The organism is Helicobacter pylori, from assembly GCF_003636935.1.
Taxonomy (GTDB): domain Bacteria; phylum Campylobacterota; class Campylobacteria; order Campylobacterales; family Helicobacteraceae; genus Helicobacter; species Helicobacter pylori_CH.
Map to the genome: position 1 here is coordinate 228,255 of NZ_MVVH01000001.1, position 57,428 is coordinate 285,682.

Annotated in this window: 60 protein-coding genes and 1 pseudogene (2 of these 61 cut by a window edge); 35 read left to right on the forward strand and 26 right to left on the reverse strand. The window is 39.0% G+C overall.

Annotated features, from left to right (window positions below):
* Positions 1-676, reverse strand: the 5' portion of a protein-coding gene (locus EAL87_RS01115) for a DASS family sodium-coupled anion symporter (protein ID WP_120912630.1). 773 nt of this gene lie to the left of the window's left edge; the window shows 676 of its 1,449 coding nt (coding positions 1-676); it begins with the start codon at positions 674-676; its stop codon lies beyond the left edge, outside the window.
* A 169-nt stretch (positions 677-845) separates the two neighbouring features.
* Between EAL87_RS01115 and ccoN the strand changes: the two genes are divergently transcribed.
* From ccoN to EAL87_RS01155, 8 genes are all read left to right on the forward strand, one after another.
* On the forward strand, positions 846-2,312 hold the full coding sequence (ccoN, locus tag EAL87_RS01120) for a cytochrome-c oxidase, cbb3-type subunit I (protein WP_120912631.1): 1,467 nt from the start codon (positions 846-848) through the stop codon (positions 2,310-2,312).
* A gap of 11 nt (positions 2,313-2,323) precedes the next feature.
* Positions 2,324-3,022 carry a cytochrome-c oxidase, cbb3-type subunit II gene (gene ccoO, locus EAL87_RS01125; protein WP_021187531.1) on the forward strand — a complete coding sequence of 233 codons (699 nt, stop codon included), beginning with the start codon at positions 2,324-2,326 and terminating at the stop codon, positions 3,020-3,022.
* Positions 3,023-3,032: 10 nt separating this feature from the next.
* Positions 3,033-3,251, forward strand: coding sequence for a cytochrome c oxidase, cbb3-type, CcoQ subunit (locus tag EAL87_RS01130; protein WP_001862885.1), 219 nt, complete (start codon positions 3,033-3,035; stop codon positions 3,249-3,251).
* Between the two features lies 1 nt (position 3,252).
* Complete coding sequence (gene ccoP, locus EAL87_RS01135; RefSeq protein ID WP_120912632.1) at positions 3,253-4,131, forward strand: cytochrome-c oxidase, cbb3-type subunit III; 879 nt, start codon at positions 3,253-3,255, stop codon at positions 4,129-4,131.
* A gap of 10 nt (positions 4,132-4,141) precedes the next feature.
* Positions 4,142-4,348 carry a DUF4006 family protein gene (locus EAL87_RS01140; RefSeq protein ID WP_120894463.1) on the forward strand — a complete coding sequence of 69 codons (207 nt, stop codon included), beginning with the start codon at positions 4,142-4,144 and terminating at the stop codon, positions 4,346-4,348.
* Between the two features lie 100 nt (positions 4,349-4,448).
* A complete protein-coding gene (locus tag EAL87_RS01145; protein WP_120912633.1) occupies positions 4,449-5,036 on the forward strand; it encodes a hypothetical protein in 588 nt (195 codons plus the stop codon).
* Between the two features lie 12 nt (positions 5,037-5,048).
* On the forward strand, positions 5,049-5,630 hold the full coding sequence (locus EAL87_RS01150; protein WP_120912634.1) for a hypothetical protein: 582 nt from the start codon (positions 5,049-5,051) through the stop codon (positions 5,628-5,630).
* Positions 5,631-5,718: 88 nt separating this feature from the next.
* Positions 5,719-6,486 (forward strand): hypothetical protein, encoded by a 768-nt coding sequence (locus EAL87_RS01155; protein WP_120912635.1) that lies wholly within the window; start codon positions 5,719-5,721, stop codon positions 6,484-6,486.
* Here the strand turns inward: EAL87_RS01155 and EAL87_RS01160 are convergent.
* Positions 6,483-7,346 (reverse strand): menaquinone biosynthesis family protein, encoded by an 864-nt coding sequence (locus tag EAL87_RS01160; RefSeq protein ID WP_120912636.1) that lies wholly within the window; start codon positions 7,344-7,346, stop codon positions 6,483-6,485. The two genes, EAL87_RS01155 and EAL87_RS01160, sit on opposite strands and share 4 nt — an antisense overlap.
* Positions 7,347-7,444: 98 nt before the next feature.
* Between EAL87_RS01160 and recA the strand changes: the two genes are divergently transcribed.
* The 6 genes from recA to EAL87_RS01190 are packed head-to-tail and all read left to right on the forward strand — an operon-like array spanning position 7,445 to position 12,132.
* Positions 7,445-8,488 (forward strand): recombinase RecA, encoded by a 1,044-nt coding sequence (recA, locus tag EAL87_RS01165; RefSeq protein WP_000963114.1) that lies wholly within the window; start codon positions 7,445-7,447, stop codon positions 8,486-8,488.
* An 11-nt stretch (positions 8,489-8,499) separates the two neighbouring features.
* On the forward strand, positions 8,500-9,780 hold the full coding sequence (gene eno, locus EAL87_RS01170; protein ID WP_120912637.1) for a phosphopyruvate hydratase: 1,281 nt from the start codon (positions 8,500-8,502) through the stop codon (positions 9,778-9,780).
* Positions 9,773-10,048: a hypothetical protein gene (locus tag EAL87_RS01175; RefSeq protein ID WP_120912638.1), complete on the forward strand. Its 276-nt coding sequence runs from the start codon at positions 9,773-9,775 to the stop codon at positions 10,046-10,048. The genes eno and EAL87_RS01175 overlap by 8 nt, the downstream gene beginning before the upstream one ends.
* A gap of 16 nt (positions 10,049-10,064) precedes the next feature.
* Positions 10,065-10,661: an AMIN domain-containing protein gene (locus EAL87_RS01180; protein ID WP_205584679.1), complete on the forward strand. Its 597-nt coding sequence runs from the start codon at positions 10,065-10,067 to the stop codon at positions 10,659-10,661.
* 4 nt (positions 10,662-10,665) lie between these two features.
* Entirely contained in the window at positions 10,666-11,154 is a 489-nt protein-coding gene (locus EAL87_RS01185; protein WP_108341911.1) for a shikimate kinase, read from the forward strand.
* Positions 11,155-11,175: 21 nt separating this feature from the next.
* Positions 11,176-12,132 carry a PDC sensor domain-containing protein gene (locus EAL87_RS01190; RefSeq protein WP_120912640.1) on the forward strand — a complete coding sequence of 319 codons (957 nt, stop codon included), beginning with the start codon at positions 11,176-11,178 and terminating at the stop codon, positions 12,130-12,132.
* On the opposite strand, the gene rfaJ is transcribed toward EAL87_RS01190, so the two are convergent.
* A complete protein-coding gene (rfaJ, locus tag EAL87_RS01195; protein ID WP_120912641.1) occupies positions 12,129-13,232 on the reverse strand; it encodes an HP0159 family lipopolysaccharide 1,6-glucosyltransferase in 1,104 nt (367 codons plus the stop codon). The two genes, EAL87_RS01190 and rfaJ, sit on opposite strands and share 4 nt — an antisense overlap.
* A 152-nt stretch (positions 13,233-13,384) precedes the next feature.
* Here rfaJ and hcpD point away from each other — a divergent pair, with 152 nt between their 5' ends.
* Entirely contained in the window at positions 13,385-14,305 is a 921-nt protein-coding gene (hcpD, locus tag EAL87_RS01200; RefSeq protein WP_120912642.1) for a Sel1-like repeat protein HcpD, read from the forward strand.
* Positions 14,306-14,823: 518 nt separating this feature from the next.
* On the opposite strand, the gene EAL87_RS01210 is transcribed toward hcpD, so the two are convergent.
* From EAL87_RS01210 to EAL87_RS08180, 13 genes are all read right to left on the reverse strand, one after another.
* Entirely contained in the window at positions 14,824-15,546 is a 723-nt protein-coding gene (locus EAL87_RS01210; RefSeq protein WP_000532100.1) for a YebC/PmpR family DNA-binding transcriptional regulator, read from the reverse strand.
* Positions 15,547-16,518 (reverse strand): porphobilinogen synthase, encoded by a 972-nt coding sequence (hemB, locus tag EAL87_RS01215; RefSeq protein ID WP_120912643.1) that lies wholly within the window; start codon positions 16,516-16,518, stop codon positions 15,547-15,549.
* Positions 16,519-16,540: 22 nt separating this feature from the next.
* Complete coding sequence (gene arsS, locus EAL87_RS01220) at positions 16,541-17,866, reverse strand: acid-sensing histidine kinase ArsS (protein WP_120912644.1); 1,326 nt, start codon at positions 17,864-17,866, stop codon at positions 16,541-16,543.
* Between the two features lie 23 nt (positions 17,867-17,889).
* On the reverse strand, positions 17,890-18,567 hold the full coding sequence (arsR, locus tag EAL87_RS01225) for an acid response regulator transcription factor ArsR (protein ID WP_101023775.1): 678 nt from the start codon (positions 18,565-18,567) through the stop codon (positions 17,890-17,892).
* Between the two features lie 375 nt (positions 18,568-18,942).
* Positions 18,943-19,419, reverse strand: coding sequence for a CiaD-like domain-containing protein (locus tag EAL87_RS01230; protein ID WP_162972516.1), 477 nt, complete (start codon positions 19,417-19,419; stop codon positions 18,943-18,945).
* A complete protein-coding gene (locus tag EAL87_RS01235; protein ID WP_120912646.1) occupies positions 19,410-19,673 on the reverse strand; it encodes a tetratricopeptide repeat protein in 264 nt (87 codons plus the stop codon). Before EAL87_RS01235 ends, EAL87_RS01230 begins: the two co-directional genes overlap by 10 nt.
* A gap of 35 nt (positions 19,674-19,708) precedes the next feature.
* Positions 19,709-20,998 (reverse strand): peptidase U32 family protein, encoded by a 1,290-nt coding sequence (locus EAL87_RS01240; RefSeq protein WP_120912647.1) that lies wholly within the window; start codon positions 20,996-20,998, stop codon positions 19,709-19,711.
* A 2-nt stretch (positions 20,999-21,000) separates the two neighbouring features.
* Entirely contained in the window at positions 21,001-21,744 is a 744-nt protein-coding gene (gene cheZ, locus EAL87_RS01245; protein ID WP_120912648.1) for a protein phosphatase CheZ, read from the reverse strand.
* Positions 21,745-21,813: 69 nt separating this feature from the next.
* Positions 21,814-22,905, reverse strand: coding sequence for a peptide chain release factor 2 (gene prfB, locus EAL87_RS01250; protein ID WP_000371131.1), 1,092 nt, complete (start codon positions 22,903-22,905; stop codon positions 21,814-21,816).
* Between the two features lie 60 nt (positions 22,906-22,965).
* On the reverse strand, positions 22,966-24,141 hold the full coding sequence (locus EAL87_RS01255) for a molybdopterin molybdotransferase MoeA (protein WP_120912649.1): 1,176 nt from the start codon (positions 24,139-24,141) through the stop codon (positions 22,966-22,968).
* Positions 24,142-24,150: 9 nt separating this feature from the next.
* Positions 24,151-24,918, reverse strand: a complete 768-nt coding sequence (gene fliR, locus EAL87_RS01260) for a flagellar biosynthetic protein FliR (protein ID WP_120912650.1) — start codon at positions 24,916-24,918, stop codon at positions 24,151-24,153.
* On the reverse strand, positions 24,912-25,631 hold the full coding sequence (locus tag EAL87_RS01265; RefSeq protein WP_120912651.1) for an EI24 domain-containing protein: 720 nt from the start codon (positions 25,629-25,631) through the stop codon (positions 24,912-24,914). The genes fliR and EAL87_RS01265 overlap by 7 nt, the downstream gene beginning before the upstream one ends.
* A 105-nt stretch (positions 25,632-25,736) precedes the next feature.
* Complete coding sequence (locus EAL87_RS08180; RefSeq protein WP_120912652.1) at positions 25,737-25,955, reverse strand: hypothetical protein; 219 nt, start codon at positions 25,953-25,955, stop codon at positions 25,737-25,739.
* 147 nt (positions 25,956-26,102) lie between these two features.
* Between EAL87_RS08180 and cbf2 the strand changes: the two genes are divergently transcribed.
* Genes cbf2 through efp form a run of 3 tightly spaced genes read left to right on the forward strand, consistent with a single transcriptional unit; the run spans position 26,103 to position 28,523 of the window.
* Positions 26,103-27,002 (forward strand): peptidylprolyl isomerase CBF2, encoded by a 900-nt coding sequence (gene cbf2, locus EAL87_RS01275; RefSeq protein WP_120912653.1) that lies wholly within the window; start codon positions 26,103-26,105, stop codon positions 27,000-27,002.
* A gap of 12 nt (positions 27,003-27,014) precedes the next feature.
* Positions 27,015-27,938: a class II fructose-bisphosphate aldolase gene (locus EAL87_RS01280; RefSeq protein ID WP_120912654.1), complete on the forward strand. Its 924-nt coding sequence runs from the start codon at positions 27,015-27,017 to the stop codon at positions 27,936-27,938.
* 21 nt (positions 27,939-27,959) lie between these two features.
* Complete coding sequence (efp, locus tag EAL87_RS01285; RefSeq protein ID WP_000974267.1) at positions 27,960-28,523, forward strand: elongation factor P; 564 nt, start codon at positions 27,960-27,962, stop codon at positions 28,521-28,523.
* 537 nt (positions 28,524-29,060) lie between these two features.
* Here the strand turns inward: efp and pseI are convergent.
* The 3 genes from pseI to EAL87_RS01300 are packed head-to-tail and all read right to left on the reverse strand — an operon-like array spanning position 29,061 to position 32,001.
* Entirely contained in the window at positions 29,061-30,083 is a 1,023-nt protein-coding gene (gene pseI / locus EAL87_RS01290) for a pseudaminic acid synthase (protein ID WP_120912655.1), read from the reverse strand.
* 2 nt (positions 30,084-30,085) lie between these two features.
* A complete protein-coding gene (locus tag EAL87_RS01295) occupies positions 30,086-30,727 on the reverse strand; it encodes an ABC transporter ATP-binding protein (RefSeq protein WP_120912656.1) in 642 nt (213 codons plus the stop codon).
* Positions 30,724-32,001, reverse strand: a complete 1,278-nt coding sequence (locus EAL87_RS01300) for an apolipoprotein N-acyltransferase (RefSeq protein ID WP_120912657.1) — start codon at positions 31,999-32,001, stop codon at positions 30,724-30,726. The genes EAL87_RS01295 and EAL87_RS01300 overlap by 4 nt, the downstream gene beginning before the upstream one ends.
* A 244-nt stretch (positions 32,002-32,245) precedes the next feature.
* On the opposite strand from EAL87_RS01300, the gene EAL87_RS01305 reads away from it, so the two are divergent.
* From EAL87_RS01305 to EAL87_RS01325, 5 genes are read left to right on the forward strand one after another with little or no spacing between them, the layout of a single operon-like run.
* Entirely contained in the window at positions 32,246-32,947 is a 702-nt protein-coding gene (locus EAL87_RS01305) for a CvpA family protein (protein WP_120912658.1), read from the forward strand.
* A gap of 9 nt (positions 32,948-32,956) precedes the next feature.
* Positions 32,957-34,462, forward strand: a complete 1,506-nt coding sequence (gene lysS, locus EAL87_RS01310; RefSeq protein WP_120912659.1) for a lysine--tRNA ligase — start codon at positions 32,957-32,959, stop codon at positions 34,460-34,462.
* Positions 34,462-35,712 (forward strand): serine hydroxymethyltransferase, encoded by a 1,251-nt coding sequence (locus tag EAL87_RS01315; RefSeq protein ID WP_120912660.1) that lies wholly within the window; start codon positions 34,462-34,464, stop codon positions 35,710-35,712. Before lysS ends, EAL87_RS01315 begins: the two co-directional genes overlap by 1 nt.
* A 10-nt stretch (positions 35,713-35,722) precedes the next feature.
* Positions 35,723-36,265: a DUF1882 domain-containing protein gene (locus tag EAL87_RS01320; RefSeq protein ID WP_000138104.1), complete on the forward strand. Its 543-nt coding sequence runs from the start codon at positions 35,723-35,725 to the stop codon at positions 36,263-36,265.
* A 21-nt stretch (positions 36,266-36,286) separates the two neighbouring features.
* Complete coding sequence (locus tag EAL87_RS01325) at positions 36,287-37,096, forward strand: SPOR domain-containing protein (protein ID WP_120912661.1); 810 nt, start codon at positions 36,287-36,289, stop codon at positions 37,094-37,096.
* 702 nt (positions 37,097-37,798) lie between these two features.
* Here the strand turns inward: EAL87_RS01325 and EAL87_RS08185 are convergent.
* A pseudogene (locus EAL87_RS08185) lies at positions 37,799-39,380 on the reverse strand (DUF262 domain-containing protein).
* 275 nt (positions 39,381-39,655) lie between these two features.
* On the opposite strand from EAL87_RS08185, the gene EAL87_RS01340 reads away from it, so the two are divergent.
* Complete coding sequence (locus EAL87_RS01340) at positions 39,656-40,189, forward strand: TIGR00645 family protein (RefSeq protein WP_000890445.1); 534 nt, start codon at positions 39,656-39,658, stop codon at positions 40,187-40,189.
* A gap of 5 nt (positions 40,190-40,194) precedes the next feature.
* Here the strand turns inward: EAL87_RS01340 and clsC are convergent, their stop codons facing one another.
* From clsC to EAL87_RS01360, 4 genes are read right to left on the reverse strand one after another with little or no spacing between them, the layout of a single operon-like run.
* Positions 40,195-41,703, reverse strand: a complete 1,509-nt coding sequence (clsC, locus tag EAL87_RS01345; protein ID WP_120912662.1) for a cardiolipin synthase ClsC — start codon at positions 41,701-41,703, stop codon at positions 40,195-40,197.
* Positions 41,704-41,723: 20 nt separating this feature from the next.
* Positions 41,724-42,461, reverse strand: coding sequence for a fumarate reductase iron-sulfur subunit (locus EAL87_RS01350; RefSeq protein WP_001283983.1), 738 nt, complete (start codon positions 42,459-42,461; stop codon positions 41,724-41,726).
* A complete protein-coding gene (locus EAL87_RS01355) occupies positions 42,454-44,598 on the reverse strand; it encodes a fumarate reductase flavoprotein subunit (protein WP_120912663.1) in 2,145 nt (714 codons plus the stop codon). Before EAL87_RS01355 ends, EAL87_RS01350 begins: the two co-directional genes overlap by 8 nt.
* 9 nt (positions 44,599-44,607) lie before the next feature.
* Positions 44,608-45,375, reverse strand: a complete 768-nt coding sequence (locus tag EAL87_RS01360; RefSeq protein ID WP_050853424.1) for a fumarate reductase cytochrome b subunit — start codon at positions 45,373-45,375, stop codon at positions 44,608-44,610.
* Positions 45,376-45,588: 213 nt separating this feature from the next.
* On the opposite strand from EAL87_RS01360, the gene EAL87_RS01365 reads away from it, so the two are divergent.
* The 10 genes from EAL87_RS01365 to EAL87_RS01410 all read left to right on the forward strand — a co-directional run bounded on the left by EAL87_RS01365 (position 45,589) and on the right by EAL87_RS01410 (position 52,826).
* Complete coding sequence (locus EAL87_RS01365) at positions 45,589-46,293, forward strand: triose-phosphate isomerase (RefSeq protein WP_120912664.1); 705 nt, start codon at positions 45,589-45,591, stop codon at positions 46,291-46,293.
* 9 nt (positions 46,294-46,302) lie between these two features.
* The gene (gene fabI / locus EAL87_RS01370) at positions 46,303-47,136 is read left to right on the forward strand and encodes an enoyl-ACP reductase FabI (protein ID WP_000506237.1); all 834 of its coding nucleotides are present in this window, start codon (positions 46,303-46,305) and stop codon (positions 47,134-47,136) included.
* Complete coding sequence (gene lpxD / locus EAL87_RS01375) at positions 47,136-48,146, forward strand: UDP-3-O-(3-hydroxymyristoyl)glucosamine N-acyltransferase (protein WP_120912665.1); 1,011 nt, start codon at positions 47,136-47,138, stop codon at positions 48,144-48,146. The genes fabI and lpxD overlap by 1 nt, the downstream gene beginning before the upstream one ends.
* Positions 48,147-48,208: 62 nt before the next feature.
* Complete coding sequence (gene metK, locus EAL87_RS01380) at positions 48,209-49,366, forward strand: methionine adenosyltransferase (protein ID WP_120912666.1); 1,158 nt, start codon at positions 48,209-48,211, stop codon at positions 49,364-49,366.
* 66 nt (positions 49,367-49,432) lie between these two features.
* Positions 49,433-49,846, forward strand: coding sequence for a nucleoside-diphosphate kinase (gene ndk / locus EAL87_RS01385; RefSeq protein WP_120912667.1), 414 nt, complete (start codon positions 49,433-49,435; stop codon positions 49,844-49,846).
* A gap of 25 nt (positions 49,847-49,871) precedes the next feature.
* Positions 49,872-50,228, forward strand: a complete 357-nt coding sequence (locus EAL87_RS01390) for a DUF177 domain-containing protein (protein ID WP_050834689.1) — start codon at positions 49,872-49,874, stop codon at positions 50,226-50,228.
* 15 nt (positions 50,229-50,243) lie between these two features.
* Positions 50,244-50,390, forward strand: coding sequence for a 50S ribosomal protein L32 (rpmF, locus tag EAL87_RS01395; RefSeq protein WP_000290428.1), 147 nt, complete (start codon positions 50,244-50,246; stop codon positions 50,388-50,390).
* 77 nt (positions 50,391-50,467) lie between these two features.
* Positions 50,468-51,487, forward strand: coding sequence for a phosphate acyltransferase PlsX (gene plsX / locus EAL87_RS01400; RefSeq protein WP_162972507.1), 1,020 nt, complete (start codon positions 50,468-50,470; stop codon positions 51,485-51,487).
* 24 nt (positions 51,488-51,511) lie between these two features.
* A complete protein-coding gene (locus EAL87_RS01405) occupies positions 51,512-52,504 on the forward strand; it encodes a ketoacyl-ACP synthase III (protein ID WP_120912669.1) in 993 nt (330 codons plus the stop codon).
* A 19-nt stretch (positions 52,505-52,523) separates the two neighbouring features.
* Complete coding sequence (locus EAL87_RS01410) at positions 52,524-52,826, forward strand: hypothetical protein (protein WP_120912670.1); 303 nt, start codon at positions 52,524-52,526, stop codon at positions 52,824-52,826.
* A 486-nt stretch (positions 52,827-53,312) separates the two neighbouring features.
* Here EAL87_RS01410 and EAL87_RS01415 read toward each other — a convergent pair whose 3' ends face one another.
* Positions 53,313-53,696 carry a hypothetical protein gene (locus tag EAL87_RS01415; RefSeq protein ID WP_000473883.1) on the reverse strand — a complete coding sequence of 128 codons (384 nt, stop codon included), beginning with the start codon at positions 53,694-53,696 and terminating at the stop codon, positions 53,313-53,315.
* Between the two features lie 10 nt (positions 53,697-53,706).
* A complete protein-coding gene (locus tag EAL87_RS01420) occupies positions 53,707-56,919 on the reverse strand; it encodes an OLD family protein (RefSeq protein ID WP_120912671.1) in 3,213 nt (1,070 codons plus the stop codon).
* Here EAL87_RS01420 and EAL87_RS01425 point away from each other — a divergent pair.
* Positions 56,908-57,428: the start of an Mrp/NBP35 family ATP-binding protein gene (locus EAL87_RS01425; protein WP_120912672.1), read on the forward strand. It continues 694 nt past the right edge of the window; the window shows 521 of its 1,215 coding nt (coding positions 1-521); the start codon lies at positions 56,908-56,910; the stop codon falls past the right edge of the window. The two genes, EAL87_RS01420 and EAL87_RS01425, sit on opposite strands and share 12 nt — an antisense overlap.

Below are 57,428 nucleotides of genomic sequence, written 5' to 3' on the forward strand. Positions count from 1 at the left end.
AAAACCACGAAAACCATGAGATTTCATTCACCCCCATTTTGGTAGCGATTTCCATTGCTAGGGGGTTAGGAGCGAGCGCGGTTAAAAACATGGACGAAGTGATGCAAGTTGAAGCCAAAGCGACCCACATCAAATACGCGCCGATTTTGTCAGGGTTATTATTTGGAGTGGATCCCATTAAAGGCGGGATAGATGAAACGATGGGATAGAGTATGCCCCCACTTCTAGCGGAGTTGCTAGGGATAAAGGGGGCTAGACACAATTCGCTCAAACCAATCGCATAGCCTAAACCTAAAGGGGTTTGCCCTAAAAACCTAATGAGCAAAAGAGCGATCCGTTTCCCTAACAAGCTTTTTTCATACCCTAAACCCAAAATAAAAGCGACAAACACAAGCCACACCGTTTTATTCGCATACCCGCTCAAACCCCACGAAATGGCCTTATTGGCGCTCGCTACTTCACTACTCGCTCCAATTTTTAACGCTATACACAACACCAACGCGCTCAACGCTATCAAACCTGATGGCACCGGCTCTAAAACTAGCCCTATAATCATGCCTATGAAAATGCAAAAATAAAGCCATGCGTTAGGGTTTAACCCATCCGGTGCACCTAAAAAATACAACAGCGTTGCGATAAAAAAAGGGGCAAGAATGGTGAGGGTTTGTTTAATCATGTTCAGCCTTTAGCCAAAGATAGTAGCAGTTTGGCTTAAAAATGTCATTCAAATGGAATTAAGTTATTACAATGTTACAGAAAAAGATTAAAAATTAAGCTTTTTGAAAAAGATAAAATTTTATAATCATGTTTATCTTTGTTGAATTTACTACAAATAGGAGTATTGCATGCAAGAAAATGTGCCTTTGAGTTATGATTATTCCATTAGCAAATTGTTTCTTTATGCGATGGTTGCCTTTGGGATAATAGGCATGTTAATAGGGATTGTGCTAGCCTTTGAATTGTCTTTCCCTAACTTGAATTACATTGCAGGGGAGTATGGCGTTTTTGGCCGCTTACGCCCTTTACACACGAATGCAGTGATCTATGGTTTCACTCTTGGAGGGATTTGGGCGAGTTGGTATTATATTGGTCAAAGGGTGCTTAAAATCACTTACCACCAACACCCCTTTTTGAAAATTGTAGGGTTATTGCATTTTTGGCTTTGGATTATTCTTCTAATTCTAGGGGTTATTAGCTTGTTTGCTGGTCTTACTCAATCTAAAGAATACGCCGAATTGATGTGGCCTTTAGATATTATTGTGGTTGTGGCATGGGTGCTATGGGGGGTTAATATGTTTGGGAGCATGAGCGTTAGGAGAGAGAATACCATTTACGTGTCTTTATGGTATTACATCGCTACTTATGTGGGCATAGCGGTGATGTATATTTTCAATAACCTTTCTGTCCCCACCTATTTTGTCGCTGATATGGGGAGTGTTTGGCATTCTATTTCTATGTATTCAGGCAGTAATGATGCGCTCATTCAATGGTGGTGGGGGCATAATGCGGTCGCTTTTGTCTTTACGAGTGGGGTGATTGGCACGATTTATTATTTCTTGCCTAAAGAGAGCGGTCAGCCTATCTTTTCTTACAAACTCACTTTATTTTCCTTTTGGAGCTTGATGTTTGTTTATATTTGGGCGGGCGGACACCATTTGATTTATTCCACCGTGCCTGATTGGGTGCAAACCCTTTCTAGCGTGTTTTCAGTGGTGTTGATCTTGCCTTCGTGGGGGACAGCTATTAACATGCTTTTAACGATGAGGGGCCAGTGGCACCAGCTCAAAGAAAGCCCTTTGATTAAATTCTTAGTTTTAGCTTCAACTTTCTACATGCTTTCCACTTTAGAAGGCTCTATTCAAGCCATTAAGAGCGTGAATGCTTTAGCGCATTTTACCGATTGGATTATAGGGCATGTGCATGACGGCGTGCTTGGTTGGGTAGGCTTCACTTTGATTGCGAGCATGTATCACATGACGCCTAGGCTTTTCAAAAGAGAGATTTATTCAGGCAGGCTTGTGGATTTCCAATTTTGGATCATGACTTTAGGGATTGTGCTTTACTTTTCGTCCATGTGGATTGCAGGGATCACGCAAGGGATGATGTGGAGGGATGTGGATCAGTATGGGAATCTCACTTACCAATTCATTGACACGGTTAAGGTGCTAATCCCTTATTACAATATTAGAGGCGTTGGGGGTCTTATGTATTTTACCGGATTTATTATTTTTGCTTACAATATTTTTATGACAATCACGGCAGGCAAAAAATTAGAGCGTGAGCCCAATTACGCCACGCCTATGTCTCGATAAAGGGGTTGAAAATGTTTAGTTTTTTAGAAAAAAACCCGTTCTTTTTCACTCTTGCGTTTATTTTTGTGTTTGCGATTGCAGGCTTGGTGGAGATTTTGCCCAACTTCTTCAAATCCGCTCGCCCGATTGAAGGCTTACGGCCTTATACGGTTTTAGAGACAGCAGGGAGGCAAATTTATATCCAAGAAGGTTGCTATCATTGCCATTCCCAACTCATTCGCCCTTTCCAAGCTGAGGTGGATCGATATGGCGCGTATAGTTTGAGTGGGGAATATGCGTATGATAGGCCATTTTTGTGGGGTTCTAAAAGGATTGGCCCTGATTTGCACAGGGTGGGGGATTACCGCACAACCGATTGGCATGAAAAGCATATGTTTGATCCTAAAAGCGTCGTGCCTCACAGCATCATGCCCGCCTATAAGCATTTATTCATAAAAAAGAGCGATTTTGACACCGCTTATGCAGAAGCCTTGACGCAAAAAAAGGTTTTTGGCGTGCCTTATGACACAGAAAACGGCGTGAAATTAGGGAATGTAGAAGAAGCGAAAAAAGCCTATTTAGAAGAAGCTAAAAAAATCACAGCGGACATGAAAGACAAGCGAGTGCTAGAAGCGATTGAGAGAGGCGAAGTGTTAGAAATTGTGGCTTTGATCGCTTATCTCAACAGCTTGGGTAATTCCAGGATCAACGCTAATCAAAACGCTAAATAAGGGGTGAGTGATGGATTTAGAAAGTTTGAGAGGTTTTGCGTATGCGTTTTTTACCATTCTTTTTACGCTCTTTTTGTATGCTTATATTTTTAGCATGTATAGAAAGCAAAAAAAAGGCATTATGGATTATGAGCGATACGGATATTTAGCGTTAAACGATGCTTTAGAAGACGAGTTGATTGAACCACGCCATAAAAAAGTTCATGATAATGGCATAAAGGAAAGTTGAAATGGATTTTTTAAACGACCATATAAATGTTTTTGGCTTGATTGCAGCGCTTGTGATTTTAGTTTTAACCATCTATGAATCCAGCTCGCTCATTAAAGAAATGCGCGACAGCAAATCCCAGGGGGAGCTTATGGATAATGGGCATTTGTTTGATGGGATAGGGGAGTTCGCCAATAATGTGCCTGTGGGTTGGATCGCAAGCTTTATGTGCACGATTGTGTGGGCTTTTTGGTATTTTTTCTTTGGCTACCCTCTGAACAGCTTTTCTCAAATCGGGCAATACAATGAAGAGGTTAAAGCGCACAACCAAAAATTTGAAGCCAAATGGAAGCATTTGGGTCAAAAGGAATTAGTGGATATGGGGCAAGGCATCTTTTTAGTCCATTGTTCGCAATGCCATGGCATCACCGCTGAGGGCTTGCATGGGAGCGCTCAAAATCTGGTGCGTTGGGGCAAAGAAGAGGGCATTATGGATACCATTAAGCATGGCTCTAAGGGCATGGATTATCTCGCTGGGGAAATGCCCGCTATGGAATTGGACGAAAAAGACGCTAAAGCGATCGCAAGCTATGTGATGGCAGAACTTTCTAGCGTTAAAAAGACAAAAAACCCTCAACTCATTGATAAAGGCAAGGAATTGTTTGAAAGCATGGGTTGCACAGGCTGTCATGGCAATGATGGTAAGGGCTTGCAAGAAAATCAAGTGTTTGCGGCCGATTTAACCACTTACGGCACAGAGAATTTTTTGAGAAATATCTTAACGCATGGCAAAAAGGGCAATATAGGGCATATGCCATCATTCAAGTATAAAAACTTTAGCGATTTGCAAGTTAAAGCGTTAGCCGAATTTATCCAATCGCTAAAACCCTTAGAAGATTAAAGGAAAAGAGATGAAATTTTTAAACGGATTAGCAGGGAATTTACTGATTGTGGTTATCTTATTGTGTGTAGCCGTTTTTTTTGCACTCAAAGCGATCCATATCCAAAAAGAGCAAGCCACCAATTATTACCGCTATAAGGATATTAACGCTTTAGAGACAAAAAGCACCCAAAACCACGCTAATTATGAATTAGTCAATCAAGGGAGTAAAAAATGAAATTCACGACTTTAGAAAAAATCTTAGCATTAATGGTAGTAGCGACCATTTTAATGACAATTGTTATTTCTTTTGTGCCTAACTTGTTTTTGTTTAGCACATGAGGATCTTATGGCTTGTAATAGCCTTTGTTTGTTGTTTGGGGGCTAATGAGTCCTATGTTTTTAATAACGCTAAAGGGCGTTTGGTAGAAAAAAGCGTTGTGTTTGTGGAGGGCGTTTCTAAAGAGCTTTATCTTAAAACAGGCGTGCGTTTTGCGATTGATATGACGGATTTTGAAAAAAATCCTATCGCTTTGGCACTCAAAAATGAACGCCAAAAGTATCAAGAGGGCTTTTTAAAACAGCTCAAACCCCCTTTTGTGGTATTCTTTTTTTACCATGACGCTCAAAAAATAGAATTAGTGGCTAACCCTAAAGATTTGTTAGACACTGATAAAATCTTTTTTGAAAAAATCGCTCCCTTACTCCCCACAAACGCTAAAGAATACACGCCCCAAAGGATTTCAGCCATGCTCATTAACGGCTATTCGGTCGCAGTAGATGCTTTAGCGGAAAAATATCGTGTGAATATCACGCAAAATTTTAACGCTCCTAAGGGAGTAACTTTTGTAAAGGTGGTCATTTATATTTTGTTATTGACGCTTTTGGGCGCGTTTTTAGGGCTTTATTTTTTTAAAAAATCTTAAGAGGGAAAATCAATGAAAGAAAAAAACTTTTGGCCTTTAGGGATCATGAGCGTGCTCATTCTTGGGCTTGGGATCGTGGTGTTTTTGGTGGTGTTTGCCCTAAAAAATTCGCCTAAAAACGATTTAGTGTATTTCAAAGGGCATAACGAAGTGGATTTAAACTTTAACGCTATGCTTAAAACTTATGAAAATTTTAAGTCTAATTATCGTTTTTTAGTGGGTTTAAAACCCCTTATTAAAAGCCCTAAAACCCCCATTTTGCCCTATTTTTCTAAAGGCACGCATGGGGATAAAAAACTCCAAGAAAACCTTTTAAAAAACGCTTTGATTTTGGAAAAATCCAACACGCTTTATGCGCAATTGCAACCACTCAAACCCGCTTTAGATGCGCCAAATATTCAAGTGTATTTAGCGTTTTACCCTAGCCCATCACAGCCCAGATTATTAGGAACGCTTGATTGTAAGATTGCATGCGAACCTTTAAAATTTGATTTGTTAGAGAGCGATAAAAGGGGGCGCTATAAGATCCTTTTTAAATTCATTTTTAAAAATAAAGAAGAATTGATTTTGGAGCAACTGGCTTTTTTAAAGTAGCGCGTTTAAAAAATGCCTTTAGCGTTTTTTATTGGCACTCAATCATTAAAAAAGCCCGAATTTTCTATCCAAAGGATATAATAAGGTCATGGGTTTTTTAAAAGTTTTTAAACATGACGCCTTGGGGCAAGTAGGGAATGTTGTTGTGGGGAATTTTTTAATAACGCTCACTATTTTAGCGGTTTGTTTTTCCTCTCAAAGCGTTGAAGAAACGACCATGCTCACCCTAAGCTACACGCTCTTTTTTGTCTTAGGGGCGTTTTTACTGATTGCAATCAGTGTGGGAGCGATCAAAAACCTCAACGTGCTTTTTTCTAAAAGGGGGGTTTTAAGCTTTTCTTTACCCGTTAGTTTAGAGTCTTTATTGCTCCCTAAAATCTTGCTCCCCATGGTGTTTTTTATCTTCAGTTTGTTCTGGTTTGTGGCGAGCGTGCGTTTGGGCTATTCTCTTTTTAACGCACAATCCAGCGTGTTATTCATCTTGCACACCGCTTTAAAAACCTTTGTGTTAAAACCCACTAAAACTATAGGCGTTGCGCTGTTTTTAGGGCTTGTTTTAATGAAATTTTTATTTGTTTTGAGCGTTTTAAACGCTGCTAGGATCAAAAAAGCGCGTTTTTTACTAGGAGGGCTGTTATTCATTTTGGTGGGGGTTGTTTTGGAATTAGCGTTTAATTCGTTACTGCCCTTAATGAGTTCTAGTTTAAGCATCAATGAGGGATTTTATTATTTCTTGCAACAACAAGAATTACAGGAAAAACAATACTATCTTTTATGGGGGGTGGATTTTTTAAAAATCCTTTTATTGTATGGGGTGATCCGTTACTTGCTTATGCATAAATTAGAATTGGATTAAGAAAAGCGGTATTTTAAATATTCATCAGTGAGCAAGCAATCTTTAGTCTTTAACAAACTGGCATAAAACCCATGCTGATAGCCTAATTCAAAAAGCTTGTCTATGGCGAGAATTTGAATCTCGCTTAAGCGCGTTGAAGTTTCATTCGCATACAAGCTTAAATAAGTTTGTAACCGCTCTTTATTGACACGAATGAGCGAGCGCTCTAACAGCATGCCAGAGAGCAAATTTTGGTGTTTTAAAGCGGCTTCAACCGCTTTAATCAAAGCCTTTTTAATCAAGATCGCGCGATACAAGGGGATAGAGCGCCTAATCGCCATGCCCCCTAAAGGCAGGGGCAAATCCACTTCAATGAGTTCTTTCCAAACATCCCACAATTCTTTTTCCACTTCTAATTCATCATGGAAATCCAAAATATTTTCATGGATCAATACGCCTGCATGCACTTTTTCTTCCAAAACCGCTTTTTCAATGTCTAAAAAATTCATGTAAGCGATGCGCGCGTGTTTGTAATAGATCTTAAACAAGAGAGCGTTGGTGGTATGCTCCCCACTTAATGCGACTCTAAAGTCTTTTTTCAATTTTACGCCCTTTTTTTTCACTAATTTAGGCCCATAGCCATTCCCAAAGCTCGTCGCTGTGGGGAGTAAGGCGTAATCGTTCGCAATTTTAGGGTATAGCCCAAAGCTAATCGCGCTCACATCATAAGTGTTTTTTAGGGCTTCTTGGTTTAGGGTTTCAATATCAAGGGCAATGTTGTGGAATGCTTTATTTTTAATGGGGCAATCTATCCAGCCAAACTTAATCGCATAATACATGAAAATATCATCAGCATCAGGGCTATGAGCGACACTAATCAAAGTAAAATCCTTTTATGATAGGGTAAGTCCTTTTATTATAATAGATTTTAGGCTAGGATTTGATAGAATAAACAAATCAAATTCAATAAGGTAATTTAATGGCAATAGATGAAGACAAACAAAAAGCGATTTCTTTAGCGATCAAACAAATTGATAAGGTTTTTGGTAAGGGGGCGTTGGTGCGCCTTGGGGATAAGCAAGTAGAAAAGATTGACGCTATTTCTACAGGCTCGTTAGGGTTGGATCTGGCTTTAGGGATTGGGGGCGTTCCAAAGGGCAGGATCATTGAAATTTATGGGCCAGAGTCAAGCGGGAAGACCACTTTAAGCTTGCATATTATTGCAGAATGCCAAAAAAATGGCGGCGTGTGCGCGTTCATTGACGCTGAGCATGCCCTAGATGTGTATTATGCTAAGAGATTGGGCGTGGATACGGAAAATCTACTCGTTTCCCAACCAAGCACAGGCGAAGAAGCTTTAGAGATTTTAGAAACGATCACCAGAAGCGGAGGGATTGATTTAGTGGTGGTGGATTCCGTGGCGGCCCTTACGCCTAAAGCGGAGATTGATGGGGATATGGGCGATCAGCATGTGGGCTTGCAAGCAAGGCTTATGAGCCATGCGTTAAGGAAAATCACCGGTGTTTTGCACAAGATGAACACTACTCTCATTTTTATCAATCAAATCAGAATGAAGATTGGCATGACAGGTTATGGGAGTCCCGAGACCACAACCGGGGGTAATGCCTTAAAATTCTATGCGAGCGTTAGGATTGATATTAGAAGAATCGCCGCTTTAAAACAAAACGAACAGCATATCGGCAACAGGGCTAAAGCCAAAGTGGTTAAAAATAAAGTCGCTCCGCCCTTTAGAGAAGCGGAATTTGACATCATGTTTGGGGAAGGGATTTCTAAAGAGGGCGAAATCATTGATTATGGCGTGAAATTAGACATCGTGGATAAGAGTGGGGCGTGGCTTAGCTACCAGGATAAAAAGCTAGGGCAAGGTAGGGAAAACGCTAAAGCCTTATTGAAAGAAGATAAAGCCCTAGCGAATGAAATCACTCTTAAGATTAAAGAGAGTATTGGCTCTAATGAAGAGATCATGCCCTTACCCGATGAGCCTTTAGAAGAAATGGAATAAAAAGGATTTTGATGCTGACTATTAAAGATATCCATGCTTTAGAAGTGATGGATAGTAGGGGCAATCCTACCATTCAAGCCAGCGTGGTTTTGAGCGATAACACTAAGGCGAGCGCGATTGTGCCTAGCGGGGCGAGCACCGGTAAAAGAGAAGCGTTAGAATTAAGGGATAATGACAAAACCCGTTTTTTGGGTAAAGGGGTTTTAAGGGCATGCGAAAATGTCAATAGCGTGATCAAACACCATTTAATCGGGCTTGAAGCGATCAATCAAGCCTTTGTGGATGAGAGGTTAAGGGCTTTAGACGGCACGCCTAATTACGCTAATTTAGGGGCGAACGCTGTTTTGGGCGTTTCTATGGCGTTAGCAAGGGCTAGCGCGAAGGCTTTAAATCTGCCGTTATACCGCTATTTAGGGGGGACTAACGCTCTGACTTTGCCTGTGCCGATGCTCAATATCATCAACGGCGGAACGCATGCGAATAATTCCATAGACTTTCAAGAATACATGATCATGCCTTTAGGGTTTGAAAGTTTTAAAGAAGCCTTAAGAGCGAGCGCGGAAGTCTATCACACGCTTAAAAAGCTTTTAGATGGAAAGAATCAGCTCACAAGCGTGGGTGATGAGGGGGGTTTTGCGCCTAATTTTAACAACAATATAGAACCCCTTGAAGCCATTTCTCAAGCCATTGAAAAAGCCGGCTATAAATTAGGCGAAGAAATCGCGCTCGCTTTAGATGTAGCGAGCAGCGAATTGGTGGATGAATGTTTCAATTACCATTTAAAGGGTGAAAATAAGATTTTAGATTCGCATGAATTGGTGGCTTATTATAAAGAATTGGTGGCAAAATACCCGATTGTATCCATTGAAGATGGTTTGAGTGAAGACGATTGGGAGGGTTGGGCGTTTTTAAGCAAGGAATTAGGGCGTCAAATCCAGTTAGTGGGCGATGATTTGTTTGTAACGAACGCGAGTATTTTACAAAAAGGCATTGAAAAAAACATTGCGAACGCGATTTTGATCAAACCCAATCAAATCGGCACCATTAGCGAGACTTTAGAGACCATAAGATTAGCCAAACACCATGCCTATCAATGCGTGATGAGCCATAGAAGCGGGGAGAGTGAGGACAGCTTTATCGCTGATTTTGCAGTCGCATTGAATACAGGAGAAATCAAAACCGGATCCACCGCAAGGAGTGAAAGGATCGCTAAATACAACCGCCTTTTAGAGATTGAGCATGAATTAAAAGGGGGGATTTATATCGGTAAAGAGTTGTTTAAGCATGGCTAGTGGCCTTTTTGAAAACGATGCAATCAAAAGCAACAAAGCGCGAGACTTTTTCTATAGCCATAGCTCCCTTATTGTCTTTTTCCTGTTACTGCTTGGATTTGGGTATTATTTAGGGAAGTTGCTTTTTGGGGGCTCTTCTTTAGAGGTTTATTTGGATTTAAGAGACAAGCATGAACGCTTGCAACAAGAAATCACCGAATTGCAAAGCAAGAACGTGCGCTTGCAAAAGCGTTTGTTTGAGTTGAGGGAATTGCAGCCTAGAGATTAGATTTAAGGAAATGGCAGTGTTAAAAAAGACGATAGGTTTGGTGGTGGTTTTAAGCGTTTTATTGGCTAGAGACAACCCTTTTGAGCCTGAAATCAATTCCAAGAATTTGCAAGGGGGCTTTAATGGGATCTATGATAGCTATTTTAAAGAAATCCATGTGGATTTGCCCACGAGCGCTAGGATTTTAAAACAAATCACGCTCACCTACCAAGATATTGATGGCTCTATCCATTCTAAAGTCGTGGGCATTGATAAAAGCATTGATTGGCATTACCCTTTAAAACTTTCCCAACACACCCTTAATCAAGACGCCTTTGAAAAACGCTACCAGATCCAAGATTTTGATTTTTTAATGGCAAACAACACGATAATCTTGCGTTCCCCTTATAAGATTTTGCGCTCTTTTGTGCTGGTCAATCCTTATAGAATCGTGTTAGACACGCAAAAAGGCCCTTTGGATATTTATCAAAATATGGATTTAAACCAGAAGTTTTTTTCTCACATTAAAGTCGGCACGCACAAAGATTATTACCGCATCACGCTCATTTTAGATGGGAAATACCGCTATCTTTTGGAAGAAAAAAACGGGGCGTATGAATTAAAACTGAAATAAAAGCATGCAGCATTTAGTCTTAATCGGTTTTATGGGGAGCGGCAAAAGCTCTCTAGCGCAAGAATTGGGTCTGGCTTTGAAATTAGAAGTGTTGGATACGGATATGATCATTAGCGAGAGGGTGGGCTTGAGCGTGAGGGAGATTTTTGAAGAGCTTGGCGAAGACAATTTCAGGATGTTTGAAAAAAATTTGATTGATGAATTAAAAACGCTCAAAACCCCCCATGTTATTTCTACCGGTGGGGGCATTGTGATGCATGATAACCTTAAGGGTTTAGGCACAACTTTTTACCTCAAAATGGATTTTGAGACCTTGATTAAGCGTTTGAACCAAAAAGAAAGGGAAAAACGCCCCCTTTTGAATAATCTCATTCAAGCCAAAGAGCTTTTTGAAAAACGCCAAGCCCTCTATGAAAAAAACGCCTCCTTTATCATTGATGCAAGGGGTGGTTTAAATAATTCTTTAAAACAAGTGCTACAATTCATCGCATAAATTCTTTTTAAAGGCCTTTTGATGTTAAGTAGAGACATTGTCCAATATTCCAAGATCCGCACCGAGTTATACGCTTATCTTACCTATTTGTTTTCGCACAATATCCGCAACCACCTCCCTGAAATCACTTTGGATTATTTAAACAAACAGATCAGAAGAATGCATGCTGAAATCAAAATGGCAAAAAGTTTTTTTGTGTTAGACGCTAAAGGCATGCTAATTCTTAAGCCAAGCCAACTTAAAGAGGAAGGGCATAAGGAGGGGATATTAGAGCATGATTTAACAGAAGGGATTGAATTAGAATCGCATGCCAGTTTTAGCGATAAGTATTATTTTTATCAAGCCGTGAATGAAAAGCGTTGCATTTTAACCGACCCTTACCCTTCTAAAAAAGGAAACCATTTGGTAGTGAGCGCATCTTACCCGGTGTATGATCAAAATAATGATCTAGCGTTTGTGGTGTGCTTGCAAATCCCTTTGAGAGTGGCGATTGAAATCAGCTCGCCTTCAAAGTATTTTAGGACCTTTAGCGAAGGGAGCATGGTTATGTATTTTATGATTTCTATCATGCTCACTTTAGTGTCGCTGCTTTTATTTGTGAAATGCATTTCTAGTTTTTGGACAGCGATTGTCAATTTTAGCAGTTTTGACATTAAAGAAGTGTTCCACCCCATTGTGCTTTTAACCCTAGCTTTAGCCACCTTTGATCTAGTCAAGGCGATTTTTGAAGAAGAAGTTTTGGGTAAAAATAGCGGGGACAACCACCATGCGATCCACCGCACGATGATCAGGTTTTTAGGCTCTATCATTATCGCCTTAGCCATTGAAGCGTTAATGTTAGTGTTTAAATTCAGCGTGAGCGAACCGGATAAAATCACTTATGCGGTGTATTTGGCTGTTGGTGTGGCAGTGCTTTTGATCAGTTTAGCGATTTATGTTAAATTCGCTTATAGCGTGTTGCCCAAACGAGAACGCTAGAAGCTTGAGAGCTTTTCTTTCAAGCGTTTGAAAATCTTATTCAATCTAAAAAAGACGTATTCTAAAAGGGTTTTTGGATTGAGTAGGGGGGCAAGAAATTCAAAGGTTTTTTGTTTGTCTTTAAGGCTTAAAAATTCTGTTATTTGTTTGAGGAATTTCACGGAATATTCAGCATAAAAAGGGGTTTTTAAAAGAGTCTCATGCCATTCTTTAGAATATAAAGCAGAGGGTGAAATCCAAGGTTTTCCCACAAAATAAAAATGCAGCATGACGATTTCTTTTTTGTCAGGGATGAAGCGTTTTTGATTGGCCATGAAAGGGTGGGTGTTATAAATATAAGGTAAGATTAAAACTTTTTGATAGCATGCGAGAGTTAAAAGATCCTGTTCAGGGTAAAACACGCATTGGCCTTTTTGATGGGTTAAATTCAATAAGCGTTCTTCTAAATGATCAGCACGCCACAGCTTTAAATTCACGATTAAAAACCCGGCGTTATAATTGCTTTCATAGATGATTTGCATATCGCTTTCATTAAGGTAATGCTCATAAAGGGAAAAGGCTTTGCGAGGCTCTCTCTCCCTTTCCGTTTGAAAGTGTTTAGGGATTTTAGGAGAAGAAAAATCTTTAGCCACTCCAAAATAATAACCATCTAGCGGGATGAAAAAACTTCCGCTCACATCGTTTAAAAACAAAGTGTCCGCATCAAACATGATGATTTTGTCGTATTCTGGGAATAAAGAAGCCAAAAACAAACGGCACATGACCATTCTAGAAAAGCGAGTCTTAGCGTAAATATTGAGTTGCAAAAAAGCTTCATGGATTTTATCAATCGCAGAGAGTTCTACGGAAGGGGTATAAAGATTAGGGGTTGAAATGTCTAAAAAATCCACGCTCGCAAAAGTGCTAAAGGGGGCTAGAGTCTCTTTTAATTTTTGTTGGTTTTCAAGGCTTAAGTTATCCACCAAGCAGTGGATTTTATAAAATAACTTTTTGTTATGATTTTCTGTTTTAGCATAAGTCAGCATGGAATACAAGCTCACGCCAGCCGGAATAGTGTAATTGTTGTCAAAAGCGATGACGATAGGAATAATGATACTCATTTTAAGTGGTTTCCCTAAAATAGGTTTTTTAATTAAATTTAATCCAAAAGTTGAATTTATTTTTTTAGTTATTATACTATAATAACCAATTAGATTAGGGTTTTACTGATTTTTCTTTGTGTGAGCTTTGGCTTAGTTTTGTAAGGAATGAGATGATAAAGAGTTGGACTAAGAAGTGGTTTTTGATTTTGTTTTTAATGGCAAGCTGTTTTGGTCATTTGGTGGCTACAACCGGTGAGAAATATTTTAAGATGGCTACTCAAGCTTTTAAGAGAGGGGATTACCATAGAGCGGTGGCTTTTTATAAGAGGAGCTGTAATTTGAGAGTGGGGGTTGGTTGCACGAGTTTAGGCTCTATGTATGAAGATGGCGATAGCGTGGATCAGAATATTCCAAAAGCCGTTTTCTATTACAGAAGGGGGTGCAATTTGAGGAATCATCTCGCTTGTGCGAGTCTAGGCTCTATGTATGAAGATGGCGATGGCGTTCAAAAAAATCTTCCAAAGGCTATCTATTATTACAGGAGAGGTTGCCACTTAAAGGGTGGGGTGAGCTGCGGGAGTTTGGGTTTTATGTATTTTAATGGCACGGGCGTTAAGCAAAATTATGCCAAAGCCCTTTCTCTTTCTAAATACGCTTGCAGTTTGAATTACGGCATTAGTTGTAACTTTGCAGGGTATATGTATAGGAACGCCAAAGGCGTGGAGAAGGATTTGAAAAAAGCCCTTGCGAATTTTAAAAGAGGGTGCCATTTAAAAGACGGAGCGAGCTGTGTGAGCTTGGGATACATGTATGAAGTCGGTATGAATGTCAAACAAAATGGAGAGCAAGCCTTGAATCTTTATAAAAAGGGTTGTTTTTTAAAAGAAGGGAGCGGCTGTCATAATGTGGCGGTGATGTATTACACGGGTAAGGGCGCTCCAAAGGATTTAGATAAAGCCGTTTCGTATTATAAGAAAGGGTGTGCTTTAGGCTTTAGTGGTAGCTGTAAAGTGTTAGAAGAAGTGATTGGAAAGAAGTCTGATAATTTGCAAGATGACGCGCAAAACGACACGCAAGATGATACGCAATAAGCTAAAGCTTAAGGGCTAATGATTAAAACTCTCTTATAGAAATCTTTCACCTCTCTTGCTATCAAATGGGGATTAAGCGTCTCTATTGGTGGGTATTGAGACTAAAAATCTACAGATTTAGGGTTTGGATTTATTCCCATATTGATAATAAAAACACTCAAAGGCATTCTAAAATAAACATAAAAGAGCTTACACAGAAGTAGCGATAATTCCTTAAAGCGATCTTAGGATTTAATGGGGTTAAAAAAAGGGGGTGTTGTTTCAAAATCCCCCTATCCGCTTTAAGAAATAACTTTACCACAAAATAAAAACTAACTATAAAAAAGCTTAAAAACAAGTTTTTTAAAAAAGAATATTGAATCAAGCTTATTCCTATTTGACAAAAACAAAAACTAATCAAAATAAAATTAAAAATCCAATAAAAAAGGAGTTTTATAACTCTTTATAGGATTTTACAAGCTTATAACGACAAAACTTTTTGTTGGTTTTGTTAAAAATCCTTTGAGCCTTTTTGCCTTTCACTCAATATTCGTATAAAGCGCGACCACATCATCATCGTCTTCAATCCTGTCCAGTAATTTTTCGGTAAGCTCCATTTGTTCGTCATTCAATTCAATGGGCGTTGTGGCGATGCGTTGCAAACTCGCTTTTAAAATGGGCAATTTCAAGCTTTCAAACCCCTCATTTAAGAGCTTGAAGCTGTTATAATCCCCCCTGATAATGATCTTGTCTTCCACTTCTTCTAATTCTTCCAAACCATAATCAATGAGAGCGAACTCTAAATCTTCTAGGCTGAGTTTTAAATTTTTTACTTCATTTTTCAAGCATTCAAACACGCTTTTTCTATTAAACATAAACTCTAAAGAGCCATTAGGCACGATGCTCGCTCCTTGCGTTTTATTGAAATAGCTTTTAAGGTTGGCGATCGTTCTAGTGGGGTTATCAGTCATGCATTCCATGATGATTAACACGCCAAAATTCGCCTTACCCTCATAAGTGATTTCGCTCAAATTCCCCTCTTTACTGCTCGCTCTTTTAATCGCCGCATCAATATTGTCTTTAGGCATGTTTTGCGCTTTAGCGTTTAAAATCGCTGTTCGCAGTTTGGCGTTCGTGTCCGGCTCGCTCCCGCCATCTTTTGCCGCTAGAGTGATCGCTTTAGCGAGCTTGGGGAAAACCTTACTCATCTTATCCCATCGTTTTTCTTTAGCCGCTCTTCTGTATTCAAACGCTCGTCCCATTCAATTCCTTTGTAATAAGTTAGCCACTTCTTTAGCATGATAGCTGATAATCATATCCGCTCCCGCTCTTTTAAAACAAGTCATCGTTTCTAATAAAACGCTTTCATAGTTGATCAGGTTGTGCTTTTGCGCGAGTTTGAGCATGGCGTATTCCCCACTCACGTTATAGAGCGCTAAAGGGAGCAAAGTGTGATCTCTAATTTCTTTAACAATATCCAAATACGCCAAAGCCGGTTTCACCATTAAAATATCCGCACCCTGCTTTTCATCTTCTAAACTTTCTAAAAGCGCTTCTTTTTGATTAGCGTAATCCATTTGATAGCTTTTGCGATCGCCAAAACTCGGTGCAGAATTGGCCGCATCTCTAAAAGGCCCATAGTAGCTGCTCGCAAATTTAGTGGAATAGCTCATGATGGGCGTTTGGGTATAGCCGGCGTTATCTAGCGTTTTTCTCAAGCTGAAAACATTCCCATCCATCATGTTGCTTGGGGCTAGAATATCCACACCGCTTTCAGCCAAAATAAGCCCTTGAAGATTTAAAATCTCTAGCGTTTTATCGTTAGACACAGAAGCGTTTTCTAAAATCCCGCAATGCCCATGGTCGGTGTATTCACAAAAACACAAATCCGCTATAACGATCAAATCCTTAAATCGTTTTTTAATTTCTCTCGTAGCTTTTGCGACAATGTGATCCTTGTTTAACGCATGGCTTCCTGTAGCGTCCTTATGTTTAGGAATGCCAAACAATAAAACGGCTTTTATGCCTAAACCCACTAATTCTTCGCATTCTTTTAAAAGAGGCTCTATACTCATTTGATACACGCCGGGCATGGAGCTGATTTCATTTTTAATATAACCATCGCTTTCTATGACAAATAAGGGAGCGATGAAATCATCAATATTTAAATGCGTTTCTCTTAGCATCGCTCTTAAGTTTTCGCTGCTTCGTAATCTTCTCAATCGTTTGAACATGTTCTCTCTTTATTGTTTTTCTTTAACCCCACAATTGGCTTTTTCTGTTCCCTTCATTCCGCTCGCCTCTCTCAAATTTTCGGGGGGGTAGCTCTTCATTATCCTCTTCTAAATCGTAAAAACTATTAAAAACGCAATCATGGATAGTGAAACAAATTCTCCCGTTGCTATAATGATAGCTCAATTTTAACTCCATAGCCTCTAAAGCGTTTTTAATGATATACATGCCTAACCCAAAACCATGGGCTTGGCTGGGGTTAGAAGATTTAAAGTAAGGTTGCAAATACTTTTCAAAATCTTCTTTTAAAGGTTTGCTTTTATTGGACACCACTAAGTTATTGCCTATGAAATCCAAAAACACCTGTTTGTCATCGCTGTATTTGATCGCATTGTCTATCATGTTTTTTAACGCTATAGCAAACAATTCAAAATCCGCTTCAATGATGTAATTGGAAGAGGACACATGGATAGGGCTTTTTTTATCCTCGTCAATTAAAAGCATTTTTTCAATTTTATCGATCAAATCGCTCATTAAAAATTTTTCTTTATTGCTCCCATAGTTTTTGGAAGCGAGCTGCTCAATGCGGGCAAATTGCTCAATTAGCGTGTTCAAGTGATCAAATATAGATGAAAAGCGTTTGTAAGACAGCTCTTCTTTGAGCATAGAGCTTAGTATCTTGCCCTTAGTGATAGGGGTACGCAGTTCATGCATGATAGAGCGCAAAAATAAAACCCGAGATTCATTCATCGCATTGATTTTTTGGATGGAATTGTCAAATTCGTTAGCCAGATCCCCTATTTCATCTTTTTGCTTGCTTTTACAACTCACGCTTTTATCCCCTTGAGCGAATCGCTTCACTTGAGATCTCAACTCTCTTAAGGGCAATAAACTCTGCAAAACAAATAAAAAGAGGAATAAAATCAATAATAAACCCACTGTAATCGCTAAGAAATAATTCCTATAAGAAACCGAATGCAAATCCTTATAAAGCACAAAATGCTCATTCTTTTTTAAAAGGATAAAAACCATGTCGCTGAATTTAAACACTTCCGCATACCCAATATTTCTATGGTGCAACTGGTGGCGTCTTTTGGCTAAAACCTTTTCTAAATTTTCTATCGTGGTTTCTCTAAAACCGATTTTATAGAGGTAATCTTCTATGGCTGTATAATCGGAGTAGTTGTTTAAAATTTCATTGATGGTGGTAACAAACTGGTAATGGCGCATTTCGTTTTGATAGTTTTCATGACTGATTTGAGAAGACACAAAATAATAAGCAAACGCTCCAAAACTAAAGAGCGTTATCATAAACAAAGCGACAACCTTAAAAAAGATAGAAAAACGCAAAACCCCTTAACTCCTTATTAGAATCAGTATTCTAATTTATAACCAATCCCTCTAACAGAGATGATATATTGCGGTTGTTTAGGATTTTTTTCAATCTTAGATCGCAAACGGCCAATGATCACATCAATGCTTTTATTAGAGCTTTCAGGGTTGATGCTCTCGCTCTCAATCGCAATGCTTTCACGGCTAAACACATAACCTTTTTTGCTAATGAGGAGCGAAAGGATTTCGTATTCAGCCCTAGTTAAGTCTAGCTTTTTTTCATGCATATACACTTCTCGGCTATCCTTATCCACCCTAAAGATATTCGCATCGCTTGGCTCACTCACTTCTTCTTTTTTATGAGAACGCCTGAGTAGCGATTGGATACGAGCTAATAATTCCTTAGGATCATAGGGTTTAGGGAGGTAATCATCAGCCCCATAATCTAGCGCTTTAATCTTATCTTCCACATCGCTTCTTGCTGAAGAAATAATAATAGGGATATGTTTTTGTTTGGAGATGCGCCTACACACTTCAAGCCCGTCTAAATTAGGCAAAGTCAAATCCAACAACAACAAATCATAATTTTGCGTGTTAGCCGCACTAAGACCGGTATAGGGCTCATCGTAATTGGTTACATGAATGCCATGTTGGAGCAAAAACTCGCTCAAAAACTCGGCTAATTCTATATCATCTTCTATCATTAAAACTTCTATCATACTTCAATTAACTCCTTCAATGATTTCTGCAACTTTAAAAACGATTAACTTTGTTAACGTTTCAAAGGACTAATTCTAGCATTTTATTATTAAAGATACCTTGAATATGTCTTAAAAATAAAAATTCAAAACATTATCATAGTTATTAATGGAATTTAAGGCTTTGTTTTCATGGAATATTGAAAATTAGAGCCTTATTTTTTTGTTTTTAAACTTATTTTTTAAGGGGATAGGGGGTATTTTGAAATAATTCTCCTCCTACAACCTCCAACTAAAATCCCCTAATCCAAGAAGATCGCTTTTTTTAAGAGGCTATCGCTTGCTTGAAATCAAGCTCTTTACTATCTTATTTAAAAAAATGTCTTTGAGCCTTTTTTATTCTGTCTCTTCTTCCCCCAAAGACTCCAAACGTTTTTCAAGCACGCTCAATTGGTATTGCAAGAAACGCGCCACTAGATCCAACCGCTCTAACGCTTTTTCTTCTTCTAAAGCTTGCATGCCTTTCAATAACACTAAGGTTCTTTCTAGTAAGTTTTTTAAAAAAACCCGCTCGTTTGAAACCGGCGCTTGTGTGGGGTTTTCTTGTGTGATTTCTTCTATAATGATTTCTAGCGCCTCTTCTTCTTTTTCTTCTGTATTTTCTTCTGCGATTTTTTCTTGCGTTTCTATTTTAGCAGCGTTTTTTAACTCTAAAGGGGTGTTAGCATTTTTAGGGTTTGGGGTGTTTTGCAAATTGGGGGGCGTTTTGAAAAAAGAGGGCGTTTTTTGCACCGTATTAAAACCATCATCAATGGTTTTAGCCATTTTTTCAATTTCATTAAGGGTTTCTGAAATAATGTTTTTCAATTCCATTCTGCCAGCCATTTTTCTAAATCCTCAACGCTCAAACAATCCCCTTTGATAAAATTTAAATAATGCCGCTCTAATATTGCATCATGTTTGAAAAGAGCGCGATTTTTTTGGATTTTTTCCAAACGCTTCATTTGCTTTAACGCTTCTGCATGGTCAGGGGTTTTGTTTAAAATATGAGCATAAATTTGCAACGCTTCTTCAAAAAACCCTTGTTCTTCATAAATACGAGCGAGCGTGATAGTTTCTAACGGCATGGTGTTTTCAATTACCCTTTAAAGAATACCCATTCTTAATTATTAAACTCCATTTTTTTAGACTCTACTTGGGTGCGCAAAAAACTAAAAGCCGGCAAGGGTGCGGGCAGTCGCACTAAATTCACATTCCCGCTATGGATGGTTTCTAACTCGGTGTTATTTTCTAAAAGGATTTTATACAACACTAAATAAGAGCGTTTTTCAAAGGTGTAAATCTTGCCAATTTCATTGACTATGGGCGTGATAGCCGCATTTTTGGGGGCAATGATTTCATAAGCCATGTTAGTGGTAGTGGTGAATTTGCATGCAAAAAAACGCCCGTCTTCGGTTATTTCGCCATTGACTTGAAAGTCCCCTTCGCTAATGGCTGTTTGGTGGTTTTGAGTGTCCAACCTTTCAAAAGGCCTTCGCATCAAATAGCCGTCCGTAAAACCCCTGTTTTTAAGCGTGTTCAATTCGCTAGCATAAAAACTCGGCTTTAAGGTGTTATGGTAAAAATCATCAACCGCTAAACGATAGATGCGCGTGGTTTGCGCGGCGTAGTAACTGGACTTGGTGCGCCCTTCAATCTTAAGCGCGCTAATAGCGTTGGAACTTAAAATTTCAGCGATATGGCCAGAGAGATTCAAGTCTTTAGCGTTAAAAATATGCGTGCCTACGCCCTCTTCTTCAACCAACCTCATCATCACGCCGTTATCAGGGTTTTTCACGTAATATTCATAATCAAACCGGCAATCGTTCGCGCAACTCCCTCTATTAGGCACGCGCCCCTTTTGTAAAGCCGAGATCAAACAACGCCCTGAAAAGGCAAAGCACATGCTCCCATGCACAAAGATTTCTAATTCCAAATCGGGTAAGGCTTTTTTAATTTCAATCGCATCATTCAGGCTCAATTCCCTAGCGCACACAATGCGTTTGACCCCTAAATCATAAAACACTTGTGCATCGAGCACATTTAAGACATTCGCTTGCGTGGATAAATGGACAGGAATATGCGGGGCGATTTTTAAAGCGAGTTTCATCACACCAGGCGCAGCGATAATGAAAGCGTCTGGCTCTAGCTCTGCCATTTTATAAATATGTTCTTCTAAAAGTTTGAGCTGTGAATTGAAAGGGAAACCATTGATCGTGGCATAGACTTTTTTATCCAATGCATGAGCGTAATCAATCCCTTCTTTAAAGGCCTCTAGAGTGAATTCCTTGCCTGCACGATTGCGTAAAGAAAAATGGCTCACTCCCCCATAAACCGCATCAGCCCCATAGTTGAGAGCGATTTTAAGTTTTTTTAAATTACCGGCTGGAGAGAGTAATTCAACTTGGTTCAAAACTACTTGGCTCCAAAAGAAGCGATCAAGACTTCAATATCATCAGCGCTGGCTAAATCTTTATCATCATCGCCGGTGATAAAAGTCGCTGAACTCACGCGCTTAGAATCATCAATTTTGCCTTCAAAAAGCGAATTCATGTATTGGCTGAGCGCTCGCATGACATTGACCACGCGTTCAATTTTTTGGCGGTGGATGTCTTGAAACTGCATAATATCCATCGCTTGCATGGAGCTATCAGAGCAATTGGTGGCTTCTTCTTCAATGCTTTTAAGGGCGTTTAAGATTTCTTGTTGCTCATTGAGTGCGGTTTTAAAAGATTCAACATGGGGGAAATGCGCATGCAAATTGTCAAAAATTTCTTGGTGTTTTTGCAAAGGTTCTTGGATTTTTTTAACCATTTTAGCGATCTTTTCAGCGCTAGCTCCGATCAAATCCAGTTGATCAAAAATTTGCGTGGCTTTCACTTCAGAATCTCTTGTAACATCGTCTAATTGATGCACGACTTTATGCTCTTCAGTGGGGGGAGGGGGAGGCCATTCATTGGGGCTAATCTTACCGTATTTTTCAGCGTCTTCTTTTTTGACGGTCATTTTTTCATTATAACTGGAATTTTCTTTACCCTCTTTAGGCTCTTCTTTAGTTCCTTCTTTAGCGTCCTCTTTAGCCTCTTCTTTAGCCTCTAGGGCTTCCAAGTTTTCCAAATCGCCACCATTCATCAAAGCGTCTAATTCTTCTTGTGTCATTGTTATTCCTTGCCAATTGGTTTTAAAAAGCGTTTTTAACCATAATTCCTAGCTGTCATTTTAGCGCACTTAAGCTTTAGCAATCAAAACGCCCTCTAAAATCGCATCAATATCGCCGTCTAATATCGCTTCCACATTGCTATAAGCAATGTTGGAGCGCGCGTCTTTGACTTGCTGGTAGGGGGCTAGGACATAGCTTCTGATTTGATGCCCCCAGCCGATCTCGCTTTTTTCTTCATTTTTGGCGCTGCTTTGCTGCTTTTCTAATTCCAATTCATAAAGCTTGGATTTAAGCATTTTTAACGCGCTCGCTTTGTTTTTATGCTGGCTCCTGTCGTTTTGGCATTGCACCACAATACCGGTAGGGAAATGCGTGATTCTAACCGCACTTTCTGTTTTATTGACATGCTGACCGCCTGCCCCACTGGCTCTATAATAATCATAACGGACATCTTTTTCATCAATTTCTATATCAATATCATCGTCTAGTTCAGGGCTAATTTGCACGCTCGCAAAACTCGTGTGCCGTTTGGCGTTCGCATCAAAGGGCGAAATCCTTACAAGCCTATGCACCCCATTTTCATTTTTCAAATAGCCATAAGCGTTTTCGCCCTTAATGATAAAAGCGACCCCTTTAATGCCCGCTTCTTCGCCATCTTGATAGTCTAAAATCTCGCTTTTAAAGCCCCTTCTTTCCGCCCACCTCAAATACATGCGATACAAAATACTCGCCCAATCCTGGCTTTCAGTCCCCCCAGCTCCAGGCTGAATGGTGATAATAGCGTTTGAGGCGTCGTTTTCACCGCTTAGCATGATTTCAATTTCCACTTTTTGCACGCTGTGTTCTAAAGTAGGAGCCTCTTCATAAAGTAAGGATAAAGTAACCTCATCGTTATCGTTTTGAGCGAGTTCAAACAATTCCACGCTTTCATCTAAAGAATTTTTCGTTTTTTGATAGGTTTCTAGCAAGCGGTTCAAGCGCACTTTTTCTTTATTGGTGTCTCTAGCTTTTAAGACATCTTGCCAAAAATTAGGGTCTTCTTGCTCTTTTTCAATGCGTTCTAATTCTTGCTTGATCTTTTCAGGCTTGATGATTAAAGCGATATTATCGCATTTGTTTTGCAAGCTTTTTAACAATTCGCTATAGGTGTAGTTATCCACAAACAGAACCTTTATGAGTGGGGTTTTAAACTTGTCATTATAGCATTGTTAAAAGCTAATTTAATTTTCAAACCTTAAAATTTCAATTTCGCCCTGAACCAATCCCACTCCTTCATCAATTAAAGCGATAGAATCCACTTGCGCAAGGGCTTGAATCGCTCCTGATTCATAGCGGTTGTTGTTGTAAGGAATGAATTGGTGGTTTGAATAGTTGCCTAAAATTAAATGCGCACGTTCGCCTTTAAGCTTTAAGGGGGCGTTGATTTGAGCCTTAAAGGGTTTTAATTCAAAATCTTTATTTAAAGATAAGCGCTCCAATAAGGGTAGAATCAAAACCCGTAAAACGATTAAGCAACTTAAAGGATTACCCGGTAAGCCTATGATAATACTTTGATTGAGTCGGGCTAAAGTTACCGGTTTTCCAGGTTTGAGATTGACTTTTTCATAATAAAAAAGGGCGTTTTTTTCTTTCAAGGCGTCTTTGAAAAAGTCTTTATCCCCCACACTCACCCCTGCACTTGAAAGGATGACATCATAATCTTGCAATTCAAGTATTTTAAGCTGTAAATTTTTATCGTCTTTTAAAACCCCTAGAAAATGCGTGTTGTAATTTTTAAGCATGTTAAAAACACCCACTGAATTCACATCATAAACCTGGCATTCTAGGGCGTTTTGCCCTAAAGGCACTAATTCATCGCCGCTGCTAAAGAGAGCGATTTTTAATTTCCTAAACGCTTTGATTTCTTTGAACCCTTGAGAGGCAATGAGCGCGATATGCCCATAATTCAAACGGGTATTTTTAGGGACTAACACGCTGTTTAAAGAAGCGTTCTCGCCCTTTTGACGGATATTGGCGTTTATTTTAAAATCTTTGGGAGCTAGGGCGGAATTTTTATGGCTTTCTAGCATGCACTCTATGGGAACGATCGTTTCTATTCCCTTTGGCACCATCGCTCCAGTCATGATTTTAACGCATTCCTTTTCTCTAACTTCTAAAGCGCTCACATCATCTCCGGCAAAGATGTGTTGGATGACTTGAGTTTTTTTGCCTAAATCTTGCATTTTAAACCCATAGCCATCCATTGCGCTTTGATTGAATTTAGGCAAGGCGTGAATGCAAATAATATCTTCTGCTAGAATGCGTCCTATGCTTTCAAACAAAGAGATACTCTCTGTTTCTAAGGGTTTTAAGGGAATGCTAGAATGGATTTTTAGAGCTTCTTTAAAACTAATCATATTGATCCTTTAAAAGATTTTACTAATGGCTTTAAACGCTAAACTGATTTCATCTTTAAAACGCCCCATGATAGCTGAAGTGATTAAAATAATGCCCACAAACCCGATCGCAATTTTAACCGGAAACCCGATAGCGAGCAGGTTGAATTGAGGGTGGGTTTTCATGATCATGCCAAAAATAATATCGCTCAATAACACCAAGCATAAAATAGGGAACGCCATAGAAAACCCTATGACAAACAAGTGCGAAAAGGCTTTGACAATGTTTTTAGCCAACGCTGGCTCAAAGACAAATTGCCCTAAAGGGACGGCTTTTAAGCTGTGATCCACAAACAAAATGATTTGATGATGGAACGATAAATCCAACAAAATTAAAATCGCTAACAATAAAAGAGCTTGCCCTACAATGGGTTTTTGCGATCCTGAAATAGGATCATACGCGCTCGCCATCGTAAGCCCCATAGAAAAGCTGATGCTATCGGTTGCAAACACTAAACTTGCAAAGACGATTTGTAAAAAGACAGACGCGCACACCCCTAAAAACAATTCGCACAAGCAAGCGATGATAAAACCCTCTGGCGTGTAAGTAGCGTTTGAAAACTCTAAAGTGGGGTAAAAAATCGCGCTCACATACAAGCTCAAAGCCCCACGCACAGACAAAGGTACTAAATGGTTTTCAAAAAAAGGGAAAAAAGACAGCACGCCGCTAACCCTTAAAAACAACAAGAAAAAATCCCTAACATGGGGGGTGCTAAGCTCTTGGAGAAAATCTAACATTCTTTTTCTTTAAAGATAAAAAAGTAGTGCACTAGCATTAGGGTTTGCAACAAGGTGGCAAAAAAATTAAAAAAAGGGATTAAGGAAAAAAGATAGCAAAAAAACGAAAAACGATAATGCTTCAAGCGGTGTTGTTTGAGTAGGTTTTGATAGCTTTGATGATTAAAAATCATGCTGGCTATATCCAAACTCATGGTGTTTTTGAAAAAGAGGAAATGCGGGATTGTAGAAAAAAAGATCCCTATAAAGGGAATGAAATAAAAGGGTGTTAAAACCGCTAAGAATAAAAGCATAAAAAGGAGCGATTTTAAAAAATATTTAACAGAAAAAAGGATAGAGCCAAATTCTTCTAAAACAACATGGGGATAATATTTTTGGTGTAAATAAGAAACCACTAAAGGGGTGTAAAAAATAGACGCAAAAATATTGATGATTAAACTCAAAAGAATCACGAACCAAAAAATAAGAAAATACACTAACGCTTTAAAAACCCATGCGAACACACCAGCAAAAAAGCCTTGAGAATAGGAATAGTCATTCAAAGATTGCGGTAATAAAGTTTGGCAATAACCCACAATACTACCGCCATTGTAGTAAAAAACAGCTCCAAAAAACGCCAAACTCAAAAGGATAGGGCCAAGATTGATTAAAAGCATTCTAGCGCTTAAAAAATCATTAAAACTTTTTTTAAAAATGGATAGAAACAAAACCATAAGCCTTTTTTAAACTCACTTTTTAAGGGGTATTTAAGCGCAAAGTCCCTTAATCTTATATAGTAAGCTTATCAATATGAGATTGACTAAAGGTATAGAAATTACTTAATATGGAATAACATGCAATGCTAAAAAACCAAATACATAGAATAATAACATTGGTAACCAAGGAAAGAAAATGCATACAACAATAATTACGAATATTATATTCATAATTGCATCGAGAATTTTTGAATCCTTTTTAACATTCTTTTCCTTTCCAAAAAGAATAAAACTAACACCAAAAAAGATAATAAATATTATTACAACATCTGAGGCGAACATTTTTACCCACTTTGAACGGAATGAATAACTTTAAGCATTTCTTACCCCTTAATGTGAGTTTTCTATAATTATGATAGCTGATTTTGTTTTAAATTTGCTATAATGCAAGTTTAATGATGAAAATTAGTTTAGAGTGGAGAACACACAATGAAAAAAAATATCTTAAATTTAGCGTTAGTGGGTGCGTTGAGCGCGTCGTTTTTGATGGCTAAGCCGGCTCATAATGCGAACGCTACGCATAACGCCAAAAAAACGACTGACGCTTCAGCAGGCGTGTTGGCGACAGTGGATGGCAGACCCATCACCAAAAGCGATTTTGACATGATTAAGCAACGAAATCCTAATTTTGATTTTGACAAACTTAAAGAGAAAGAAAAAGAAGCCTTGATTGAGCAAGCTATCCGCACCGCACTTGTAGAAAATGAGGCTAAGGCAGAAAAGTTGGATCAAACTCCAGAATTTAAAGCGATGATGGAAGCGGTTAAAAAACAGGCTTTGGTGGAATTTTGGGCTAAAAAACAGGCTGAAGAAGTGAAAAAAATCCAAATCCCCGAAAAAGAAATGCAAGATTTTTACAACGCTAATAAAGATCAGCTTTTTGTCAAACAAGAAGCCCACGCTAGGCATATTTTAGTGAAAACCGAAGATGAGGCTAAACGGATTATTTCTGAGATTGACAAGCAGCCAAAGACTAAAAAAGAAGCCAAATTCATTGAGTTAGCCAATCGTGATACGATCGATCCTAACAGCAAAAACGCCCAAAATGGCGGTGATTTAGGGAAATTCCAAAAAAACCAAATGGCTCCGGATTTTTCTAAAGCCGCTTTCGCTTTAACTCCTGGGAATTACACTAAAACCCCTGTTAAAACGGAGTTTGGTTATCATATCATCTATTTGATTTCTAAAGATAGTCCTGTAACTTATACTTATGAGCAAGCTAAACCCACCATTAAGGGGATGTTACAAGAAAAGCTTTTCCAAGAACGCATGAATCAACGAATCGAGGAACTAAGGAAGCACGCTAAAATTGTTATTAACGATAAGTGATGAGGTGTTGTCATGTTAGTTAGAGGTAGTGAAATTTTATTGAAAGCCCATAAAGAAGGTTATGGGGTAGGGGCGTTTAATTTCGTGAATTTTGAAATGCTAAACGCTATTTTTGAAGCAGGCAATGAGGAAAATTCCCCGCTTTTCATTCAAGCGAGTGAAGGAGCGATCAAATACATGGGGATTGATATGGCAGTAGGCATGGTGAAAATCATGTGCGAACGCTACCCGCACATTCCTGTAGCCTTACACCTAGATCATGGCACCACTTTTGAAAGCTGCGAAAAGGCCGTGAAAGCGGGCTTCACTTCTGTGATGATTGATGCGTCCCATCATGCTTTTGAAGAAAATTTGGAATTGACTTCTAAAGTGGTCAAAATGGCGCATAACGCTGGAGTGAGCGTGGAAGCGGAGTTGGGGCGTTTAATGGGGATTGAAGACAATATTTCGGTAGATGAAAAGGACGCTGTGTTAGTGAATCCTAAAGAAGCGGAGCAGTTTGTCAAAGAATCTCAAGTGGATTACTTAGCCCCAGCTATTGGGACAAGCCACGGAGCGTTTAAATTTAAGGGCGAGCCCAAATTGGATTTTGAACGCTTGCAAGAAGTCAAAAGACTCACTAATATCCCTTTAGTTTTGCATGGAGCGAGCGCGATACCGGATAATGTGAGGAAATCTTATTTGGACGCTGGAGGCGATTTGAAAGGCTCTAAGGGCGTGCCTTTTGAATTTTTACAAGAATCCGTGAAAGGGGGGATCAATAAGGTCAATACCGACACGGACTTAAGGATTGCTTTCATCGCAGAAGTGCGTAAGGTGGCTAATGAAGATAAGAGCCAATTTGATTTGAGGAAGTTTTTTTCTCCGGCCCAATTAGCGCTTAAAAATGTGGTCAAAGAGCGCATGAAACTTTTGGGTAGTGCTAATAAAATTTAATCAACAAGGAAAGAATGTAATATGGCAATTGGGATGAGTGAGCTCAAAAAGGGTTTAAAAATTGAATTAGGCGGTGTACCTTATAGGATCGTGGAATACCAGCATGTCAAGCCCGGCAAGGGTGCGGCTTTTGTACGCGCGAAAATCAAGTCGTTTTTGGACGGCAAGGTGATTGAGAAGACTTTCCATGCGGGGGATAAGTGCGAAGAGCCTAATCTGGTTGAAAAAACGATGCAATACCTTTATCATGATGGCGATACATACCAATTCATGGACATAGAGAGCTATGAGCAAATTGCTTTGAACGACTCTCAAGTGGGTGAGGCTTCTAAATGGATGCTAGACGGCATGCAAGTGCAAGTTTTATTGCATAATGACAAAGCGATTTCAGTGGATGTGCCTCAAGTTGTGGCTTTAAAGATTGTAGAAACAGCCCCTAATTTTAAGGGCGACACTTCAAGCGCGAGCAAGAAACCAGCGACTTTAGAAACCGGTGCGGTCGTGCAAGTGCCTTTCCATGTTTTAGAGGGTGAGGTGATTAAAGTCAATACGGAAACAGAAGAGTATCTTGAAAAGGTGAAATGAGATTATCTTTTTATTGAGTTAGCGTTTTTAAACACAGCCTTTTTGTCATGAGAGGTGTTATCAGCCCCTTTTTGGGCTTTGTTTAATGAACTTTATTTAAAGCGTGTGTGAAATCTGTGATTAAAAATTATTTAGGATTGATGGACTTTTTTTATTGATTGTCAATAAAAATATTCAAAGGCATTTTTTAAGATTAAACATAAGAGATTGATTTAATCAAGCGGATAATCTCTTAAAAAGCTGTCTTTGGGGGTTAGGGGGATTTAGTTGGGGGTTGTAGTGAGATTATTTCAAAATACCCCTATTCCCTTAAGAAAATGAGTTTTTAAAACATAGTTTAAAACGATAAAATAAAATAACCAAAACCTTGTTTTCATTAAAAAATTAAAGTGAATTGGAATTCAAATAAGACTTTAGTTGTAATATTTAATGAGAGCGATGCCCCTATCCCCTTAAGAGTTTAAAAGAAAGAAAATGGGTTTAAAATCAAACCTAAAACCATAAAACAAAATTAAAAACCCCATTTTTTAATCAAATTTATAATGAGCGTTCTATACCATCAGCGCTTAAAGGGGTGTTGGCTTTTAAGAATTTTGACGCCTTTTGGCCTAAAATTTCTTTATAAAATTTAGGGTGTAAGCCAAGGTTGGGGCGTAAGGCTTTGATATTGTCGCTAGTCAATGCTTCGCCTTTTTGAATATCCTTAATAACAAATAAAGAGCGCATAAAGAATCTTCGCTTCTCTAAAGTCTTTGGATTGATTTTAGGCTCTTCTTCGCCTAAGGCTAAAACGCTTTGTTTGATGGCTTCAACCATGCTTTTAAATCCGTTAAAATCCATGCTAAAAGCGCTGTCTGGGGTTTGTAAGGATTTGTTTAAAATGAAATGCTTTTCTATCATGCTCGCTCCTAAAGTGGTGGCTAGAATGGGGCAAAGAGAGCCAATCGTGTGATCGCTCAAGCCAAATTTAACGCCAAAGGTTTCGCCTAATTTAACCATGCTCAATAAGTTAGCGTCTTCTATTTTACTGGGATAAGCGCTCACGCATTTTAAAAGGGTGATGTCAAAATTATTCACGCCTTTGCATAAAGAAATAGCGTCTTGCAATTCAATGCTTGTGGCGATACCGCTAGAAAGGATAATGGGTTTTTGTGTGCGTGCGGCCTTTTCAATCAAGTCCAAATCAACGATTTCAAAACTAGCGATTTTATACATGGGGCAATTCAGGCTCTCTAAAAGCTCTAAAGCTTGTGAGCTAAAAGGCGAGCTAAAAATGCCTAAATCAAGCTTTTTAGCCAACTCAAACAATTCCGCATGCCATTCTAGGGGGGTAGAAGCCTTTTGATATAATTCATACAGATTTTCTTTATCCCATAAGGTGCCTTGAATGATGAAAGGATCTTCTTTAGAGTTTAAAGTCATGCAGCTTGGCGTGTAGGTCTGGAGCTTGACAAAATCTGCGCCGCTTTCCTTAATGGCATGGAGGCTTTCTTTAGCTAGGTTTAAATCCTGGTTATGATTAGCGCTCAATTCAGCGACAATTTTAGGGCGTTGTAACATTTTTATTTTTCCTTAATCAAAACTTCTTTTTCTAAGCGATAGACTTGAGAGCAAGTGAAGGCTAAATGCTCATCATGCGTGGCTAGAACTAACGCCCCCTCTTCTTCTATAATGTAATTTTGCAGCATGCTGATGACTTGATTAGCGCTAGTGGTGTCTAAATTCCCGGTGGGTTCATCAGCGATAATGATTTGGGGTTTTTTAGAAAGCACTCTGGCAACGCTTAAGCGCTGTTGCTGGCCGCCGCTCAATTCGCCCACGCCTTGCTTTAGGGTATGGGCTATGCCTAATTGTTCTAAGATAGAATGATTTATTTCTTGCTTGGCTAGAATTGAAGCGACTTGCAAGTTTTCTAAAGCGCTAAAACCCTTGAAAAGATAATGCGCTTGGAAGACTATGCCTACTTTTAAGCGCCGTAATTCCAAAAGCTTTTTGGGATTTAAGGCGTAAATATCCTGGTGTTCTAACAAACTAACTATTCCGCTATCCGGTTTTAGCATGGTGGCTAAATGGCTTAAAAGCGTGCTTTTCCCGCTCCCGCTCACGCCTAAAATCGCTAGGCTTTCTTTGGGCTTAACATGCAAATTCACGCCATTATAAAGAGGCTTTTCAAAGGCATGAGAAATATTAACGGCTTTAATCATGATCGTTTCCTAAAAAGAATATCGCCCCATAAACTAGGGCTTAAAATGTAAGAAGGTGAAAAATTCGCGCTGTGCAAAATGATTTTATCATAACGCCTTGCATAGTATTTTAAAAGCGTTCTTTGTAAAGTGGGTTCAATGCTTGGGCTAAACCATGCGTTATTGCTCATCACTATAAAAATTTTTGAAGGGCTGTTTGAATAAGCGGGTTTGGAAGTGCCTTCATAGCAAATCAGGGGGCGAAAAGTAAAACCATCTAATGTGAAATCGCTGAAATGAGAAGCGTTGCGGTATAAATAAGCGCTCTCGCCAAAAAAGAGCTTTTCAAGAGGTTTTTGAAGAAACTTGGGTAAAGGCATTGTCTCGCCAAAGGGGGCCAAAACCACTTTATCAGCGACTTGAACGCTTTCTTTAGAAAATAAAAACGAGCTGTTATAAAGGCTATAGCCTTGGGTGCGCAATGTCCCTATTAAAATAGCAATATTATCGCTTAAATCTTCTAGTTTAGCTTTAAAGGGGGAGTTTTCTAAAAGGATAGGGTAGGCGGTCTCTGGAAAAACAATCAAGGTTTTTTGCTTGCTTTGAGCGAGCTTGATTTCTTTAAGAATGTTGTTTTCAATGTTATTAAGGTAGTTTGAGTCAAATTTCAAATCTTGGGGCGTTCTTGTAGAAACTAGTTCAATGTTTCCAACCTTTTTTAAATCGCTTGTTTTAAAACCATTAAAATCCAACGCGCCAAGTAACAATAAAACCCCTATGATCCTATACTTTTTAAAGGGTTTAGCGCTCAAAAAAATGCAAGCTAAAAAAACAAGCCCTAGCGATAATTGATCCACTCTAAACACGCTATAAGAAAAAAAGCTATCCGGGACTAACCAATCAAATCCAAAAGGGTGGATAAAACTAGAGCCTAAAAAACTCAAAAGCCTGAAGTAGGGGTTTTCAAAATAGAGCAACAAATAAAATAAAACCCCATAAACTAACGCTATTAAAATAATGATTAAGGGCAATAAATAAGTGAAATCCGAATAGCGAAAGCTTAAAGCGCACCAATAAAACAATAACGCCCCCACAAAAAACCCCAAAGCAAAAGCGCTATTTTTAGGGGTTTTTAAAAACGCTAGCATGCTTAAAGGGGCTAATAGGCTTGTGAGTATGATAGAAATATAGGGGTTTTCAGCCGCATAAGCGTCTAAAAAAACATTCGCATACACGCTTGAAACAAACATGCACGCTAATAAAAAAGCGTTTTGGTTGAACAGAATAAGACGCATGGCTAAATTTTGAAACCTTAAGATTGTTTTAGAATATTATAGCTTTATTTTATTAAAGAATTTTAGCTTGATTTTAAGGGTAGTTTTTTTTAAGTTGTGTTATTATCTTTAAATTTCAAGTCTAAAGAGTATGGATTGATAGCGTTAAGATCATGGGCGTTTTAAAAGCACTCGCTATTTTTATGAGAGATAGAGATAATAAAGATAGAGATAGATATATGAAAGAAAGGTTTGGGTTTAGGGTTTGAATTATATTGATTTGGCGTTACTTGTGGTGGTGGTAGCCTTTGGGATTAGAGGATTTTATCATGGCTTCGTGAGTGAAGTGGCGGGGACTTTAGGGATTGTACTTGGCGTGTATTTAGCGTCTCGCTATTCTGTGGCTGTTGGGAATTTATTTTCAGAGCATTTGTATGATTTAAGAAATGAAACCATGACGAATCTCATCGGTTTTTTATTGGTGTTAGCGTCTATTTGGGTGTTTTTTTTAGCTTTTGGAGTGTTGCTAGGCAAGGTGTTAGTCTTTAGTGGGTTAGGCATTATAGACAAAGCGTTAGGGTTTATTTTTTCATGCTTAAAGACTTTTTTAGTGCTTTCTTTCATCCTTTATGCGCTCTCTAAAATGGAAGTGATGAAAGACGCTAACGCCTATTTGCAAGAAAAAAGCGCTTTTTTTTCTACCATGAAAAGCGTCGCTAGTAAGATCATGCACCTTGATGGCGTCAAACATGTGGAGCAAAACCTTAAAGACAACCTTGAAGAAATGAGCGATGAAGTCAAAAATAAAGAATCTTTTAACGACAATAAAGAATCTTTTAATAAAGCGATGGATAAGGGCGTGGAATCTTTAAAAGAAAAGGCTAAAGATTTGCCTAAAAACATGCTAGATCCAAAAGCTAACCAAACCCCACCAAACCCCACTCCATCTAATAAAGAACCCCTATAAAGGCATCACATGTTTTCTAACCAATACATCCAACAACGCATTCATAAAGCCAATAGCTTGAGAGAAGAAGGGAAAAACCCTTATAAAAATGGCTTGAAACGAAGCTTGACAAACGCCGCTTTTTTAGAAAAATACGCTTATGTTAAGGGTTTAGAAGAGCCTAAAGACAAAGAAAAATGCGAAAGTATTGTAGGGAGGGTCAAGCTTTTGCGTTTAATGGGTAAGGCATGTTTTATTAAAGTTGAAGATGAAAGCACGATTTTACAAGCTTATGTTTCGCAAAATGAATTGAACGATGAGTTTAAAAGCTTGAAAAAGCATTTAGAAGTGGGCGATATTGTGTTGGTGAAAGGCTTCCCTTTTACTACCAAAACCGGTGAATTAAGCATTCATGCCCTAGAATTTCATATTTTAAGCAAAACCATTGTGCCTTTACCTGAAAAGTTTCATGGATTAAGCGATATAGAATTGCGTTACCGCCAGCGCTACTTGGATTTGATCGTCAATCCTAGCGTTAAAGATGTGTTTAAAAAGCGCAGTTTGATTGTCTCTAGCGTGCGGAAATTCTTTGAAATGGAAGGGTTTTTGGAAGTGGAAACCCCCATGATGCACCCCATTCCTGGCGGGGCGAACGCAAGGCCTTTTATCACTTATCATAACGCTTTAGAAGTTGAAAGGTATTTGAGAATCGCTCCAGAATTATACCTTAAACGCTTGATTGTGGGGGGGTTTGAAGCGGTGTTTGAAATCAATCGTAATTTCAGGAATGAAGGCATGGATCACAGCCATAACCCCGAATTCACGATGATTGAATTTTATTGGGCGTATCACACTTATGAAGATTTGATTGAGCTCAGTAAGAGGCTGTTTGACTACTTGCTAAAGACTTTAAACTTAGATTCAAAAATCATTTATAACGATATGGAAGTGGATTTCAACCAAACGAGCGTGATTTCCTATTTGGACGCTTTAGAAACAATAGGGGGCATTAGTAAGGATATTTTAGAAAAAGAAGACAGGCTTTTGGCTTATTTGTTAGAGCGAGGCATCAAAGTAGAGCCCAATCTCACTTATGGCAAGTTACTCGCTGAAGCGTTTGATCATTTTGTAGAGCATAAGCTTATTAACCCCACTTTTGTAACCCAATACCCTATTGAGATTAGCCCCCTAGCCAGACGCAACGATAGTAACCCTAATATTGCTGACAGGTTTGAATTGTTCATTGCAGGGAAAGAAATTGCTAATGGCTTTAGCGAGTTGAACGATCCTTTGGATCAATTAGAACGCTTTAAAAATCAAGTGGCTGAGAAAGAGAAAGGCGATGAAGAAGCCCAATACATGGATGAAGATTACGTGTGGGCCCTAGCCCATGGAATGCCCCCTACTGCAGGGCAAGGCATAGGCATTGACCGATTAGTGATGCTACTCACTGGAGCTAAAAGCATTAAAGATGTGATTTTATTCCCAGCGATGCGTCCTGTTAAAAACGATTTTAATGTGGAGAGTGGAGAATAATGGCGTATTTTTTAGAACAAACGGATAGTGAAATTTTTGAGTTGATTTTTGAAGAATATAAGCGGCAAAATGAGCATTTAGAAATGATAGCGAGCGAGAATTATACTTTTCCTAGTGTCATGGAGGCTATGGGAAGCATTTTAACCAACAAATACGCTGAAGGCTATCCTAACAAGCGCTATTATGGAGGCTGTGAAGTGGTGGATAAAATAGAAAGCCTAGCCATAGAAAGGGCTAAAAAGCTTTTTAATTGCCAGTTCGCTAACGTGCAAGCGCATTCAGGCTCACAAGCTAATAACGCTGTCTATCACGCTCTTTTAAAGCCTTATGACAAGATTTTAGGCATGGATTTAAGCTGTGGAGGGCATTTAACGCACGGCGCTAAAGTGAGTTTAACCGGCAAGCATTATCAGAGCTTTTCTTATGGCGTGAATTTGGATGGCTATATTGATTATGAAGAGGTGCTAAAGATCGCTCAAAGCGTTAAGCCAGAAATCATTGTGTGCGGATTTTCAGCCTATCCAAGGGAAATTGATTTTAAGAAATTTAGAGAAATCGCTGATGAAGTGGGAGCGTTACTACTAGGCGATATAGCCCATGTGGCAGGGCTTGTGGTCGCTGATGAACATGCCCATCCTTTCCCGCATTGCCATGTGGTTTCAAGCACCACTCATAAGACCTTAAGAGGGCCTAGAGGGGGGCTTATTCTAACTAATGATGAAGAAATAGCGGCTAAGATTGACAAAGCGATTTTTCCAGGGACTCAAGGCGGGCCTTTGATGCATGCAATTGCTGCTAAAGCGGTGGGGTTTAAAGAGAATCTAAAACCAGAATTTAAAGCTTATGCACAATTAGTGAAATCTAACATGCAAGTTCTCGCTAAAACATTAAAAGAAAAAAACCACAAGTTAGTGAGCGGTGGCACTTCTAACCATTTGCTTTTAATGGATTTCTTAAATAAACCTTATAGTGGGAAAGACGCTGATATTGCCTTAGGGAATGCCGGAATCACCGTGAATAAAAACACCATTCCTGGTGAAACGCGCAGTCCTTTTGTAACGAGCGGGATAAGGATTGGCTCAGCGGCATTGAGTGCAAGGGGCATGGGAGCTAAAGAATTTGAAGTCATAGGGAATAAAATATCAGATATTTTGAATGATATTAATAATGTTAGTTTGCAATTGCATGTGAAAGAAGAATTGAAAGCTATGGCTAGTCAATTCCCTGTGTACCACCAACCTATTTTTTAAGGGAGTCAAGATGACAGAAATGGAATTAAAGCTCATTAAGATAGACACAAGCCATTATTTTGAAAAAAAACCAGGCTTGGGGGAGAGAGTGGATTATGCGGGGCGTTGCTACTATAATAAATTCCAAAGAGTGAATGCCATGCTCACAAGCTCGCTCATTCAAAAGCATTTGAAAAGGGAAATAGAAATCGCGCACAATCTCATTTTGCGTAACGACAAGGTGGAAAACATTGTGTTTGATTATAACGGGAGGAACCCGGAGCGTTTTTACCATAAGGCGCAGTTATTGCTTCGTGAGGAAGGTTTTATGAATTTTACCGCTTATAACACCAAAACGCCAGGGCATTTGCATTTGTATGTGCATAAGGGGCATACGGAGTTAGGCGAGGGTGAAAGGTTGGTTAAGACTTTGTCTATGAAATTAGCGCAAGGGTTGCCTAAAGAATGGAGGGTTTTCCCTAGCAATGAATGGCCTAAGGAATTTAATATTTTAGCTTTACCTTATGAAGTGTTTGCAAAAGAGCGCGGGAGTTCTTGGGCGAAGCATTTATAATAATTTTTGAAAGGATTTTTGATGTCAGAAAAAGAAAGACTGAATGAAGTGATCTTAGAAGAAGAGAATAATGGGGGTGGCACTAAAAAGGTGTTTTTGATCGTGGCTATAGCCATTATCATTTTAGCGGTGCTTTTAATGGTGTTTTGGAAAAGCACGAGAGTCGCTCCTAAAGAGACTTTTTTACAAACCGATAGCGGCATGCAAAAAATAGGCAACATGAAAGATGAGAAAAAAGACGATGAGTTTGAAAGCTTGAATTTGGATCCTTCCAAGCAAGAAGACAAGCTAGACAAAGTGGTGGATAATATTAAAAAACAAGAGAATGAAACTTCTAGCATGCCTATTCAAACCGATCAAACTCAAACGGAGATGAAAACAACAGAAGAAACGCAGCAAGCTCAAAAAGAATTAAAAGTTGTTGAACACACTCCTATAATCGCTCAACAAGAATCTCAAGCTATGGATAAAAAAGAAACCCCCCATAAAAAGCCCAAAGTAACCCCTAAAGATAAGGAAGCTCATAAAGATAAAGCTAAGCATGCGGTTAAAGAGTCAAAAGTCAAAAAAGAAGCTCATAAAGAAGTTTCCAAAAAGACTGATTCTAAAACCAATCTTATTAAAGGGCATTATTTGCAAGTGGGGGTTTTTGCACACACGCCCAACAAAGCGTTTTTGCAAGAATTTAACCAATTCCCCCATAAAATTGAAGACAGAGGGGCTACTAAACGCTACCTCATAGGCCCTTATAAGAGCAAACAAGAAGCCTTAATGCATGCAGAGGAAGTCAGCAAGAAGATGACTAAGCCTGTTGTCATAGAAGCGCGGTAGGGGTTTGGGCTAAAAATTCTTATTTTTTTCTTGGGCGTTTTAGCGGATTGTCCAAGTGCTAAAACGATGGGGTAGCTTACTCCATCGGCTCGGATAATTTTAACAGAGAATTAAGATAAGCAGATTTTTTTGATCAATTTATTATATTAAGGATATTAACCATATGTCTAATGATGAAAAAGTAATTTACTTACTGTCATATGTGAGTGTATGGCTATTTTCTATAATTTCCATCACCTCCATAGGTATTTTGAAATAAAGGAATAAACATGAAAGTGTGGGATTATCATGTATTTCAATTTATTTTCATTACAGCGATTATTATTATATTATTCATATATAGTAAATTAACTGATTAAACTAAACATATAAGGAAATTATAAAATTTCTTTATATGTATTTTTTTATTTTTTATTAATAACTGATTTTATAACTTTAACCACTTCTTGAGTTTCTTTTTGAACCCAATTTTTCCAATAAGTAGTAGCATCTCATGCCTATTTGGTCTTTGAGGAATTCAGATAATTCTTGCGTTTGAATTCAGCCCTAAAGAGCATTCATTCGTTAAAGAATTTGTTTGTTGTTTGATAACCCCTAACCCTACCAAAGAAGAGAGCGGTTTGGAACTAGCCTTATGAGTGCGGTTGTGGGGCTAGAAGCAAGAGAGTAGGTGTATTCACGCTCTTTTAAGCTTCACGCTCTTTAGTGGGCGGCGAAATCCTTAAAAAAGGTGTTGATCAGCCATTCTCGCATTTCATCATTCCTTGCTATCAAGGCCTTTTTGTTGAAACCTTTTACATTAAAGCGCCTGTTGAAAGGGATCTCACTACTTTTGTAGATTTCATCTTTTCCATACAGATCCTTATCGCTTGCTTTAGAATTGAGCGAACTTTCTAGGGAGATGAGGTTGCCGTATGTGTAAATATAGGCTTCAAGATCTTTCTTGTCTTCAAAACCAAGTTTTTGGATCTCAATTTCATTATCCAATTTTAATAAATTGATGGGGATGATGTGCTCTTTTTGTTGGGAGAATTGCTTCCTAGGGATCAATTTTTTGAGATCGGCAAAACCCATCTCCTGGCAGTTCTTTTCAAAGAAGACATAGTGGAAGCATGATGAGTTGGACGCGTTCTTTACAAGCTTCAAAGAAGCCAGCTCTATATCTCTGCATTGAGCAATCATCTCGCTCTTCAATCCCTCTTTGCCCTTTTTTAAGATACGCATTAATCAGGTTGTAGGCCTTTGATTCTATTTTTTTAGTAGCTTTGAAAAACACAATATCGGTTTTGGCAAAGAGTTTCAGCGTTTCATCGTCTAGTTCGTTGTTGATTTTCAGGCGGATGAGCGAATTGAAAAAAAGCGGGTTGATCGTGTTGATGAGCATGACCTTAAGGGTGGTTGGGTTGGTGTCAATCTCGCTCAATAGATCAAGGAAAGCCTGATAGAAATTTTTCAAATCGCTGACATAGGATTGGATGAAACTTTCCAATGTGCTTTTGGTGTTTTTGATTTTTTTTAGTTCAGCTTTGAATTTCTCGTAGGTGTTGTCCGTGCTTGCTCTGTAGTGCCCTAAAGACTCGATTCCATCAAATTTTTGACTCCCTGCGTGGTAGCGGAAGATATCGCCTTCATCAAAGCCTCCAACACTGGAGATATGGTCGCTCTTTTTGATCTTGGCAAAGATCTTAAAGATCTCCCCAAAATGATCGATGATAAATTGGTCTAGCCCCCTTTCCCCATCGCAAAAAGTGTTGGAGTAATAGATGAGAAGGGATTTTAGTTTGTCCAACAAGAGGAGAGGCACGCCTCTGTCATTCACGCTTTGAAAGGTTCTGATGGCTCTCCCAGGATCGGGCTCTTCAAACCGCATCAAAATCATTTTCAACAGCGCCTCCAAACGCTCATTCACTTCTTCTTCACTCAACTTGCTGACCTTATCCAAGATGGCCTTCAAAACCTCAAAAAGATTTTGCTTGCCTTCGGTGTCTACATCTTTTTCGCAATGGCTGATATTCCCCTTTTCTGCCGCTTCCAAGAGCGTTTTGAAGAAGCTTTGGTTTTGAGAGGCGACTTCTAATTTTAATTCCCCCTTTTGGTATAGATATTTTCTTGTCTCTTGCTTGTCTTTCTCATTTTGTTTGCTTGCCAAGACATACAAGAGCATGAAGATGGTGGTCGTTCGCTACTGGCCGTCAATGATGTCATACAATTTTTTGTTGTCTTCATTCTTAGCGACAACCATGGTGCCTATAAAATGCCCCTGACCCTTTTTGTTGTATTCTATCGCTTCTTCTAGATCTTCCCACAGATCCCTAAAATTCTTGTCCTTCCAAGCTTAATCCCTCTGATAGTTGGGGATGCTGTATCCTTCCTCTTGAAAGATCTCTTTTATAGTGGTTTTCATTCACTTCTCCTTTGTTGCATTCAGTAGTCAAATTTATACCATAAATACCATAAGAATGGCTTGAGATTCCACTCCATCAAGGCGTTCTGTTAGCCACTCGGGGGCGTTTATTAGCTATAATCAAATCTTCAAAAGCCATAATTAAAAGAGTTGAGATGTTAGAAAAATTGATTGAAAGAGTGTTGTTTGCCACTCGTTGGTTGCTAGCCCCTTTATGCATTGCCATGTCGTTAGTGCTGGTGGTTTTAGGCTATGTGTTCATGAAAGAGTTGTGGCACATGCTAAGCCATTTAGACACTATCAGCGAAACGGATTTGGTTTTATCAGCCTTAGGATTAGTGGATTTGTTGTTTATGGCTGGGCTTGTTTTAATGGTGTTGCTTGCCAGTTATGAAAGCTTTGTTTCTAAATTAGACAAGGTGGATGCCAGTGAAATCACTTGGCTAAAGCACACGGATTTTAACGCCTTAAAATTAAAGGTTTCACTCTCCATTGTGGCGATTTCGGCGATTTTCTTGCTCAAACGCTACATGAGTTTAGAAGATGTTTTATCCAGCATTCCTAAAGACACGCCCTTATCGCATAACCCCATTTTTTGGCAAGTGGTGATCCATTTGGTGTTTGTGTGTTCAGCGCTCTTAGCCGCCGTTACCAATAACATCGCTTTTTCGCAAAATAAAGGGCATTAAAAGTTTTAAAGCTCTCTTTCAGGAAGGACTTTAGACCATTCTTTAATCAAGCGTAAAAAGAAGGAAGTGTCAGGCGAATTTTTTTCATGGATTAAAATGCCTTCTTCCACCGCTTCCCAAATCACTTTATGCCGATACAAAACCAAATGCCATGATTGTTGGGCATGATCTTTGAGCGACAAACGCACCCTTTTAGCAAAAGATGGGTTGTCAAACAAGACTGCGCTTTCAGTGTTGATGTAGGCAGAGCGTGGGTCAATGTTAAAGCTTCCTAGAAGCGTTAAATTGTCATCAAAAACAATCGTTTTGCCGTGTAAGGAATGTTTGGTGCTAAAGCGCCCTTTAATCTGGCGGTTGAAAAAATCGTTTCGTATTTCATAGACATTCGCGCCCATTCGCACCAATTGGTTGCGATACCTTTCCCACGCCCCATAGACCACTATCGCATCAGTAGATGAAAGGGAATTGGTAAGGATATTCAATTCAATCCCCTTAGAAATTTGATTTTTAAAGATTTTCATCATCTTTTTGCCTGGAATAAAATACGATGAAGCGATAAAAACGGAGTCTTTAGCGTTTTTAAGGGCTTTCTCAAAAGCGATTTTGATAGGCGAATACAAGGGCGTGTCAATTTTTTTGGGTGAATCAGCTAAAAAAATGGCATTCCCATAATAAATAGGGTATTGGTATTTTTGAAAGCGTTCTATAAAATCATTGACTTTTTTTTCAAACTCATTTATATCTTCAGCGCTGATAGGGATTTTTTCATGGAGTTTAGCGATTTCTTTAGCGTTGTTTTTGAGTCTTTTATGGGTTCTTAATAATGAAACAGGAATGGAGCGGTGGAATCGCCAATAATTTTCAAAGCTTTCTTTGGCTTTTGAAGCAACCCCCCCAAAAAACAAAGCGTCTAAATCTAAAAAATTCGTGTCTAAATCGTTATCAAAATAATTGTCCCCAATATTACGACCCCCTATAATGACAGCGAAATTATCCACGATGAAAAGCTTGTTGTGCATGCGTTTTTTAATGCGCTCATAATCCGCAAGCATTTCAAAATAACGCAAGCCTTTATTGCGGATATAGTAGGGGTTAAAGATTTTCACTTCAATGTTTTTATGGAAATTTAAAAGCATAATGTCTGAAAAATCTGAATCTAACCCGTTGTCATCTAAAAGGATACGCACTTTCACCCCACGATTGGCCGCATTTAAAAGTTCTTTAGCGATCACTTGAGAGGAAAGATCGTTCTTATAAATATAAGTTTGCATGTCAATGCTTTTTTGACTCATTCTGATAAGACCCACTCTGTGCAATAAAGCGTCAAAGCCATCTTCTAAAAGAATGGCTGCGCTATGGTTAGGGTTTTCTTTTAAATTTTTAGCGTATAAGCTCCCAATGGTGGTAGTGTAGGGATCATAAGAGATAGGGGGGCTTGAAATGGGAGTCTTATAGACTAACCCAAAACACCCATTAAAAAAAAAGACGCTTAAAAGAACTAAAAAAATTTTCAAAAACGACCCACTAAAAGAAATTAGCGGCTTTTACCCACTTTCAACATTCGGTTGCGCAAAGTAGCGATACTGCTTTGCAGGGGTAATTCTTTAGGGCAAGTGTCATGGCAAGCGATCAAGCTCATGCACCCAAAAACGCCATCATCATCGCCCACTAACTCATAAAAATCGTCATCGCTTCTTTCATCGTGGCTGTCAATCATAAAACGCATGGCTCTGTTCATGCCAGCAGCTCCAATGAAATTAGGGCGCATGAGTTTAGTCCCGCAAGAAGCGATACAGCACCCGCATTCAATGCATCTGTCTAGTTCAAAGACTTCTTGGGCTTCATCAGGCTCAATCCTTTTTTCTGGCTTAGTAATATCCACTTCTTCTTTGGAATGCGCCCAACTCTCCACCCTTTTAGTCATATCCAAAAACCAATCGCCGGTATTCACGCTCAAATCTTTAATGAGCGTAAAACTGGGCATGGGCATGAGCGTTATCACCCCGCTTTCAAAGCTAGAAGTTAGGGTTTTACAAGCCAGTCTCGGTCTTCCATTAACCATCATCGCGCAAGAGCCGCAAATCCCAGCGCGACACACAAAATCAAAGCTTAAATCCGGATCTTGATGCTCTCTGATGAGGTTTAAAGCGATAAAGAGCGTCATGGATGGCGTTTCTTTCAACTGATACTCTTTAAAATGCGGCTTACTCACCGCGCTTTGAGGGTCAAATTTTAGCACTCTAACTACAATCGTTCGTTCACTATCACTCATGGTGTTCTCCTTTTAAATTAGCGTTGTGTTGGTCTAATAAATCATGGACATTGAAAGAATACAAATGTTCCCCCCTAGCCCTCACCTCTTCATCTTCTAAACGCATGTTCCTAGCCTTGTATTTTTCTTGCAATTCAAAAGGCATGAGCGCGTGTTGGACTTCCACTCTGTCTTTTCCAAGCTTTTCTAATTCTAAAATCGTTTTCAAAATCTCAGCGTCGCGCTCTTCTTTTTTGGGGTGGGGGATGAAATTACCCTTTTTGCCATAGCCCCTAAAATCAGGGCTGATTTCCATTTTCATCACATCTAATTCTTCGTATTCAATCGTGGGCATGTCTTGATCAGCGCTAGGCCAGCTCGCCAAAGTTCTGTTAAGCCATTTTTCATCGTCTCTTTTAGGGTAATCAATCCTTGTGTGAGCCCCTCTGCTTTCGGTGCGCAGTAACGCCCCTTGAGTGATGCAAAGCGCGAGTTTGAGCATTTTTTTGGTGCGGTAAGCGTCTTCTAATTCAGGGTTATTGTGCAAAACCTTGTTTTTCACGCAAATGTTTTTGGAGCGCGCATAAAGCTCTTGCAATTCTTTAAGGGCTTCTTCTAATTTTTTGCCTTCTCTAAAAACGCCCACTTTTTCATCCATGACTTCTTTCATGCGTTCTCTAATCTCATACACATCTTCCTTGCCTTCATTATGCAACAAGAAATGCATATAATCCTGGCTTTCTTTAATGAAAGCTTCAACCTTTTGCGTGTTGATTTCAATTTGCGCTTCCAAACAATGCGAGGCGAAATAATCCCCTATGATCATGCCAGCGACCACCGCTTCACTCACAGAATTTCCCCCTAAGCGGTTAAACCCATGCAAATCCCAGCATGCCGCTTCACCCGCGCAAAACAAGCCTTTCAAATGGGTTTCGCCTTTAGGGTTTGTTCTAACCCCACCCATAGAATAGTGTTGCATGGGTTTTATGGGAATCCAGCCTTTTTGCTTAGCCATCGCTTGCCCGTATTCAGGCTCATTTGCGGGCATTCCTTGCATGTTGTCTTTGGTTTGCTCTTCGCTATCAGCCGGGTCAATGCCCGCAAAAGTCATGGCAATATCGCGCACATCCCTTAAGTTTTTTTCCACATGGTTACGCCCTAAAATAGCAATATCCAACCACACATGATCCCCATAAGGCGATTTGGCTCCATAGCCTTTTTGGATATGCTCTAAAATCCGCCTTGAAACCACATCTCTGCTCGCAAGCTCTTTTTTCTCCGGCTCATAAGCGGGCATGAAGCGTCTGCCAAACTTGTCTCTCAAAACCCCTCCATCGCCCCTACAACCTTCCGTCATTAAAATCCCGCTTGGCACTAAAGCGGTAGGGTGGAATTGCACCGCTTCCATGTTGCCTAATTTAGCCACGCCGGTTTCTAACGCGCTCGCAGCTCCGGATCCGTCGCAAATCACGGCGTTAGTGGTGTGTTTATACACGCGCCCATAACCTCCGGTAGCTAAAAGCGTGCCTTTAGAAACATACGCTGAAATTTCGCCTGTGATCAAATCCCTTACCACCGCCCCATAGCATTTATCATTATGATGAATGAAAGCGAGCATGTCCTTTCTGTCTTGAATATCCACTTTGTGGTGTAAGGCTTCGTTAGCGACCGCATAAAGCATGGTATGCCCTGTGGCATCAGCCGTAAAGCATGTGCGCCATTTTTTAGTGCCGCCAAAATCACGGCTTAGAATATAGCCATGCCTGTCGTCTCTTTCGGTAATCGTAACATGCTCACCATTGACGACCGCAGGCCTATCGCCCTTTTTAATCCTAGTCCAAGGCACCCCCCAACTGGCCAATTCCCTAATGGCTTTAGGAGCAGTGGTTACAAACATTCTGGCCACTTGCTGATCGCACCCCCAATCGCTCCCCTTAACCGTGTCTAAAAAGTGCAAATCTTCATTATCGCCCTCGCTTTTTTTAGCGTTCGCAAGGCTCGCTTGCATGCCCCCTTGAGCGGCTGCAGAGTGCGAACGCCTGACAGGCACTAGGCTTAAAACGATGGTGTTTAAACCCTTTTGTTTGCATGCGATACTAGCCCTTAACCCAGCCAATCCGCCTCCAATAATTAGCGCATCACAATATGTTATTTTCATTTTCTACCCTTATTCTTTGTGGAATTTCCCATCAGCTTCTATGGCTTCTTGCATGGTTTTAATGCCATTGTCCTTATTTTCTAAACCTTTTTTAATGTAAGCCCCATAGGTGCAAAGCCCTAAAACAATGAAAAACACGCTCATCGCCCATTTGACTTTTCTCAAGCCTTGAATGCTCGCATTCTTAAACCACCCCCATTTAATCGCTAAACGATACAACCCAATAGAGCCATGCAATTCTACGGCAAACAATAAGAAAATATACAAAAGCCAAAAGTTTTGCGTTACAAAACGATAGCTTGAGCCATGAGGCCCAATACTTTCAGGCTCTGTGAGCATGACAAATAAGTGGATACTCGCTAAGAAAAACATCGCAAACCCAGTGAGAGCTTGAATAAACCACAAACTCGTATCGCCATGTTTCATCAAATGCTTATGGGTTTTAAAAACCTTGTATTGCCGATAATTGATAGGGAATTTCCTTAACGCCAAAAACGCATGCGCAACTAAAATAAGAATCACCCCTGCTGCAACCACGCTCACAATAGCCGGCTCGCCCGCTTTTAAAAACAAGCTCCCTTCAAAAAATTTCGCCACTTTATACATGGCTTCATCGCTAATCAAGATACTTGAGACCAAAAACATGTGCACTATCATAAAGAGCGCTAAAATCAAGCCTGTAGCACTCTGTAAAAAATCCAGCTTAGCATAAATACCGCTCTTTTTAAGCCCTTTGCTAGCGCCATAATAACCCTCTATAATCTCTTCTTGTTGCATAAAAACTGCTCCTAAAAACTCAAAATTAACCTAAAATCGCTTGACGCAAAAACACTGCCTTAATTTTACTACATTTGAAATAATTTTTCTTATAAACAAAACCTAAATTGAGAAAAAATTCAATTCAAGGGGGCTATTGTTTAAAATTTACATTTTTTAAACGCTTTGGGTATAATAAGAGCTAGTTACTACTTATAAAATAAGGATTATTCAATGACAAAAATTGCCATGGCTAATTTTAAATCCGCTATGCCCATTTTTAAAAGCCATGCGTATTTAAAAGAATTAGAGAAAACTTTAAAACCGCAGCATTTTGATAGGGTGTTTGTATTCCCTGATTTTTTGGGGTTATTACCCAATGCGTTTTTGCATTTCACTTTAGGAGCGCAAAACGCTTACCCTAAAGATTGTGGGGCTTTTACCGGTGAAATCACTTCAAAGCATTTAGAAGAACTCAAAATCCACACGCTTTTAATAGGGCATAGCGAGAGGCGGACGCTTTTAAAGGAAAGCCCTAGTTTTTTGAAGGAAAAGTTTGATTTTTTTAAAAGTAAAAATTTTAAAATCATCTATTGCATTGGCGAAGATTTAACGACCAGAGAGAAGGGTTTCAAGGCTGTAAAGGAATTTTTAAGCGAGCAATTAGAAAATATCGATCTTGATTATCCTAATTTAATCGTGGCGTATGAGCCTATTTGGGCGATTGGCACCAAAAAGAGCGCTTCTTTAGAAGATATTTACCTCACGCATGGTTTTTTAAAGCAAATCTTAAACCAAAAAACGCCCTTATTGTATGGGGGGAGCGTGAATGTGCAAAACGCTAAAGAAATTTTAGGGATTGATAGCGTGGATGGCTTATTGGTTGGGAGCACGTCTTGGGAATTAGAAAATTTTAAAACAATCATTTCATTTTTATAAAGGAAAATCATGGGATTTTTAAAAGGTAAAAAAGGGCTTATTGTAGGGGTGGCAAACAATAAATCCATCGCTTATGGGATCGCTCAATCTTGTTTCAATCAAGGGGCTACTTTGGCTTTCACTTATTTGAATGAGAGCTTAGAAAAGCGCGTGAGGCCTATCGCGCAGGAATTGAATAGTCAATATGTGTATGAATTGGATGTGAGCAAAGAAGAGCATTTCAAGCCGCTATACAATAGCGTTAAAAAGGATTTAGGCTCATTGGATTTTATTGTTCATAGCGTGGCCTTTGCCCCTAAAGAGGCTTTAGAAGGGAGCTTGTTAGAAACTTCTAAAAGCGCGTTTAACACCGCTATGGAAATTTCTGTCTATTCTTTAATAGAGCTGACAAACACTCTAAAACCTTTATTGAATAACGGGGCGTCTGTTTTGACTTTAAGCTATTTGGGTAGCACCAAATACATGGCGCATTACAACGTGATGGGGTTGGCTAAAGCGGCCCTAGAGAGCGCGGTGCGTTATTTAGCGGTGGATTTAGGCAAACACCATATAAGGGTGAATGCCCTATCGGCTGGGCCTATCAGGACGCTCGCTTCTAGCGGGATCGCTGATTTTAGGATGATTTTAAAATGGAATGAAATCAACGCCCCTTTAAGGAAAAATGTGAGTTTAGAAGAAGTGGGCAATGCCGGGATGTATTTGCTTTCTAGCTTGTCTAGCGGGGTGAGTGGGGAAGTGCATTTTGTGGATGCCGGCTATCATGTTATGGGCATGGGGGCTGTGGAAGAAAAAGATAATAAAGCTACGCTGTTGTGGGATTTGCAGAACAATAAGGGGTATTGATGAAATTAAGCGAATTGTTGAGCGCCTATTCTATTGAAACGGAATTTTCAAACGATTTTGAAGTGCATGCCTTAGCGGAATTAGATAAGGCTACGCCTAATGATATTAGCTATATTGACCAAGCGCGTTACCTTAAACTTTTAAAAGATTCAAAAGCCGGGGCGGTGTTTATCCGTAAAAAAGAATCTTCTAAAGTGCCAAAACACATGCAAGCTTTAATCGTGGATAACCCGCATCTAGCCTTTGCTAAAGTCTCGCATGCCTTTAAAATCCCTTTTTTTAAAAATCCAGAAAGCGTTAGCGAGCCTAAACATTTTGAAAAAGTAACGATCATGCCTAATGTTACGATTGGAGAGGGCGTAGAAATTGGCGAAAACTCTTTGATTTATCCGGGCGTGGTGATCGCTGATGGGGTCAAAATCGGTAAAAATTGTATTTTGTATCCTCGTGTGGTTTTGTATCAAAACACTATTTTAGAAGACAATGTTACTATCCATGCAGGCAGTGTGATCGGAGGCGATGGCTTTGGTTATGCGCACACCGCTTTAGGAGAGCATGTCAAAATTGAGCATGTGGGGATTGTTAGGATCCAAAAAAATGTAGAAATTGGCGCTAACACGGCGATTGATAGGGCGGTGTTTGGCGAGACTTTGATTAAAGAGGGCGTTAAGATTGATAACCTGGTTCAAATCGGGCATAATTGCGTTTTGGGCGAACACAGCATCGTCGTTTCTCAAGTGGGCTTGAGCGGTTCTACAACCACTGGCCGTAATGTGGTTTTTGGCGGTCAAGTAGGCATTGGGGGGCATTTGCATGTGGGCGAATTCACTCAAATTGGGGGTAAAAGCGCAGTGGGTAAAGACTTGCCCCCTAACACTAATTTTGCCGGAGCGATCCCTGCTATGGAAATCCATGAATGGCACCATTTCCTAGCCCATTTAAGAACGAATTTCAGGAAACAGCAAAAAACGAGTTTGTTGCAAAAAGCTAAAGGGTTTTTTAAATCTTAAAGAATGAAATAAGCTATAATAAGCCCGTTTTGAATACGAACGATTTTTAATAAGGACAATCAATGAAAGATAGTTTTCTTTTCACTTCCGAATCAGTAACCGAGGGGCATCCTGACAAAATGGCTGATCAAATCAGCGATGCGGTTTTAGATTACATCATTGAACGGGACAAAAAAGCCAAAGTCGCATGCGAGACTTTAGTTTCTAACGGGTTTTGCATGATCACTGGCGAATTAAAAACTTCTGTCTATGCCCCTATGCAAGAGATTGCAAGAGAAGTGGTTAAAAAGATTGGTTATACAGACGCTCTTTATGGCTTTGATTACAGGAGTGCGGCGGTTTTGAATGGCGTTGGCGAGCAAAGCCCTGATATTAATCAAGGCGTGGATAGAGAAGATGGCGAGATTGGGGCAGGGGATCAAGGGCTTATGTTTGGTTATGCGTGCAAGGAGACTGAAACGCTCATGCCCTTACCCATTCATTTAGCGCACCAGCTCACTTTCGCTCTGGCTCAAAAAAGAAAAGACAACACTCTGCCTTTTTTAAGGCCTGATGGCAAGTCTCAAGTGAGCGTGCGTTATGAAAACAACAAGCCTGTAAGCATTGATACGATTGTCATTTCCACCCAGCATTCCCCAGAAGTTTCGCAAAAATATTTAAAAGAAGCCGTGATTGAAGAGATCGTGTATAAGGTTTTACCCAAAGAATATTTGCATGACAATATCAAGTTTTTTGTCAATCCTACAGGAAAATTCGTTATCGGTGGGCCGCAAGGCGATGCGGGCTTAACGGGTAGAAAAATCATCGTGGACACTTATGGGGGGAGTTGTCCGCATGGGGGGGGAGCGTTTAGCGGGAAAGACCCTAGTAAGGTGGATAGGAGCGCGGCTTATGCAGCCCGCTATGTGGCTAAAAATTTGGTAGCGAGTGGGGTTTGCGATAAAGCGACCGTGCAGCTCGCTTATGCGATTGGGGTGATAGAGCCCGTGTCTATTTATGTGAACACGCATAACACGAGCAAGTATTCAAGCGCGGAGTTGGAAAAATGCGTGAAATCGGTTTTCAAACTCACGCCAAAAGGCATTATTGAAAGCTTGGATTTGTTAAGACCCATTTATTCGCTCACTTCAGCTTATGGGCATTTTGGGCGCGAATTGGAGGCATTCACTTGGGAAAAAACCAACAAGGCCGAAGAGATTAAAGCGTTCTTTAAGCGTTAAAAAAATATTTTAAGGGTAATATTTTAAAAAATTTTTGTATAATCAACAATTCACAAGGAGTTTAAATTGAAACAAAGAACGCTGTCTATTATTAAGCCTGATGCGCTTAAGAAAAAAGTGGTAGGCAAAATCATTGATCGCTTTGAAAGTAACGGCTTGGAAGTGGTTGCTATGAAACGCTTGCATTTGAGCGTTAAAGACGCTGAAAACTTTTATGCGATCCACAGAGAGAGACCCTTTTTTAAAGATCTAATAGAGTTTATGGTCAGTGGTCCGGTGGTGGTTATGGTTTTAGAGGGCAAAGATGCGGTGGCTAAAAACAGAGATCTTATGGGAGCGACTGATCCCAAACTCGCTCAAAAAGGCACTATCAGAGCGGATTTTGCTGAAAACATTGACGCTAATGCAGTGCATGGGAGCGATAGCTTGGAAAATGCACACAATGAAATCGCTTTCTTTTTTGCCGCCAGGGATCTTTAAGATTTAAGGGCGTTTAAGACTAAGCATGCAATTTGAAATGCGTAAAATCGCTTTTAATGCGCCTAAAGCGTTTTCTTTAGAGCATGAGGGAGTGGTTTTAGAGGGCGAAGTTGTGCGGGTGGGGGCGAAATTGTTTCGCTTGAAAGCGCGCCTTAAGGGTGAATTGATGCTTATTTGCGATACAAGCGGTAAAGAGTTTAAAAAAAGCCTTGATGAGTCGTTGGTTTTGCATATTTCAGACGGGTTGTGGGATACGCAAAGCCAAAGTTTGGATTTTGATAATTTAGATGTTATTGAATCTTTCAATGGTTTTATTGATTTGAGCGAAATTTTACGCTCTGAAGTGGAGTCTATTAGATTAGACTACCATTATGCAGATTGAAATGAAGGAGAATTTATGGCAGTACCTGATAGAAGAGTGAGTAAGACAAGAGCGGCAAAAAGGCGCACGCATTATAGCGTTAAGTTGGCTAAGCCCATAAAAGCTAAAGATGGCACTTGGAAGCTTCCCCACCATATTAATAAATTTACTAAAGAATACTAGTATAAAAGCTATCTTTAGTGATAGAAAGTATTTTAAAGGATTGCAACGGATTGCAACAAGCCTTTTAAGGACGCATGATGAAAATTGTAATAGACTTAATGGGGGCTGACCATGGGGTTTTACCCATTATTGAGGGAGTCTCAAGGGCTTTAGAGAATAAGAGTTTTAGTGCGGTTTTAGTGGGGGATAAAGACAAAGCGACCCCTTTTATTTCTAAAGAGTTAGCCAGCAAAGTGGAAATGATCCACACGCAAGATTATATTAAAATGGAAGAAGCCGCCACTGAGGCGATTAAGCGTAAGGAATCTTCCATTTACTTGGGTATGGATATTCTAAAAAATGGGGCTGACGCTTTGATTTCAGCGGGGCATAGCGGAGCGACTATGGGTTTAGCAACCTTGCGTTTAGGGCGTATCAAGGGGGTTGAAAGGCCTGCTATTTGCACTTTAATGCCTAGCGTTGGCAAACGCCCTAGCGTGCTGTTAGACGCAGGAGCGAACACGGATTGCAAGCCTGAATATTTGATTGATTTTGCTCTTATGGGGTATGAATACGCTAAAAGCGTGTTGCATTATGACAGCCCTAAGGTGGGTCTTTTGAGTAATGGCGAAGAAGATATTAAAGGGAACATGCTCGTTAAAGAAACGCATAAAATGCTGAAAGCTTATGACTTCTTTTATGGCAATGTGGAGGGGAGCGATATTTTCAAAGGGGTTGTGGATGTGGTGGTTTGCGATGGCTTTATGGGGAATGTGGTCTTAAAGACAACAGAAGGGGTCGCTAGCGCAATAGGTTCTATTTTTAAAGATGAAATTAAAAGCTCTTTTAAATCTAAAATGGGGGCTTTGATGCTTAAGAATGCGTTTAGTATTTTAAAACAAAAAACCGATTACGCTGAATATGGGGGAGCGCCGCTTTTAGGCGTGAATAAAAGCGTGATCATTAGCCATGGCAAGAGCAACGCTAGAGCGGTTGAATGCGCGATTTATCAGGCCATTAGCGCTGTTGAAAGTCAGGTTTGTTTGAGGATTACTCAAGCGTTTGAGAGCTTGAAGCCTAGCGTTTCTGCACATCAAAGTGATCAGCAAGACGCTTAAAGATGACTATTTTAAGGGGATTGAATGGAATTTTACGCCTCTCTTAAATCCATTGCGATGCATGTTCCAAGCGAGCGTGTGAAAAATGCAGAGTTTCAGCAATTTTTGGATACCAGCGATGAATGGATAGAAAAAAGGACTGGTATCAAAGAGCGCCGTTTCGCTAACGATGAAGAAAAAAGCAGCGATTTAGGGGTAGTAGCGGCTAAACAAGCCATAGAGAGAGCGCATTTAACCCCAAAAGACATTGATTTGGTGGTTGTGGCGACTTTAAGCCCTGATTTTTTAGCCATGCCTTCAACCGCTTGCGTGTTGAGCGCGAAATTAGGCATTGAAAACAAGCCGGCGTTTGATATTTCAGCCGCTTGCACGGGTTTTATTTATTTATTATCGGTGGCTAAGGCTTATGTTGAGAGCGGGATGTATGAAAACGTGCTGATCGTGGGGGCAGAAAAAACGAGCAGCGTGTTGGATTTTAAAGACAGGGGGACTTGTATTTTATTTGGCGATGGGGCTGGGGCGTGCGTGATAGGCAGAACCAAGCGTTTAAAAGAAAGCATTTTAGACGTGCAAATTTCAGCGAATGGGAATTTTTCTAATTATCTTTATACGCCAAGGACTCTAAAACCCACGCCCTTTAACGCTAAAGAAGAAGCTTTAGAGCCTTTTTTGTGTATGAAGGGCAATGAAGTGTTTAAGCTAGCGGTGAAAACGCTTTTAAAAGATGTGGAAATGATCTTAGAAAAAAACGCTCTCAAACCTGAAGATGTGCGTTTGTTTATCCCGCATCAAGCTAATTTCAGGATCATTCAAGCCGTGCGGGAGCATTTGGATTTTAAAGATAAGCAAGTGGTTTTAACCGTGCATAAATACGGCAACACTTCAGCAGCCAGTATCCCTATGGCCATGTGCGAAGCTTATGAAGAGGGGCGTTTGAAAAAGGGCGATTTAATGCTTTTAGACGCTTTTGGTGGGGGATTGACTTGGGGTTCAGCGTTGGTGTATTTTGGGGGATAAAAAGGATAAAGGAGTATTGATGAAAAAGATAATTTTTTTATTTTTAATGGTGTTGGGGGGGTTAAAGTCGCAAAGCACTTATTGCAGCGATTTTTGCGAAGGCACTCCAGAGAGTCGTATCCCTCCTATGGGGTTTCATTTCAGTTTTGTGCATTCAGTGAAATATTACTTGCAAGACCCGCGAGAGCGCGATCACAAGCTTAAAAAATGCCATGAAGCCTTTGATTCGACGCTTAAGGTTAATTTTATTACGAAGTCTTTTAAAAAGGATTGCAAGCATGCGCAAATGGCTTTAGAGCAATCCCAAAAAGGGACTCCGTAAAAGGGGTTTCTTTAGGGATTTTATTTCTTATAGCAGAAATTATTTTTAAAGTAAAAGACAAATAATGATTAGGGACTAGTAGTTATTTTAATACCTGTTGTTATTATTAGGTTAGTATTAACGGCGATTAGAACTACTATAATGGCATTCAAAGGCGATACTGATGACGATGATGTTGAGAGTGATGGGTTTTTAGTAGAATATGGGATAAATTTATAGAATATTTTTTCTATTGCGTGTTTTTTATACTCATATTTTTCCCTTATATAGCCGGTATAGTCTTACTCTTAATTGTTTTATTTAGTATAGATAAATCAACATTTTTTAGTTTATTTTTTTAAAAAATGAGACTTTGGTTGCTTTGTTTGATAGTAAAACCCCATTTTTAAGAAGTCATCGCTACTAAGCAAACTTTTTGATATTAAAAAAGTTTTTAGCGTTTTTAAATTTTATGACCAACACCCCATTAGAACAAAAACCAAATTTTTATTTGGAAAATTTATGGTAATACTCGCCCTTGTCCGTGATGATTTTAACTTCTAATAATTGGTTAGGCTTGCAATCCAGGCGGTAAAATATCTGTTGCGAATACTTTAACTCATGATCAAAGAGCTTTTCTTTTTTAAACTTATCGCCCAATTTGGGTTCCACTTTTTTAGTCGCTTCGCATGAATTTCCCCTATTGACAATAAGATTTTTAATCACCACCGGTTCATCGTTCATAGAAGTGATGCTTAAAAGACTAGAATCCGTCATTTTCCCCATGAGTTTCCCCCCAGTCGCGCGATAATCCAGCTTGAAATCCAAATCCTTTGCCCCCACACAAACACCGCTTATAACAATCAAGCTCAAACACATTTTTTTAAACATCAAAATCCTTTCACTTATAATATTGTGGGGTATTATAATCAAATTTGATATATTCTTTTTTAATCGTTGGGTTATTGCACTCTTTTTTTATCCACTCAAACAATTTTTGAAAATTCTTTTTTGTTTCGTTGGTTATCGCATCGTCTTTCTCGCTATACAAGAGTCTTGCTTTGAACGCCATGGCCAACTCCATTTGCTTATTTTTGGCGTATTTTTTTCTGTCGTTTGCGCTGAAACAATCTTCAATTTGTTTGAATTTTTCATCGCAGTCTGAGAGTTGTAAAATTCTGATAGGATCATGCATTTCTTCATTAGCGTTTTTAAATCGTTCGCTCATTGCGTTTTGGTCAAAATCGCCTTTTCTGTCATCATCTATCAAAACAATGGGGTTGTTGTCCAATTCGCAAAGTTTTTGAATGGTTTCTTCCATCTCGTTTGGATTGGTTTTAAGCCCTGAAATGGGTAAGAAAGTGAAATAAAAGGGGTTGTCTTTGTATTGTGGATCATGCTTATTGAAATACAATTTAAAAGCGCTCAAATAACAATAATCCGTGATGCCTTCTATAAAAATAATTCGGTGTTTTTGGGGGTTGTGGAAAACATGCTGACCCACCCCTAAAGAGCGTTTGATTTTATCCAAAGCATCGGAGTCTTTGCTTGCATTATTTAGAGGATAGTTAAAGCGATTCTTAATCGCAGAGCCTTCTGTTTCCTTTTCTACAATCCTTATTTCATCTAAATGATCCGTATCCACTAAAAAGGGGTCATGGGTGGCTAAAACAAAGCTAACATGATTTTTATGAGCGTATTCTTTTAAAAACTTCCTGAATTCCTTTCTGGCTGGCACGCTCAAGTGAGTGGCTGGCTCGTCCATGACATAGATAATATTATGGTTAAAACTAAAATTTGATCCCACATTGTAGAGAAAACCAAACATGAAATTAAACGCCCATTGGAAGCCGGTACTTTGCTGGCTTAAGATGAGTGGTTTATTTTGCTCGTGGGATTTTCTGCAATCATGAATTTCAAGTTTTATTTCATATGCCTTGTATTCCTTCTCTTCAGAAAGCTCATTATTGTGTCGGACATGAATTTTTAATTGGTAACTATCTTGACGCTCGTCTTCAGCGATCGCTAAAAGCTCGTTAAATTCTTTTGCGATTGAAGAATCTATTTTTAATTGCATGTTGTATTCCAAGATTTCTGCAATATTTTCTAATATTTCTTTAAAATTTACCTTAAATAAAAGATGGCTTGTGTCTTTTTTAAAAAATTCAAATTGACATACATTATTATTGCATTCGCCTTTTACTTCAGTTGAAAGATATTTTGATTGTTTGATCTCTTTTTGATCGATTTCTTGCAAGTATTTTTTAGGGATATTGAACGATTTTTCAGAATTATAGATTACTAAATCATTATTTTTGTCAAATATTATTATTTCTAACGCTTGACCATCTTTTAAAATTCTCCCAAAAAAATTCCAAATTTCATTAGGATAAAAGCTCGTTTTTCTAAACAATGAATTTCTAAAGAACCAATCCCATTGGTCAAATTCAGAAAGGGAAGAATAATCAATGCAAGTAAATAATACAGCCTTAAAGTCGTTATCTGTGATTTTTGGCTCTTTGTATTTTTTCATGGTTGGCACGAGTTTGTAAGACTTATAAGATAAACCACCGCTTAAAGGGAATTGAACTTTATTTCTTAAACCCTGAAACGCTGTATAAGGGTTACACTCTCGGCAATGCTCTGCGAACTCAAAATAATTTTTGCTTTGTTTGAATTTTTCCTTGTTGTTCTCAAATTTTTCTTTGATTTCACCAATATTTTTAGGGAACAAATGAACGCCACTCTTTTCATCTAAAGTTTTTATGTCTTCCCACAGAAATTTTCTTGCTGATTCAAGAAAATCACTGTATCTGTATTGTTCGATTTCTGAATTGACTAATAAGTCTATCTTTTTCAAATAAAACTGACACATCATGGGTTTAATATCTTTAGACGCATCATTAACGGCATGACTTGCTATATATTTTTTGCATATTTGTTGGATATTATCCAGCAAAACATCATCATTAAACTCTAGCGTTTTTTGATTTTTGCAGTCATTTTCAATTTCTCGGATCAGCGATTCTTTTTTTCGCTCAAAATCCTCTCTTGTTTTTTCAAGGTATTTTAAAGAATTTTTAATTTTCTTTTTAAGGTTGCCTATATTTAACTGGAATGTTCTAAATTGCTGTTTAAAATTTTCATTGATAGGGTATTTTTCATCTATTTTTTCAATCATCTCTTTGACAAACTCTGATAATCTCTTTTGAGATTGCACATTTTGTAAAACTTCAATCTTTGATGCAAATTTTTCATTAAAGTCAGTAGTCTTAAAAATTTTATCTAATTCCTCTAGCTTTTTTAAGATATATTCCACATCTTTTGGTTTGATTTCTTTTTCACTAAGTTTTTTAAAATGAGAATAAATTTTTTCTAATTGGTTTTGTTTGTGTTTCCCCATGATAAAAAATTCATCTGTGTTGTATTTTTTATTAGGCGTATTGCACTTTTTGATTTCTTTGATGCACTGATAAAAAGTTTTAATCCCTTCGCTATTACCGCTTACATATTTGATTAATTCTTTGAAAAACAGATTGTTGGTTGCGTTGGCATATTCAGTTACAAGCTCGCTCAATTTTAATTTTTCTTTGTAAAAATCTAAAAATGATTTTAATGTGTTGTAAGAGATGATAAGATTTATAAAATCACTCACAAGAGTGCAAATATTTGAATAGTCGTCATTGTTAATGGGAATAGAAACGCTGTTGCTACATTGTTCCCCTAAAGCTTCTACATGTTTTTCAAAAGGGTAGCTGATCAGCGTTTTTGATAATTCTTTTAATCCTTTATTAACTTCCTTAGATTGAATTTTTAAATCCACGCAAGAAAAACCTGTGATTTTGTGATCAAGGATTGTTTCTTCTTCTAAGCTTAAAAGGGAATCTTTTTCATGGTTTTTGAAATAATCTTCTTCACTACAAAGTTTAATATCCGCATCATTAAAGATTTTCAAAGCTTCTAAAACATTGCTTTTGCCAACATTGTTTTCCCCCACTAAGATCACCAACCCCCCATGTTTTTCAAAACTTGAATTTAAAAGCAACTTCGTAGGCAATTTTCTGCCCAAATTCCTAAAATGGTGTAATTTCAAAACACGCTTATTAAATTCCATGCCCTATCCTTTAAAAACGCAAATTTAATTTATAATGCAAAATTAAACAAAACATGCTATAAAGAAAATTCAAATACTATCATTTTAAGGATTAAAATGCTCACCCAAGAAGATGTTTTAAACGCGTTAAAAACGATCATCTACCCTAATTTTGAAAAGGATATTGTCAGCTTTGGTTTTGTTAAAAATATCACCTTGCATGACGATCAATTAGGGCTTTTAATAGAAATCCCCTCAAGCTCTGAAGAAACGAGCGAAGTTTTAAGGGAAAATATCTCCAAAGCGATGCAAGAAAAGGGCGTAAAAGCTTTAAATTTGGATATTAAAACCCCGCCTAAACCGCAAGCCCCAAAGCCCGCCACTAAAAATCTGGCTAAAAACATCAAGCATGTGGTCATGATAAGCTCAGGCAAGGGCGGTGTGGGTAAAAGCACCACCAGCGTGAATTTAAGCATCGCTTTAGCGAATTTAAACCAAAAAGTGGGATTGTTGGACGCTGATGTGTATGG

Coding starts and splice junctions, on each gene's coding strand:
- EAL87_RS01300 (WP_120912657.1), bottom strand. CDS start 32,001: ATGCGTCTTATTCTGTTCAACCAAAACGCTTTTTTATTAGCGTGCATG.
- EAL87_RS01315 (WP_120912660.1), top strand. CDS start 34,462: ATGGCGTATTTTTTAGAACAAACGGATAGTGAAATTTTTGAGTTGATT.
- fabI (WP_000506237.1), top strand. CDS start 46,303: ATGGGATTTTTAAAAGGTAAAAAAGGGCTTATTGTAGGGGTGGCAAAC.
- hcpD (WP_120912642.1), top strand. CDS start 13,385: ATGATAAAGAGTTGGACTAAGAAGTGGTTTTTGATTTTGTTTTTAATG.
- eno (WP_120912637.1), top strand. CDS start 8,500: ATGCTGACTATTAAAGATATCCATGCTTTAGAAGTGATGGATAGTAGG.
- EAL87_RS01420 (WP_120912671.1), bottom strand. CDS start 56,919: ATGGAATTTAATAAGCGTGTTTTGAAATTACACCATTTTAGGAATTTG.
- EAL87_RS01235 (WP_120912646.1), bottom strand. CDS start 19,673: ATGCCGTTAGAAACTATCACGCTCGCTCGTATTTATGAAGAACAAGGG.
- EAL87_RS01365 (WP_120912664.1), top strand. CDS start 45,589: ATGACAAAAATTGCCATGGCTAATTTTAAATCCGCTATGCCCATTTTT.
- hemB (WP_120912643.1), bottom strand. CDS start 16,518: ATGTTCAAACGATTGAGAAGATTACGAAGCAGCGAAAACTTAAGAGCG.
- metK (WP_120912666.1), top strand. CDS start 48,209: ATGAAAGATAGTTTTCTTTTCACTTCCGAATCAGTAACCGAGGGGCAT.
- EAL87_RS01150 (WP_120912634.1), top strand. CDS start 5,049: ATGAAAGAAAAAAACTTTTGGCCTTTAGGGATCATGAGCGTGCTCATT.
- EAL87_RS01295 (WP_120912656.1), bottom strand. CDS start 30,727: ATGATTAAAGCCGTTAATATTTCTCATGCCTTTGAAAAGCCTCTTTAT.
- ccoP (WP_120912632.1), top strand. CDS start 3,253: ATGGATTTTTTAAACGACCATATAAATGTTTTTGGCTTGATTGCAGCG.
- plsX (WP_162972507.1), top strand. CDS start 50,468: ATGAAAATTGTAATAGACTTAATGGGGGCTGACCATGGGGTTTTACCC.
- cbf2 (WP_120912653.1), top strand. CDS start 26,103: ATGAAAAAAAATATCTTAAATTTAGCGTTAGTGGGTGCGTTGAGCGCG.
- EAL87_RS01175 (WP_120912638.1), top strand. CDS start 9,773: ATGGCTAGTGGCCTTTTTGAAAACGATGCAATCAAAAGCAACAAAGCG.
- pseI (WP_120912655.1), bottom strand. CDS start 30,083: ATGTTACAACGCCCTAAAATTGTCGCTGAATTGAGCGCTAATCATAAC.
- EAL87_RS01210 (WP_000532100.1), bottom strand. CDS start 15,546: ATGGGACGAGCGTTTGAATACAGAAGAGCGGCTAAAGAAAAACGATGG.
- EAL87_RS01130 (WP_001862885.1), top strand. CDS start 3,033: ATGGATTTAGAAAGTTTGAGAGGTTTTGCGTATGCGTTTTTTACCATT.
- EAL87_RS01350 (WP_001283983.1), bottom strand. CDS start 42,461: ATGAGTGATAGTGAACGAACGATTGTAGTTAGAGTGCTAAAATTTGAC.
- lpxD (WP_120912665.1), top strand. CDS start 47,136: ATGAAATTAAGCGAATTGTTGAGCGCCTATTCTATTGAAACGGAATTT.
- EAL87_RS08180 (WP_120912652.1), bottom strand. CDS start 25,955: ATGTTCGCCTCAGATGTTGTAATAATATTTATTATCTTTTTTGGTGTT.
- rfaJ (WP_120912641.1), bottom strand. CDS start 13,232: ATGAGTATCATTATTCCTATCGTCATCGCTTTTGACAACAATTACACT.
- EAL87_RS01155 (WP_120912635.1), top strand. CDS start 5,719: ATGGGTTTTTTAAAAGTTTTTAAACATGACGCCTTGGGGCAAGTAGGG.
- EAL87_RS01360 (WP_050853424.1), bottom strand. CDS start 45,375: ATGCAACAAGAAGAGATTATAGAGGGTTATTATGGCGCTAGCAAAGGG.
- EAL87_RS01340 (WP_000890445.1), top strand. CDS start 39,656: ATGTTAGAAAAATTGATTGAAAGAGTGTTGTTTGCCACTCGTTGGTTG.
- arsR (WP_101023775.1), bottom strand. CDS start 18,567: ATGATAGAAGTTTTAATGATAGAAGATGATATAGAATTAGCCGAGTTT.
- EAL87_RS01410 (WP_120912670.1), top strand. CDS start 52,524: ATGAAAAAGATAATTTTTTTATTTTTAATGGTGTTGGGGGGGTTAAAG.
- EAL87_RS01325 (WP_120912661.1), top strand. CDS start 36,287: ATGTCAGAAAAAGAAAGACTGAATGAAGTGATCTTAGAAGAAGAGAAT.
- ccoO (WP_021187531.1), top strand. CDS start 2,324: ATGTTTAGTTTTTTAGAAAAAAACCCGTTCTTTTTCACTCTTGCGTTT.
- EAL87_RS01145 (WP_120912633.1), top strand. CDS start 4,449: ATGAGGATCTTATGGCTTGTAATAGCCTTTGTTTGTTGTTTGGGGGCT.
- EAL87_RS01140 (WP_120894463.1), top strand. CDS start 4,142: ATGAAATTTTTAAACGGATTAGCAGGGAATTTACTGATTGTGGTTATC.
- EAL87_RS01390 (WP_050834689.1), top strand. CDS start 49,872: ATGCAATTTGAAATGCGTAAAATCGCTTTTAATGCGCCTAAAGCGTTT.
- EAL87_RS01230 (WP_162972516.1), bottom strand. CDS start 19,419: ATGGAATTGAAAAACATTATTTCAGAAACCCTTAATGAAATTGAAAAA.
- rpmF (WP_000290428.1), top strand. CDS start 50,244: ATGGCAGTACCTGATAGAAGAGTGAGTAAGACAAGAGCGGCAAAAAGG.
- EAL87_RS01320 (WP_000138104.1), top strand. CDS start 35,723: ATGACAGAAATGGAATTAAAGCTCATTAAGATAGACACAAGCCATTAT.
- cheZ (WP_120912648.1), bottom strand. CDS start 21,744: ATGACACAAGAAGAATTAGACGCTTTGATGAATGGTGGCGATTTGGAA.
- EAL87_RS01185 (WP_108341911.1), top strand. CDS start 10,666: ATGCAGCATTTAGTCTTAATCGGTTTTATGGGGAGCGGCAAAAGCTCT.
- ccoN (WP_120912631.1), top strand. CDS start 846: ATGCAAGAAAATGTGCCTTTGAGTTATGATTATTCCATTAGCAAATTG.
- EAL87_RS01255 (WP_120912649.1), bottom strand. CDS start 24,141: ATGATTAGTTTTAAAGAAGCTCTAAAAATCCATTCTAGCATTCCCTTA.
- lysS (WP_120912659.1), top strand. CDS start 32,957: ATGTTTTCTAACCAATACATCCAACAACGCATTCATAAAGCCAATAGC.
- fliR (WP_120912650.1), bottom strand. CDS start 24,918: ATGTTAGATTTTCTCCAAGAGCTTAGCACCCCCCATGTTAGGGATTTT.
- EAL87_RS01190 (WP_120912640.1), top strand. CDS start 11,176: ATGTTAAGTAGAGACATTGTCCAATATTCCAAGATCCGCACCGAGTTA.
- recA (WP_000963114.1), top strand. CDS start 7,445: ATGGCAATAGATGAAGACAAACAAAAAGCGATTTCTTTAGCGATCAAA.
- efp (WP_000974267.1), top strand. CDS start 27,960: ATGGCAATTGGGATGAGTGAGCTCAAAAAGGGTTTAAAAATTGAATTA.
- EAL87_RS01405 (WP_120912669.1), top strand. CDS start 51,512: ATGGAATTTTACGCCTCTCTTAAATCCATTGCGATGCATGTTCCAAGC.
- EAL87_RS01280 (WP_120912654.1), top strand. CDS start 27,015: ATGTTAGTTAGAGGTAGTGAAATTTTATTGAAAGCCCATAAAGAAGGT.
- EAL87_RS01415 (WP_000473883.1), bottom strand. CDS start 53,696: ATGTTTAAAAAAATGTGTTTGAGCTTGATTGTTATAAGCGGTGTTTGT.
- EAL87_RS01265 (WP_120912651.1), bottom strand. CDS start 25,631: ATGGTTTTGTTTCTATCCATTTTTAAAAAAAGTTTTAATGATTTTTTA.
- EAL87_RS01355 (WP_120912663.1), bottom strand. CDS start 44,598: ATGAAAATAACATATTGTGATGCGCTAATTATTGGAGGCGGATTGGCT.